This is a genomic window from Moritella sp. JT01 (assembly GCF_001574435.1).
GTDB lineage: Bacteria > Pseudomonadota > Gammaproteobacteria > Enterobacterales > Moritellaceae > Moritella.
This window is the reverse complement of the sequence record NZ_LOCN01000019.1, coordinates 357,500-415,170: the sequence shown is the minus strand read 5'-3', so window position 1 is coordinate 415,170 and position 57,671 is coordinate 357,500. Positions and strand designations below refer to the sequence as shown.

Sequence of the window (57,671 nt, the reverse complement as noted above, 5' to 3'; positions counted from 1 at the left end):
AACCGCCAGTACGACTGCGATGTGCGAACTCCCAACCAATCTCTTTGGTGGCTGCTATACCTGACACTACCTGCGACAAAGTGCCTGCAATATAGGCGTTTAATTCAACAAATTGATTTCCTGTATGCGAAGGAACACCTAAGAATCCATCTGCCCACACTTCAAATGCACTATCTGTTGTTTCCCATCCTGGCATTGCTGCAGGGGCTACCAGTTGCATCTGACCAGTAATGACAGGCTCCTCAAAGCTGCCATTAATTAGTCCCGCATTGACTGAAAAAGCAAATAAAAATGTAAATAATCCGATTAATTTTTTCATTTTATTTTCCTTCATATTCATTAAAGACAAATAGTCCAGTTATATCAAAGCAAGAACCTTACCTAAAATATTAATTCCCTTAGAAACATCGAGTTAATATGTTTTGTTATTACGTAAACAATACCTCCAATCACCGAGTGCAAAAAAAGTCGACATATCTAATCTAACCAAGGCTGAAGCACAATTTAACTCGCAATAGGGTTCGCGTGTGTTGCTGTGATATGACCAATCCCTCACATGAGAAAATGGGCTATTCTCCGCTTAGGTGAGCTTGATATTTGGATAAAAGGTTGAATGGGTATCAGGGACTGATGTTAAGCCCTAGAGCGTGTCCATCGTTGTGTCCAAAACGTGAATAAATTGCGAAAACGCGGTAGGCGAAGAGGAGTGAATTTATCGGTAGTTCAGCCGTCATATTTAAAATATCAGCCGTGCCAAAATCCAACTGCTCGTTGGGTGTTATTCTGCTTTCAAGGTATCGATATTTTAACAGTCTCAGAAGAGCAGCATTAATGAATTGTATTTGTTTCTGCATACAATTCATTGGTAACAAAATGAACATTCAACTCTAGGAGTTTTTTGTTCATAAAGTCTTTAATATTATTCTCTAAATAGCCAAGAATAAACACAATTTCATTAATGCCACATTTTACCCCAATTAGCTTTTAAAGTTATGAGAGCTCTCTGATATAACATTACTTTCTAAGCTACTATACTTGGCTGAATGATAACTAAAGGAGTGTTGGTTGCTTTTCACTTTTCCGACGAAAGTATAGTTCCACAAGTTTTTTGCATACGAAACAAGGGTTGCCTCGCTAGCCGTATTAACCAACAAAGGGAGCTTTTTCCTAAATACTTTAGTCGCAGGGGCTAATCGATAGTGAGGGATGCTAGGATAGAAGTGATGAACTTGATGTAAGTTGATGTGGTGGCAGAAGATGTTCCACCATGAGATGTTACGGTCAATAGTTGTTAAACTGCCTTTCAAAGGTGTCCACTCTTTATCAGAATGCCAAACCAATTTTTCATCATTATGCTGTAAGAAAGTGATAATTATAAAATAGTATGAATATACTTGCAGGGGAATGACATAATACAGAAGTACGTTCACTACGCCATATTGAAATGACAGCACAGCCAAAAATAGGAACATACACATAACTGCAAGGAGTGATATTTTCATTTTACTCTTTCGGCTTTTAAACAAAGGGTCAGTGTAAGAATAATGGTTGATTCCATGTCTTGAAATCCCAACCAAATAGCACCAATAGGCAAAACCACTTAGTGCCAAGAGAGCACTGGCTTTACGGCTTACTTTACTGCTTTCTCGAACCGGGCCATATCCTTCATCTTTATCAATATGTCCACAATACCTATGGTGGTTTCTATGAGTAAATTTCCATTGTTCATACGGTAGTAGCAAAAACGAGTGTACTAATAGACCAACACCATCGTTGATAAGTCTATTTTTAGAAAATGCTTTATGGCCACAATCGTGCCCCAATAAGAAAAGCCCCCAAAAACACTTACCTTGAAGAAAGAAATAACTTAACCAAGCTATTTCAAAAAATGGAGAAGAAAGGGATTCAAAATAATAAATTGCTACCAAGAGCAACACTAAAGATAATGCTAAATTAACTAAAAAATAACTAATAGAAGTTAGCGTATTACATTCAAAATACTTCTTTGGCATTGCGCGCCGAATATCTTGTAGAGTTACTTTTTCTTGTTTGCTATCCATAAAATTAAATCCCGATGTACTGTTAACTTAGTATCAAACAAGTTACTGATGCTGTAGCTAGTAACTTCCCTGAAGCGTCTAGCAAGCGTCCTTCACCCACTGCTGTTTTTCTACCAGTGTGAATTGCATTACCTTCACAAATGACTAAGCCTGTTTCGATCGTCATTGGTCGAATAAAGTTTACTTTTAGATCGATAGTGCTAAACCCTACTCCCTGCGGCAAAGTGGTGTGAATTGCGCAGCTTATACAGGAATCTAATAGTGTAGAAAATACACCGCCATGTACTCCACCAATAGTGTTGTAGTGATATTCTTCTGCGTTAAATTCAAAGCGCATATAACCCTTATCTACTTTGCAGTTATCGACCCCCATCAAGCTCATAATTGGTGGCATAGGAAGATCACCATCAGCTATACTTTTTAAATAATCGTAACCACTCATTTCCATTGCGCTTTTAGCGCCAATCATAGGATCTGCCCAATCAAATGTTCTTGTTCTGTTTTCAATGATGTTTTTCATATTCACATTCCTTTGTTGTTTAAATACTTAATCGCGGTTTCTTCAGACCAGTATCTTCCCTTGGATTTAGGAAGTACGAAGCCCACATGTCCGCCATGTCGAGGCATTAAAAGCGATAAGTTCGAATTATTGTTAACCTCATGGATTGGGTAACACTCCTTTCCTAAGAATGGGTCGTCTTGTGCCGTAACCAATAAAACTTTCTGTTGTATATTTTTTAAATACTTTTTACAGCTACAGCTTTCCCAATAATCATTTGCATCCTTAAAACCGTGTAGTGGAGCGGTATACATATCATCATACTGCTGGAAGTTTCCAACTTGCTTGAAGTTGTCTATATTTATTAGTTCTGGATACTGAGCATGTTTTCTACTTATAATCTTCTCAAAGCTCTTTAAAAAATGACGCATAAAAAATTTGTTCTTAAACCTTCCCAATTCCATTGCACTACTTTTTAAATCACATGGAGTAGAAAAACAAACGGCCTTTTTTATGCTTGAAGGAATTTCAGCATGCTTCTTTCCTAAGTAAAGTAAATTAATATTCCCGCCTAAACTGAAGCCTATAAGTGAAATTACCTTATATAGGCTCTTACCTTCGATATGTTGAATTACATCTTCAAGATCATCAATAGATCCCCCATGATATAAGACGGGCTTAATGTTACTTTGATCACCACTACCGCGGTAATTCCAAGCTATTACGTCCCAACCATCCTCATAAAGTGCTTGAACCATACCAAGAATATATGGTCTTTTATTGTGTCCACCTAAACCGTGGGAAATAAGTGCGACTTTGTCACTTCCTTGTTTATACCAATCGTATTCAAGTACGTCACCGTCTCTTGTATGGACAATATGACAAGTATTCTCAATGTTATGCTCTGATTTTCTAAATAGGCTTGGATAAATACTGCTTAGATATCCATTTCTAAATAAAAAAGGCGGAGTGTAAACATTATGCATCTGAGATTCCTCTTGATTTATCTAATTCGAATGCAGGAAAAACGCTTTCTTGAATTAAGTGTTTAGGAATCTTCTCTTTTATACTTTCATGATAGTTAGGTAGTAACGACCAGTGTAAGTTTGGCTTTATATGATGGGCTGTGTGATATCCAAGATTTGTAAACCAAAAGTTGTATATTGGGCTAATAATGCTTCTCGATGCTTTATAAGGGTCTGATGATCTCAAACCTGAATGATGTGGGTAAGTCAGCCAAAATATGTACAAGGACATCACTAGCGGAGGAATGATGAACACAAATAATAATGCCAAAGGACTGTACAAAAACAACACGAAATAAATCGCATAGTTTTGTAAACGGTAGGTCATATACTTCTTATAGACTTTCTCATGCTTTTGCCCATTTTCCTTTACTCGCTTTAATGTTGTTTTAGCAAGATGAATGGTGTACTCGAAACGGTTCATTTTACTACCGTCTGTTCTGGTCCAATTTGATTCATCAATAGAAACATCATCCTGTAATGGGTATTGATTCATATAATTCAGATGATGACCGTGATTATGGTGCAGTTTCCATGCGTAATGATTTATCCACACCTGTAAACTCAAGATTCTGTTAACGTAGCCATTGAGCCACTTTGAGTTTGACATAGATATATGGGCATGATGGTGACTGTATGCGACGGAAAAAGTCAGAAATGGCATCGACAATAAAGAAAATACCACCAACTCCCAGAACCCTGTCAGGTTTATGAATGCATAGAGTTGAATCGCGAACATTATACTGACTAAAACAAGGGGAAACACATCAGCTTTATACATATAAAATCTTTCTGCTTTCGAATTATTCATCAGTGTTATCCTTTAACTATTTAAACTGTTAGACAATCTGGAGGGTAGGCATGCTGAGTAAGACTTATATCTGTAGCCATTTCGTTGATTGATTACGCCCTCTGCGTGATTTAGCTCAGACTGGAATTCTTTAACGACTTCCCAAACCTTGGGGTTAGTAAAATCGTACTTTCTGTACTGTCCTAACTTATTGTGGTAAACCCTTGAAGTATAATAAATGAAGTTCATTTGTTTTAAGAGTTGTCTAAGTGGAGGTAGAGCCTCAAATAGATTAGGTTGGTCTGTCATTGGCATATCCACATCAAATATATCTGAATAGGCTGAAGTCGCCATATTTATTGGGCTTCCCATAAAGTCCCATTGGGTATAATTGACACTGGAATGAAATACGGCTGACAGATAAATAATGTGGGTCAAAACCCAATTCAACTCACTAATAGTATATACAGTCTCAGGAAAGCCCTTTACGTTCCCTTTATCCTTTGCATTAAGTTCTGCAACCCACGCTTGCAGCTCATAGTCGGCTTCAACTTCTTTGTCTGTAGTGTAATAAAGTGACAGGTAAGAACGGACATAGCGACTTAGGATGTCATTAATAAGTCTTGCATCATCCCTGAATGGATACTCTTCCAACTCCTCCATTCCTCGGTTTTTGATATCTTGGTTCAACGTGGATTTATCAAATGACCAATGCTGATAAGCTTTAAGAGATAAGGCTTTAAGGCCGTCTATAGAAAGTGCGAAAAGGTTTTCACCATAGCCTTTAGGTTTAAATAACTCTCTTCTACCAAACTCATTGATAGCTAATGAATATTGGAGGTGTGGTTTTAACAACTGATACACAGGGTGCTTTGCAGAAAGCTGTCTATTAGTTGCAATTGGAAATGGCTCAATCACTAGATGTGAGTTTACCAGGTGAGATACAAATTGATGATGTTGTGCATCAGCTACTTGACAGTACCATTTTGCGCACTGCCATTGCTCACCATCATTTTTAGTAACGATGTGGTTGGAGCCCGGTTCCTGCGTCAGTTGGATCAGTATAGGTGTAAGATGGGACTTGCCCGAGACTTTATTTTTCTCCAAATAAAATAAAATGATTGGTGCATGAACCACTTTTTTGCTATTTAAATAAGATCCTCGCTGTAAATTATGTAATATTGAATAATTTGAAATATATAGGAACCCTTTTTCAATTAGATTTTCTGTACTTAAAGACTCTCCGGTTAAGTTACTTAGCATCCCGTCCGGTAAAGATAGTACCTCGGGTAATTTTTCTTCTACTCTTGAGATAACAACAGGATTTACACCAGACAACCTTTGCCAAGCGAAATCTTTGTCACTAATTTGAGGCGCCAATCTAGTAGGCTCTGGTATAAATTTGAATACCTTTAAATAATCTTCTTGATTTAGCGCAGGTTTTATCCAATTGGCGAATTTGTTAGCATAGTCATTTAGCACCAGCGTTACGAGTGGCTTTGATCTTCTATATAAGTACAGTAGGTCAAATTTTTCAGAGGAAGGTAGCTTCGCTGACTCTACCATAGGTGGCAATGACTTATTTACTCTATATCCATACTTCCGCTGTTTCTTGGCCAATTCACCTTTTCTAATATTCGGTGAAACATCATATTGAGGTAATGAAGGAGGTAACAATTTAAACCTCACTCACTAAATGCTTAGAAATATCAATAGCCAAGCCATCGCTTGGAATAATGATGCCTGCGAAATATTCATTATCAATTTGGCTACTATTACTAGGCAAAATTGAGTGTAAATTGAGTTTTTGCAGAAGCTCGACGATAACCACTTTGGTTATCAGTTGCGTCAATCCCATACCTACACAAATCCTATCGCCAGAACCAAAGGGGAGATAAGAGTGCTCTGTAGGCTTGGTATTGAACCTTTCAGGCATGAAATCATTTGGATTTTCCCATAAATTTGCATCCCTGTGAGTTACCCAACTAGAAATAAAGATCTGAGTTTTTTCAGGTAATGAACCAAATGGGAGCTTTATGGTTCTTCCTGGGAGCACTTCCCTAAAGAATGCCGGGACTATCGGATAAAGCCTTAAAGTCTCTTTTATAACCATGTCAAGATACTCAAGCTTATCTAAGTCAGAATCGGAGTAACCTTGCGGGTGTTCAGTTACAAATTCATCAATGCTACGCTGTAGTTTTTGATAGACGTCTTTATGTGCAGACAATAGCTGGATTGCAAAGCTAATTGTAGCCGCGACATTACGCGTACCTGCATAAAACGAAGTACTAATCTCGTCTCGTAGAAGGGTAAAATTATCACGATTTGTGATCTTCAATTCACTCAACCATTGTGGCAAATTTGTTGGCTTGCTTGACTGTTCTTTATCGCTTCTTTCGTATTTGTTCAGTGCTTTTTCTACATATCGTTTCCACCCTTTTATTCGCTTTTTCAATAACAAACTTGGTAGAGACAAAGGAGTTGCTCCCCTTCTATGCATATCTTCCATTTGAGTTAGGTAACAATCAAATAAATCCTTGGTTCCCTCTTGGTCCAAGAGAAGATGAGAGAATATATTGAAGGAAAGCTGAGTCATTTCATCAAAAAGCAAAATTTCTCTTTTGCTCTCTGTAGGATTCAACAATATCGCATGACTAGATGTTAGTTGCTTTATCGTCACTACGGCATTACTGAACAAGGTGTTGATATCAGAATGTGAAAACGGGTGAGCCTTTCTTTTATCATGCCACTCAGAGCCATTTGCAAAAAATACGCTACTAAGAAAGTATTTTCCAGCAGCATGCTTAGGCGAGTTTTTATATATATCTAGAGAATTTTCAACGATTAATTTTATATCTTCAGGTTGTGTTACTAGAATAGCTGGTTTATTAAACAACCAGAAGCTCACGTTATCACCATATTGATGGTGGTAGTTTTGCAAAACTTTGTAAGGAGGCTTCATAATAAAGTCTTTCAAATTACCTATTGGCCAAACCGGGGTGGGCCCATGAACTTTTGGAAGAAGCCTTTCTATCCTTTTTGCTATCTCTTGTTTTTTAAAAATAGATGACATAAGAAAGGAAAGTTGGCTGTTTAACATCCTGTTTTGATCGCTTTGAATTCGACGCATACTACTAAGTCCGTCCTTGGCATATTGTTATTTACTTTAAGCAATTAGTATTCTTTCTTTGGTTACCAATTAAACTCTCATTTCACTTTGAGCTTTTTATGGTATTAGTTTATCCAACCATGTGAACGAACCACTCGCGGTGGCGCCATTGAGATATTTGAGTTTTTAAGCTTTTGAGATAATGCAGATTTTAATTTTTCGTTCATCATAACGTCCTTATAAATATTAAGTTTTAGCTTGATCGAGTCGTTATCAACTTCATTATCAAAAAGATAACAAAACACTTACAGCCGAGCTACATAATCCTGAGCAAGGAGGTGTAAACGTGATCCACATAACTATTTTTGGGTAGCCACTTAGAGGTGACTACGCAATTTATTGGGTTAACATACAGCCTTACAAAACCCGAGATGAACTTGCTTTAAATTCAACGTCAGTAAGGTAAATTGGGTTCATCAAACGCTTGGGTGCCAAAGGGGAAGCGATAGCCTTCGAACGTTACACAATGAACGAGCAAACAGACTTACTGTCAGGCGAGGACGCCGCAATGGCGTCAGAACTATCTATCTCATCACAAAACCATGTCCTGTTATGGATGAAAGTATTATTTAATCAACTTCGTCGGTTAAAGGAATTGAATCAGCCAAACCCGCTTGAAGACGTGAAAACGATAAAGACAGCAGAACGCGAGCTTAGCTACCTCTCGCATGACCAAATAGCAGAACTATTAACATTTGTTCAAAGCAGTCCCATTTCTGCACAAATGACACAAATTATTAAAATTTGCCTCGCAACTGGCGCGCGAATAATAGAAGCTATAGATATAAAGGTTTGCAAATAACAAAGGGTTAAAAAACCAATGAAAATAATCTCATTTAACATTAACGGCCTTCGCGCTAGACTGCATCAGCTACAAGCTATCATAGACAAGCATTCGCCTGACGTAATTGGCCTACAAGAAATCAAAGTTCACAACGAAATGTTCCCTGTAGCAGCGGTTGAAGAAATGGGTTATCACGTATTTTTCCACGGTCAAAAAGCACATTACGGTGTTGCTATGATGGTAAAGAAAAGCACAGTGGCAGACGTAGAAGCAATTAAAGTGCAATACGGCTTCTCTACCGATGACGAAGAAGCGCAAAAACGTATGATCATGGTGACGTTTGACCAAACATCTGGTAAACCAATCACAGTGTTAAACGGTTACTTCCCACAAGGCGAAAACATCAGCCATGAGACGAAATACCCGAACAAGCGTAAATTCTATCAAGACCTAAACGTATACCTTAACGACAACCACACCGCAGAAGACGATGTAATTGTGATGGGCGACATCAACATCTCTCCAGCAGATAAAGACATCGGTATCGGTGAACCAAATGCGAAACGTTGGTTAAAAACAGGCAAATGTAGCTTCCAACCAGAAGAACGTGAATGGCTAGCAAAACTACAAGGTTTTGGCTTACACGATACATTCCGCACCATTAAGCCGGAAGTAACAGATCGTTATAGCTGGTTTGATTACCGCTCAAAAGGTTTCCCAGACAACCGTGGATTACGTATTGACGTGATCTTAGCGACGGCAACATTGAACGCTAAAGTAGTTGAGAGTGATGTAGATTACGAACTACGTGGTATTGAAAAACCATCAGATCACGCACCAATCTGGACAACATTTAGCGAATAAAATTGTTAATCGATAACAATAGCTTAGGCTCATATCCCTACGCTATTTAAAATCTAAAAGCGCATTTTAGAAATATGTGTCTAACCTTAGTGTTACCTCGACATTCATATATCAAAAAGCGATGATGGCTATGCAGTGGACTAAGATATGCGTAACAGCAAAAAATAGCTTACTCCTCTGTATCGTTGTCAACATATCACCCAGCAATGCTCAATATTCCACTAATGCTGATTCTAATTTGGCAAGCTCAACATCTTCAAACTCTGTAGCGCAACAACAAATGAATATTCACAGCCAGCCCAGCTTTGAAGACCTCCCCCTGCTATTAAAAAAGCGTACTATCAAAGTCTTAGTCGTTAATCACCCCGCTTATTATTTCATTTACCAAAGTCGTCCGCGTGGTTTTGCTTATGACATGATGCGTGAATACGAAAAACACCTAAACCGTAAATACTTCAAAAACACCAAGTTGAAACTCAATATCTTGTTTATTCCGGTGCCTAGTAGCCAAATAATCGACTTACTCGCGCAAGGTTATGGTGATATTGCAATTGGCCCCTTAATGACGCCTTTACGCCAACAAAACCAAGTAACCCATACAGAGCCAATATACACCAACAATCAATTATTGCTCGTCAGCCATGACTCTACAGATGAATATAAGGATATAAATCAGTTATCAGGCAAGGAAATTTGGATACGTCGTAATAGTATTTATCACCAGCAATTAGACATCATCAACCAGCAATTATTCCGACTCAATAAACAACCTGTTTACGTCAATATCGTGGCTGATGAACTCGAAGATTACGAACTATTAGATATGGTCGACAACAAGCAAATTTTCATGACGATGATCTCTAACCATGGTTTACGATTATGGCAAAAATTATATAAAAACATAAAACTACACCCACGATTAGTCATCCGTAATAACATCCCAAGTACCTGGGCGGTACGTAATCACACACCACAATTAACTCGCAGTTTAAATCAGTTTATTCATAAGCATAAAAAAGGCACTAAAATAGGCAACATTCTGCACCGTCGCTATTTAGTTAGCCATCGTTGGCTGAATAAAGTCATCCACCAGCAGTTTGAAAAACGCTATTTAGAAACTGAAACGATCATTAAAAAATACGCAGGACAGTATGAATTCGATTGGCAACTTATTCTTGCGCAAGCCTATCAGGAGTCTCGGCTTAACCAAAAAGCCATTAGTCATCGAGGTGCGGTCGGCGTGATGCAAATATTACCATCAACGGCGAATGAACCTTACGTCAATATTAAAAACATCAACAACGTGGACAGTAATATCCATGCAGGTGTTAAGTACTTACACTTCATGAAACAGCGTTACTTTAGCCATAAAAACATTGCCAAGCTAGACTCACTATTATTGACTTTTGCCGCCTATAACGCTGGACCAGCGAAGTTAATACAATTAAGAAAACGGGCATTAAAGGAAGGATTAAACCCCAACATTTGGTTTAATCATGTCGAGAAAATAGCCGCTGAGACCATAGGTAAAGAAACGGTGAATTACGTGAACAACATTTATAAGTTTTACATCACTTATTTGCTGGCCTCACGTTATACAATCAACGATACGCAGATAGCGCAACAGCAAGTTGCAAACAAGACTCAGTAAGCAAAGAGGAGCAGTCATTAATCAAAGGCCGCCATGTTGCTACAAAACGGCCTCCTATTTAGTACTGACACTCTATAATAACGATGTAAATCGTTAAGCAAGATGCCTAAATGCACGTTTCTCTAATTTTTTGAATACGGCAAAAATAGCAAAACATAAACACAGATAGATAGCACCCGCAAAAATAAATGCTTCAAAGGGGGCATAAAAACGTGAATACACATTGTAGCCCGCCCCCGTGATATCAACCAAGGTCACGACACTGGCAATTGACGTTGCATGCAGCATAAAAATAACTTCATTACTGTAAGCAGGCAACGCACGACGGAACGCCGACGGTAAAATAATGCGACGCAGAACCTGCCAATCGCTCATGCCATATGCTTGTGCCGCTTCAATTTCACCTTTATCGGTTGTCACCAATGATCCTCGAATAATCTCGGTGCTGTATGCCGCGGTATTTAATACAAACGCTAACAAACAAGGATAAAACGCATCTTCGAGTAAAAACCATATTGCGCTGTCTTGAATACCATCAATCATGGTCACACCATAATAAATCAGATACAACTGGATCAATAACGGTGTACCACGAAACACATAAGTAAATAACCAAATACCACGTGATAACCACACATACTGACTGGTACGCATGATCGCTAACGGCACAGCCAAAAAGAAACCGATGACAATAGACAAGAACGTCAGTTGTACCGTCAATACCGTACCATCCCAATACTCATTTAAGGTACTCGGGGTAAACATTTCATTTTGCTCAAGCAAAGCAATCAGTTGATCTAACATATTAATGACCTTCTACACCTTTGCTGAAATGACGTTCTAAATATTTCAGTACAATTTCACTCACGGTTGTAATCGCTAAATACACAAACGCAACAGGAATGAAAAACAGAAACGGTTCATATGTTGTCATTGCCGCTTCTTTCGCTAATTTGACCATGTCTGATAAGCCGATAATCGATACGAGCGCGGTTGTTTTAACCAGCACTAACCAGTTGTTACCAATACCTGGTAGCGCAAAACGCATCATCTGTGGAAACATTACACGGCGGAACACTTGCCAATCTGACATGCCATAAGCGGTTGCAGCTTCCAATTGGCCTTTGTCCACAGACAATAACGCACCACGGAACGTTTCGCCCATATAAGCACCAAAAATGAAACCAATCGTCACCACACCGGCACTAAATTCATCGATATTGAAATACATACCATCTTCATAAAACGCAGATAATGTTAACCATCCTTGTTCGATATAAAATTCATTGATGGCATAGGTTTCGTGTAATTCGTACAACCATTCCGAAAAATTATTGAGTCCGACTTGTAAGCCAAAATAAATTAGCATCATTAAGACCAGATCCGGCACACCACGGACTAAGCTGGTATAAGATACCGCTAATACAGAAGCAACTTTACCACCGGAATAACGTGCAACAGCGGTAATCAGACCGAGTAGCACTGCGATGATTAATGAAAAAATGGCAAGTTTAACGGTCAATATAGCGCCATTAAATATACCTGGCCCATAACCTTGAAGATCTAACATAGTATTCCCAGAAAAGCAGTGGACGCTTGGTTTTCACTAATAGCCTTAACTAATAACCTTAACTAAACGCCCATTTTTATCATCGATAAAGAGACTACATTTTAATACTGTAGCTGAAGTATTTAGCTTGGATAATTTCGTAAGTACCATCCGTTTTAATTTCTGCTAATACTTTATTGAAGGTTGCTGCAAGTGATTTATCACGTTTACGCAGTGCAACACCCATGCCCTCACCCAGCTGGAATGTATCGCCAACGGCTGCATAAGCGCCTTTTTTCTCAGGGATAAGTAACGTGGTATCACCGACAGGGAAATCCAGTAATACCATGTCTAAACGACCTCCTTCAAGATCTAGCAATAAGTCACCACTGGTGTTATAACGCTTAATTGTATTCTTGCTAGCATAATTATCGGTGACGTGTGTATCTTGAACTGTACCGCGCTGTACACCGATACGTAATTTTTTGAATGCAGCTTTATCTGCTACATCAAGTTTAAAGTCTGCAGCGGCAAACCAAGCGCTTGGTGTATTGTAGTAAGGTTCAGAGAAAAGTACCTTCTTCTTACGTGCGTCAGTGATCGACATTGAAGAGAAAATAGCATCGTATTTACGTGATAATAAACCAGGAATAATACCGTCCCAAGATTGTACAACCCAAGTACAATTCCAATTAGCGCGTTTACAAACTTCGTTACCTAAGTCGATTTCAAAACCAGTTAGCTCGCCATCAGGGGTTTTATATTCAAATGGCTTGTAAGGTGAATCAACACCTAAACGAACATCAGTCCATTCTTTTGCTGCTACAGCTGAAGAAAGCAATAAGCTTGTTGCAATTACGCAGGCTAATTTTTTCATAAGTATTTCCCTATTATTATAATGAGATCAATCAATGATCTTGTGTTTGTAGTCGTTTTATTTTTATAGTTATATTTTTATCATTACGCTCAGTGAAACCACTAAACGTTAATATTTTGGAGCCAAGAACTGCTTAACGCGTTCTGATTTCGGGTTATCAAACAGTTCTTTCGGATCGCCCTGCTCTTCAATTAGACCTTGGTGTAAGAAGATAACTTTGGTCGATACATCGCGTGCAAAGGCCATCTCGTGAGTGACCACTAGCATGGTTCGACCTTCTTCAGCTAGACTTTGCATTACACGTAATACTTCACCCACCAATTCAGGATCAAGCGCAGAGGTTGGTTCATCAAATAGCAATACTTCCGGCTCTACAGCTAATGCACGGGCGATTGCCACACGTTGCTTTTGGCCACCAGACAACTGGCTTGGGTAATAGTCTTTTCTTTCCCATAAATCGACTTTCTTGAGATAATGCTCTGCACTGGCAATGGCATCGCTGCGAGAGAGTCCTAATACTTGAATGGGGGCTTCGATCACATTCTCAATGACCGTCATATGCGACCATAAATTAAAGCCTTGAAACACCATTGCTAACCGTGACCGAATACGCTGAACTTGTTTTTTATTCGCGATATGTCGATTACCGTCTCGACCATCAATCATTTCGATCAATTCGCCATTGACGGTGATGTCACCTGCCGTAGGCATTTCTAATAAATTAATACAACGTAAAAAGGTACTTTTACCAGAGCCTGATGAACCGATAATAGAGATTACATCACCTTTATTTGCAGTCAGATCGATACCTTTCAATACTTCATTGTCACCAAATGATTTATGCAAATTTTTGATGTCTAATGTGGGACTGCTACTCATTCTATTCATCCTAAATACGATTTATAACAATTAAGACATGTGCAATATTTAAATTCAAATCAACATTAAAGAGTGCAACATAAATACAACATTAAACATAACAAATTAGTCATTCAGATAACATGAAACCACTATAATTTAGATTTAAAGCCCACAAGGTAGCCATTAGATAGTTTTATAATCTTCAAAAACAAACAATACAGCGCGAATAAATACAAAAAGACAATGTAGGACACTACCGCCATATTGGTATTTATGATGGTTTAATTTACTTTAAACAGTTAATTAAACTTTTGTTTTACATTTAAAATAAAGTGCATGCAAATACGCGATTACTGTAATTTAGTTACACCAAGAGAGGGCTTTTTAAGTTTAAAAGCATCTAATTTCGTAATAAAAAAACATAAAACAGCATGAAATTGATCTGGATCACGTTATAAATACCACTAGTTGGGTAATAATAAGCATGAGTTATTTATTGAGACTAAGTAATGAAAACAACAAACCCATTTGATGCAATCCTACCACCAGAACTGCTAATAAAAGCAGAATCTATCGGTGTAGCAAAAGCAACGAAAGCCCCTAAACAAGCGTTCATGCTTGCGATTACTGCAGGTGTATTCATCTCTATTGCATTTGCCTTCTATACCACGGTAACAACAGGAACGACGGATGTTGCTTACGGTTTAAAAAAATTCATGGGTGGTTTTGCGTTTAGTCTTGGCCTACTACTTGTTGTTGTTTGTGGCGGCGAGCTATTTACTAGCTCAATCTTAACCATTATTGCCCGTGCTAATAACAAGATAACAACCGTACAACTTGCTAAAAACTGGGCAGTGGTCTACGTCGGTAACTTTATCGGCTGCCTCTTCTTTGTGGCGTTAATGATATTAGCGAAACAGCACCTCGTCGCCGATGGCGCTTGGGGTCTAAATGCCATGAAGATTGCCCAGCACAAATTGCATCATACTTTTATTCAAGCTGTCACGCTTGGCATCCTGGCCAACCTACTTGTTTGTCTTGGTGTCTGGATGAGTTTTGCCGCGCGCTCTATTACCGATAAATTTGTTGCGGTGGCATTACCTGTGAGTATGTTTGTCGCATCAGGGTACGAGCACAGTATCGCTAACATGTTTATGATCCCACTCGGGTATGTTATTGCGCACTTTTCAGGCCCTGAGTTTTGGCTAGCGACTGGTGCGAACCCTGCTGACTTTACCGATTTAACGTTAACTAATTTTGTATTTAACAATCTTATCCCTGTCACCATCGGCAATATAATTGGTGGCGGATTACTGGTTGGTATGACGTACTGGATTATTTACTGCAAAAAAGAATCTTAATATCTGTTGTAAACACAGCAGATAACAAACTTTGAAATTACATTTTTAATAGATTAGGTGTACTTATGACTGAACAAACAATCTTTGATCAAGCGTGGCAAGGTTTCACTACTGGCGAATGGACTAACGACGTTAACTTACGTGACTTCATCCAGAAAAACTACACTGAATTTACCGGTGATGAGTCTTTCCTAGCCGATGCAACCCAAGCAACAGATACGCTTTGGAACAACGTTATGGAAGGCATCAAAATTGAAAACAGCACGCACGCGCCGCTTGATTTTGATACCTCAGTACCATCAACAATTACATCACATGCTGCAGGTTATATTGACCAAAACCTAGAAACAATTGTTGGCCTACAAACTGAAAAACCATTAAAACGCGCCATTATCGCTAATGGCGGTATCCGCATGGTTGAAGGTTCTTGTAAAGCATATGGTAAAGAACTGGATCCAGTAACCAAGAAAATCTTCTCTGAATACCGTAAAACACACAACCAAGGTGTATTCGACGTTTACACAAGCGACATCATGAAATGTCGTAAGTCAGGTATCCTAACTGGTTTACCAGATGCATATGGCCGTGGTCGTATCATTGGTGATTACCGTCGTGTTGCTGTATATGGCATCGACTTCCTAATGAAAGATAAATTCGCACAACAACAATCATTAGAAGCTAAGTTCTATTCAGGTGAAGACCTTGAAGCAACAATGCGTTTACGTGAAGAGATCTCTGAGCAGTACCGTGCCCTAGCACAAATCAAAGAAATGGCGGCAACATACGGTTTCGATATTTCAGGCCCAGCGACAAACGCAAAAGAAGCGATTCAGTGGACTTACTTCGGCTACCTAGCTGCAGTTAAATCACAAAATGGCGCAGCAATGAGCTTTGGTCGTGTAACAACCTTCTTAGATGTCTACATCGAACGTGATTTACAAGCGGGTATCATTACCGAATCAGACGCACAGGAAATGATTGACCACCTGGTAATGAAACTACGTATGGTGCGTTTCCTACGTACACCTGAATACGATGAGTTATTCTCTGGTGACCCAATCTGGGCAACAGAAACTATCGCCGGTATGGGTACTGATGGTCGTTCACTCGTCACTAAATCATCATTCCGTGTACTGCACACACAATACACGATGGGCCCTTCACCAGAGCCAAATATCACGGTATTGTGGGCTGAACATTTACCACTAGCCTTCAAACGTTACTGTGCGAAAGTATCGATTGATACATCATCAATCCAGTACGAAAATGATGATCTAATGCGTACCGACTTCGACAATGATGACTATGCTATTGCATGTTGCGTATCACCAATGATCGTGGGTAAACAAATGCAGTTCTTCGGCGCGCGTAGTAACCTTGCTAAAGCATTGTTATATACAATCAATGGCGGCGTAGATGAAAAACTAAAAATCCAAATTGGTCCTAAAGCAGACAAGATCACCGATGATGTACTTGATTACGCAGATATTAGAGCGCGTTATGACAAAGTGATGGATTGGTTAGCAACAACGTATGTGACTGCGCTAAACTCAATCCACTATTCACACGACAAATACTCGTATGAAGCATCATTAATGGCATTACATGACCGTGACGTAGAACGTACAATGGCATGTGGTATCGCTGGTCTATCAGTTACTGCAGATTCACTTTCTGCAATTAAATACGCAAAAGTTAAACCAATTCGTGATGAAAATGGTATTGCAGTCGACTTTGAAATCGAAGGTGATTATCCTAAATTTGGTAACAACGATTCACGTGTTGATGATATCGCTTGTGAACTAGTTGAAACGTTCATGAAGAAAGTGTCTAGCCACAAAATGTACCGTGATGCAAAACCAACACAGTCAGTACTAACAATTACATCAAACGTGGTATACGGTAAGAAAACGGGTACAACTCCCGATGGCCGTCGTGCAGGCGCACCATTCGCACCGGGTGCAAACCCTATGCATGGTCGTGATGAAAAAGGCGCAATTGCAGCCCTCACATCCGTAGCAAAACTACCGTTTGAATACGCAAAAGATGGTATCTCTTATACTTTCTCTATCGTACCAAACGCACTGGGTAAAACAGACGATATACGTCGTACTAACCTTGCCGGTTTAATGGATGGTTACTTCAAGCACAGCAGTGCGATTGAAGGTGGTCAGCACTTAAACGTTAACGTGATGGATCGTGCAATGTTGTTAGACGCTGTTAAGCACCCTGAAAAATACCCACAACTGACCATTCGAGTGTCGGGTTACGCGGTACGTTTCAACTCGCTAACAACTGAGCAGCAACAAGACGTGATCACTCGTACATTCCAACAGTCATTCTAAAACTGAAGAGAGTTACACTATAAAATATAACCATCGTTTGTTTTTATAGTAGCAAGACACAAAAGCCTTACACATGTAAGGTTTTTGTATTTATAATGATCGTATGCCCTATCCTTTGGAGATATTATGCCGCTTATTAAATCGATTGATTCTAGCGAGTTGTGTAGCACAGTAGGACGCATTCATTCTACCGAGTCGTGTGGCACTGTTGATGGCCCAGGCATCCGCTTCATCGTCTTCATGCAAGGCTGTTTAATGCGTTGCCAATATTGCCATAACCGTGATTCATGGGACCTACATGCGGGTACAGAAACCACCGTTGATGAATTAATTCGTGAGCTGGTTTCATACAAGGCCTTTATGCAAGCAACGGGGGGTGGTGTCACTGCATCCGGTGGCGAAGCGATGCTACAACCTGAATTTGTGCGTGATTTTTTCACTGCGGCTCAAGCCCAAGACGTTAACACCTGCTTAGATACCAACGGCTATATTCGTAAATACACCGATGTGATTAATGAAGTACTCGATGTCACTGATTTAGTGATGTTGGATTTAAAGCAAATGAACGACAAGATCCATCAGGAATTAGCCGGTGTCAGTAATAAACGCACGCTCGAATTTGCAGAGTATTTAGCAAAACGCAATCAAAAAACATGGATACGTTATGTCGTGGTTCCCGGCTATACCGATGATGATGCATCAGCGCATCAACTTGGTCAGTTTATTCAACATATGGATAATATTGAAAAAGTAGAATTGCTGGCTTATCACGAATTGGGCTTGCATAAATGGAAAGCAATGGGCTTTGATTACCCCCTTGATGGTGTTGCGCCACCCAGTAAAGACACCATGGACCGCATTAAAAATGTCTTATTAGAATACAAAGATAATGTGATGTATTAATCGCCCAAACAGCATTCTATTACAAACCGATCCTAGCTCTATGCTATGATCGGTTTTTTGTTTTAGCCTTTTGCTAACCTTATATCAGAATAACGAGATCACATGAATTACCTTTGCCCTATCTGCGCTCGCCCTTTATCCGCACAAGACAAAAGCCTCACTTGCGAGCAACGCCATCAATTTGATCTAGCAAAAGAGGGTTACGTCAACTTACTCCCAGTGCAAAACAAAAAATCAAAAAACCCCGGTGACAACAAAGAAATGATGCAAGCCCGTCGAGAATTTCTTGACCAAGGCTTCTATCAATCACTATCTGACACGGTGAATAGCATTGCTCAGCAAGCGCTAACGGCTGTCAACGCACCAAACATCCTCGACTTAGGCTGTGGCGAAGGCTATTACACCCACCGCTTAGCGCAAGCTATGGCGACTCTTAATGATGCTAATACAACGCCACAAATCGCAGGACTAGATATATCTAAATCAGCGATCCGTTATGCAGCAAAACGTTATAAGACGATCAGTTTTTGTGTAGCAAGTGCCTACAACACCCCATTCGCAGATGCCAGCCAAGATTTAGTGACGCGTATTTATGCACCATCACAAGATGCTGAGCTAGCCCGTATAATCAAAACAGAGGGTTACTTACTCACAGTGACTCCCGCTGCCGAGCATTTATTTGAGCTAAAGCAGAAAATTTACCAAACCCCTGAAAAACACGACATGAAGATTGAAGATATTGCCGGGTTTGAACTGATTGAACAGCAACGTTTAACCGACCAAATCACACTGACGCAAGCGAAAGACAGCAAGAACTTATTAGAAATGACACCATTAGCGTGGAAGATGAGTGACGAACAAAAAGCAGAGATATATGCGGTTGATTTAACTCTAACGCTCGACTTTAATATCACGCTTTATAAACGCACGGCGTAGTTTTTATCACAAACTCTAACGCCCTCGCCGTTTAAAAGACAAAAAAATACCGATATTAGCTTTAATATCGGTATTAATAATTATCGGAATGAAACGTTATCGTGTATTACTTAACCATAAATGCTTTATCCATTCGCTTAAATGCATTTTCTAAAATATCAGCCAATTCACTGTAGTGTGGCTTTTTCACTGCTGGCTCAAGCTCACAACCTTGCGTTACTAGCCCTTGATAAAGTTCATGATACCAATTTGCTAGTGACACGGGTAATAACTCGCTCGAACGTTTACCTAACCAGAACAAACCTTGCATCGGTAGTGTAATAAATAATAATGCAATCGCAATACTGGCTGGTAACTGCAGTATATCACCATAGAGATACTGCATCATCACAGTTAGAATCGCTAATGGCGGCATAGTCTTAAAGCCAAGTTTCGTGGCGGCAATAATTCTATTCTCAGGAAAAAGTGCGGCCAGTTCTTTTTTCATCGGCCAGCGCTGCATATAATGTTGACCTTTATAAAGCGTATCTGTAAACACACTCATCAGCATCCTCCTGTAAAAACATAAATTATCTCTAATCCAAACCATACACTATGTCATAGTGGAGGTAAAATAGTATATGAATGTTACGTTAATGGTTTAGATCAACTTTTATTATAAATATACTTTGAGAAATCGTCTCATTGCAAGTAAACTATGAGGCAGTTAACACTTTAAGGGAAAATGTGAGTGACATGACTCACAGTTTTAGAAAGTCGTCATTTATTTAAGATGGATACTTAGTAACGAACATTAGTCGTACCCAATACGATTTCGTACGTAAAAATGACAGTGTCAGCCAATTTAGTAAGCACAGATATATTTCTCTGCTTTAATAAAGATACGATACCTAAGCCAATATCGCTAGGATTGTTATCAGTTATTTTATTGATTATTTCATAATAGGTTTTTACGCATGAATAAACTCGTTCTAGTTCTCAACTGTGGTAGCTCTTCTCTTAAATTTGCAGTTCTTGATTCAGTATCAGGTGATGAAAAATTATCAGGTCTTGCTGAATGCTTTAATTTAGAAAACGCACGCATCAAGTGGAAACTTGACGGCAATAAAGGCACAGCCGATCTAGGCGCAGGCGCTTCACATAAAGAAGCTGTAGCATACATCGTAAATAACATTCTTAAAGACCAAAAAGAAATGAGCGACGCAATCGTTGCGATCGGTCATCGTGTTGTACACGGCGGCGAAAAATTCACTTCATCAGTAATCATTGATGATGCTGTAATGCAAGGTATCGAAGACTGTGCAACATTAGCACCGCTTCATAACCCAGCTCACCTTATCGGTATCCGTGCTGCACAAGTTGCATTCCCAGCACTTCCACAAATAGCTGTATTCGATACTGCGTTCCACCAAACTATGCCTGAAAAAGCATACTTATATGCGCTACCGTACAAACTATACCGTGAAAATGGCATCCGTCGTTACGGTATGCACGGTACTAGTCACCTATTCATCGGTCGTGAAGCTGCTGCTCTTCTAGGTCAAAAAGTTGAAGAAACTAACATCATCAACTGTCACCTAGGTAACGGTGCATCAATCTGTGCAATTAAAGATGGTAAATCAGTAGACACAAGCATGGGCATGACTCCGCTTGAAGGACTAGTGATGGGTACGCGTAGTGGTGATCTTGACCCAAGCATCATCAACCACCTAGTTACACAGTGTAACTACACGCTTGCAGAAGTTAACAGCATGCTTAACAACGAAAGTGGTTTATTAGGTATTTCTGAAATTTCTAGCGATTGCCGTGCTATCGAAGATGGTTATGCAGAAGGTCAAGTTGGCGCAGTTCGCGCAATGGAACTTTCTTGCTACCGTCTAGCTAAATACATCGCTTCATACGCAGCTGCTTTAGGCCGTATCGATGCAATCGTATTCACTGGTGGTATCGGTGAAAACTCTGATGTAATCCGTTCAATCGTATTAAAACAACTTTCTATCTTCGGTATCGAAGTTGACGAAGCTGCGAATACGGCAGCACGTTTTGGTTCTGAAGGTACAATTACTACAGCAAATAGTAAAATTAAAGCTATGGTTATTTCTACTAATGAAGAGCTTGTTATTGCACAAGATGCAGTAAGCTTAATCAGCTAAGATTGTTCGCTAAATAAGTTTAATTTTTAAATAAGAAAGGTGTAAGCGCACCTTTCTTTCTTCTCAATCCCAATATAAGGGGACGCTAGTGGCTCGCACTATAATGCTTATCCCAGTTGGCGTAGGCGTAGGCGTAACTTCTGTTAGTCTAGGTATGGTTCGTGCGTTTGAACGCAACGGCCTAAACGTTAACTTTTTCAAACCTGTTGCTCAACCTCGCCAAGGCGAAAAAGGTCCAGAGCTATCAACTGAAATTATCCGTCAAGGAACGAATGTATCACCTGCAACGCCGTTCACTTTATCACACGCTGAAAAATTAATCGGTGCTGGTAAAACTGACGTGCTTCTTGAAGATATCGTTGAACGTTTCGAATCACACATGGTTGATGCTGAAATCGTTGTTGTTGAAGGTCTCGTACCAACATCAAAACAACCATTTGCTAACAGCGTGAACTACAATATCGCGAAAGCACTTGATGCTGAAATGGTATTTGTGGCTAACCCAGGCACAGATTCTTCAGAACAGCTTAAAGATCGTTTAGAAATCGCTTGCTCAAACTTCGGTGGCAGCAAAAACAAACGCATCATTGGTTGTGTGATCAACAAAGTTGGCGCACCACTTGATGAAGCTGGTCGTAATCGTCCAGATCTTGCAGAAATGTTTGAAGCAAACTCAGGTAATGCTAGCCATAACCTAGAAGTGCTACAAGTATTTGGCAAAAGCCCAATGCCAATCCTTGGTTGTATTCCTTGGAGCGCAGAGCTAATTGCACCACGTGCAAAAGATCTTGCTAACCACTTAAAAGCTGAAATATTAAACGAAGGCGAACTAGAAGAACGCCGTCTATTAGGTATCACTTTCTGTGCGCGTTCTATTCCAAACATGCTTGAGCACTTCCGTCCAGGTGGCTTATTAGTTACTTCTGGTGATCGTGCTGACGTGATCGTTGCTGCATGTCTTGCTGCAATGAACGGCGTTAAAATTGGCGCATTACTATTAACTGGTGATGCTCGGCCAGACGCAAGCGTATTAAAACTTTGTAGTCAAGCGATGGCAACAGGTCTACCGATCATGTTGACTACAACGAATACTTGGCAGACTGCATTAACGCTTCAAAACTTCAATCTTGATATCCCTGCAGATGATAAACAACGCATCGAAGCAGTTCAAGAATACATCGCAAGTCATATCGACAAGCAATGGATTGAATCGTTAACAGTTGGTACTAAACGTACTCGTCGTCTATCGCCACCTGCATTCCGTTACCAGTTAACTGAATTAGCGCGTCAAGCGAAGAAACGTGTTGTACTACCTGAAGGTGAAGAGCCACGTACAATTGAAGCAGCTAACATCTGTGCTGAACGCGGTATCGCGACACCTGTACTTGTTGGTAACCCAGCTGAGATTAAACGTGTTGCAGAAAGCCAAGGTATCATCTTGTCTGACGGCGTTGAAATCGTAGATCCAGTAACATGTCGTGAAAAATATGTTGCACCTATGGTTGAACTGCGTAAAGCGAAAGGCCTTACTGAAGTAGTAGCACGTGAGCAACTAGAAGATAACGTTGTGCTTGCGACTATGATGTTAGAGCAGTCTGAAGTTGATGGTCTTGTATCTGGTGCCGTTCACACGACAGCAAACACAATCCGTCCAGCACTACAGTTGATCAAAACAGCACCGGGTTCAAACCTAGTGTCTTCAATCTTCTTCATGTTGTTACCTGATCAAGTGTTAGTGTACGGTGATTGTGCAATTAACCCAGATCCAAATGCTTCTCAACTGGCTGACATCGCGATTCAATCTGCTGATTCTGCTAAAGCATTCGGTATTGAACCTCGCGTTGCTATGATCTCTTACTCAACTGGTTCATCTGGCCAAGGTAGTGATGTAGAGAAAGTACGTGAAGCAACTAAAATCGCACAAGAACGTCGCCCTGATCTAATCATCGACGGTCCATTACAGTACGATGCTGCTATCATGGAAAATGTTGCGAAAAGCAAAGCGCCAAACAGCCCTGTTGCTGGTAAAGCGACTGTATTTGTATTCCCAGATCTTAATACTGGTAACACAACTTACAAAGCGGTACAGCGTTCTGCAAACCTAATCTCTATTGGTCCAATGCTGCAAGGCATGCGTAAACCAGTAAATGATTTATCACGTGGCGCATTAGTAGACGACATCGTTTACACTATCGCACTGACAGCGATTCAAGCTAAGCAATTAACGTCTTAGTCTGAAAACCTGATAAACGTGTATTAAGGCTCCCTCGGGAGCCTTTTTTAGTTATTTAAATAACTGAAATTTAACAACTTAAATTTAATAACGTCCATATACTGACCACACATTCACCCATTATTAATAGAAACCTCATAACTAAAAGCCATCGCTATACATAGAAATTCCCACTTAGCTGAATGACCATCAGGTATTTTTAAATTTGCTTACAGTGTCTTACAACATCACGCTTGATAATGATTATTACTTCCACTAATGTTAACGCTAACATAATCTTTGATCTATTTAGATATATTCGACAGGAAAGTAATTATGAAGTGCTGTAAAGACTCAATAATGATAAAAGTGAATCGAAGATGGTTTGAAAAATTACTTTATGGCAGTATTTATAAATGTAATAACTGCCATAAAGTAATTAAACTTAAAGCATGCTAGTTAGCTTTTCATTGTAATAACAAAAAATCGTAGGCTAAAGGCGTTAATGTGTCCAATAGACTTTTATGCCATGATTTACGAACCATTATCTGGTGACAGCTAGAGCACCAGAACGTCAATAGGATTAAATGCCACCCTGTTCCGCAGTCTGTTTATCAATAACCGCAGTGGTAAGGCTGATGCCGAAAAGGCGATTAAAATTATTCCGGTGGGAGATATATCAACCAAGGATGAATTTGAACGCATCAAGAAGATGACGTTAAACGATATGTTGAGTATGCACCGCGGCCAGGAAGCGTTAAGCGGGCAAACATCGGGTGATAGTCCGGGCTTTGGTGACCTGGATAAAATCACCCGGGATTATTACAACAATGAAATGGTTCCGATGCAGCAGGACATGCTGGAAATTAACGAGTATTTACCTGCTGCACTGCATATTAAATTTGCAGAGCCAGCGTATTCCGACTTAAACCCGAGGAATGAAGACTGATGGAAGAACTGATTGTTTTTATAAGGCAATAGGGGCAGCTGTGTTTGTTGTCCGCCACAACACAAATGTATATGTCTGGTACACGGATTACTTTTTTTCATTATTTTATGTCGGTGCTGATGGCAATTTTGTCCGCTTACATTGCGGAAAGCTTTTGTATTTGGCTGGGCCTGAATGATGGATTGAAAACGGGGATTATTGGGATTTCGCGGCGTATGTGAAATAGGACCCTGTAAATAATTTAAAGGAAAGCCGACACCAATACAGTTCGTGTTCAGCTTTCTATCTTATAACCAGAAACTATCTTTATTACCGTTTTATTTACAGTACATCTCTGTCATATCTACGCCTGATAAATCCCATGAATCCACATTGCTTTTCTCGAATGCTTTAGCCCGACAAAACATGTAACGCATATCTATTACATTAGATATATCCCAGCGGTTAATATCTTGGTTAAATACTTCAGCACCATTGAACATATATCCCATATCAGTCACGCTAGATGTGTCCCAATGACTAATATCTCGATCAAATACCTTAGCATACGAGAACATAACACTCATATTCGTCACGCTAGATGTATTCCAATCGCTAATATCTTGGTTAAATGAATAAGCACCATTGAACATAGACTGCATATTCGTCACGCTAGATGTATCCCAATAAGTAATATTTTTATTAAATACCTCATTATGCGAGAACATAGATTGCATACTCAACACATTAGATGTTTCCCAACCACCAATATCTTGGTTAAATGCCTTAGCCATGAGAAACATCCTGTCCATATAAATCACATTAAATGTATCCCAATCACTAATATCTTCGTTAAATGCATCAGTCATACCGAACATACCTCTCATATCCGTTACGCTAGATGTATCCCAATCATTAATATCTTGGTTAAATGCCTTAGCCTTGAGGAACATATCTCTCATATTCGTTACGCTAGATGTATCCCAATTACTAATATCTTGGTCAAATGCATTAGTCTTACTGAACATCTCTGACATATTAATCACATTAGATGTATCCCAGTCGCCAATATCTTGGTTAAATGAATAAGCATTCTGGAACATACGGGACATAGAAGTCACTTTAGATGTTTCCCAGCCACCAATATCTTGCTTAAATTCCGCAGCATATCGAAACATACTGTCTATATCAGTTACGTTAGATGTATCCCAGTCGCCAATATCTTGGTTAAATGAATAAGCACCTTGAAACATTCTATGCATATTAGTCACTTTAGATGTATTCCAGCGTCCAATAAATTGGTTAAATGCCCCGGCATCCATAAACATGGCATCCATACTAATCACATTAGATGTATTCCAGCGTCCAATAAATTGATTAAATGCCTCAGCACCACTGAACATACTTCTCATATCAGTCACTTTAGATGTATCCCAATAGCTAATATCTTGGTTAAATGTTTTGTTATCCTTAAACAATTCACTCATATTTGTTATATTTGTTGTTATAACACGAGTCACATCACCACCATTGGCAATCATCTTGCGCAACATAGTTTCATCTACAACTGTATACATTTTCCCATTAACAATGCCTGTATCGTTAACTTTCGCTGATAATGGCGCTACGATGGCTCCACTCATTCTGGATTTGTAAAACGCACCTACATTTTCGCTCGCGTGTGCATTAAGTGACATTGCAGCTAAAAGAGTAATAGTCAGTATCTTAAATTTCATAATAAAAATTCCATGTATACACCCTGATTATTGAGGTGATGAAAATTGTGAAAAAGCAAAACCCGAATAACCATAAAGAGGTATTGCGGTAATTTATTATTGTATAATATTTTTGTTTTTTATACTGACTGAACTGATAGGTGATTTAACTGAATTAGCAGGTGCTTTAACTGAATTAACAGGTGTTTTAACTAGCTGTCAGTTAGTCTGTCTTTTAAGTTAAATGGTTCTTCTCCCGTTAGTGTGGTTAGTTAAAATCCATACTTATGATACCCATTTAGATCCAACCACAGTCGCTGAAAATAAGATTTAACAGAGCTTACGCCATAACATCTACGTTTTATCACTTTTATTTTATTATTCAACCCTTCGACAAAACCAGAGTTTTTTCTACCTTTAAAATAATTGGCAATTTTCCCCTTATACTTTACCAGTGTTGATATGAACGTTTTAAAAATTGTAACATCGGATTTTTCAACCGCAGCAATCCAGCGCTCTATTTTGCCCATTGCTGATTTACGTTTCATATGGGTGTTGAATATATTAGTCAATTTTAATGCATAGCTATGGGCGATTTTCAGCTCTGGTGAATGTTGATACAAAAACTCAAGCGAGACTTTATCTACTTCCGATAGACACTCATGCTTTTTACGTAATATCCACATCATATTTTTAAGACGCGCGTATTCTTCAGATGATAATTCAGTCTTTAATCTTTTCATTTCTTTAATTCTTAGTGTATCTAATGGCGCGCGATATTGTTTTGCTATATGAAATCGATCAATGACAACTACCTGTTTACCAAAGACTTCCATAGCCGCATAAACATAACCATCCCACATGTCTGTACATACTGACCTGACCGTTTGCTTTAGCGCTTTAGGAATAGAATCTAGGAATTGTTTAACACTCACTTTTGTCCTATCTTCGAGTACTGCTATGACAGATAGCACCCCTGATTTTGACTTGGTACTGACAATAGCAAGATAATCATGATGACCTTTCTTATTACTGATTTCATCAATACCAATAGTGTTAAGATCAGTGTACTGACTCCAATCTACAGTGCTATTCACTTGACGACTAACAGCACGCACGATGGTTTTATAACTCACACTCTCCTTACGAGATACATCCTCGACAGTGCTATTGATTAAATATCGCATCAAATATTCTTCAAACGCTGTCGTTATTTTAGCGTTTTTACTGCACCTATTATACTTTTCAGTGGTCGTAGGATGGTCGCCACATGCCTTGCATTCATATCTCACAGGTTTGATCCTGAGATAGACTTTACGCTCTAGTATTTTTGTGTGTTGAACCATGATTTCAGTACTGTATCCGTTACGTTTTGTCACGGGTTTACCGCACTTACGGCATGTAGAATGAGTAGGATGATTCTACCCCTTATCCTGCCTGCATTCCACTACAACACTAACGGGCGGAGAGCCAACTTTTCTTATAACTGACCTAAATAAACACTGTGTAAAAGAACAGAGTTGAAAACACTTTATATAGTGTTGTCTATTTAATTAACGCACCCATCCCACTTAACAACCTGATAACATAGATCACAATTATGCGACATCTTAAGTGTGCACGTACCACTATAGTGTTACATTCGCTGTCTAGTTTTTCGATTTAACGAGATAGCGAGTAAAGTGTTTATGAAAAAAAGTATATTATTATTGAGTGTGTGTAGCCCTCTCTTATTTCACTCCGCGCATGTGTTATCACAAGATAACTCTTATGTTGACGTCAGTAGTGAGATTTCAGGTGAAGGAAACACAAATGACAACACCTACATGTATGCGGCGGGTAAAAATAATGGCTTTATGTATAGCTATTATTTCAAAGTGCAAGGGAAAAATAGTGATAATTATTATAGAGGTTCGGTTCCTTTACTAGAAGATGATACCTTCAATGTAAATGAAACATATATCACAGAAGTCAGTATAGGGAGAACTTATGCTGAAGCAAGGGGCGATAAAAGTAGAGATGGCCATGTTTGCTTTAGAGAGCCGTGCGATATAGATGCATACAAAATTGGGGAAGAGAATGAAAGTTCTATTCAGTATGAAACTAAATATTTAGGAGAGTGTGTGCTTGGTGGTGAACACGGAGCTGCAACTAAGTTGTTTTATTATGAAAAAACCGAGAACAAAACTTTCCGAAGTGAATACCAGGATTCAAAAGCAATTCATTTAGATCCATGGAACCACCCTGGAAAAAACTCTTGCGATACGGATAAGAGTGGATATCCTGTAAATAGCAATGGTGAAGCAATAAAACTTTGTGGAAAGCTAGACGGCAACAATGAGTTTCCAAATTGTTATACTCACATACAAATTGATCAAGACTATAACGTAGGTACAACCTCACCTAGCAACTCGTTTGTAAATGCGACTTCTGATACCGACGTTACAATTGAGGGGGACTTTTTTTGCTTATATGAAAGTGGAGAGCGTAAAAAGGTTAATGTTTTTGATACGGACGGGAATATAACTATCCGACCTAATACGATAGCATCATTTTCTTTGGCTCAAGAAAACATCAAAGCTTGTGTTTTTACTGGCTACATTGGTGATTCAGGTATGTTTTATGGGCTCATTGCTTCAGAGGGAACGATGGAAAAGCCTATTGTATTTACTCAAGTGCATAACAATCTGCCGCTAGAGTACCTGGGGTATAAAGTAGATGTACACGGCACTGAGCTTATAATTAGATCTGAATCTAAAAATGATAATATTGCTAAGGCTAAATTAACTAATGTAGGTGATAAAAACCTCCTGAATCTTGGTTTAACAGAGACCGACTCTTGTAAAGATCCCGATGGCTGGCAGCCGAATATAGCTAAGAATCAGTCGATTTATCAGTTTATTGAGGTGGTAGGTGAAACCACGACTTGCAGTATGATTTTAGACGAGGTAAACGGCGATATGGGTACTATTTCATTTAGTAAGGAAGCACCAGAAGATAAAAAGAACTATTCTATTTTATTCAAGGGTTTCTACTATTCATCTGACAAATTCGAACTTACTGAAGAGGATGATGGAATTAATATAAAAATGCAATAGTCCAATTAAGATCGACTTTTCAGGACAATATTATCCATCCGAAATATTCACTTTGACCACTCAACGTTAAACCGTTGGCTGGTCAAATGTACACCACAACTTGAAGCCAGATTAAGAAAGAAAAAACGTAAAGTATCCACTGTAGTGGTTCATTGAGAATACTAGTTAACCACATGATAAAATTATGGCATTATATCTACAACACAATTTATTGGTTCTAGGCGCCCTTACGTGGGAAGCTATAACGAAATCAGAGATTCGCAGATGACTAGTACAGTATCAATATATGAAACGGGAAAAATGCGGGTCGAAATTGGTGACGAGTTACATATTGCTAAACTATGTTTATCAACCGGTGCGCGTTGGACCTAAGAGGCAGTGATATCGTGCATGGTCGAGTAACGTTTAGTGATACCAAAAATGGTAAGAACAGGACGGTACCCATTATGACCCAATTAGTATGTTCTGCTGCTATTTACTGCTCGACACAGCAAAGCTAAAGCCCTGTAATAGCGGGGAAAGCCTATTACAGCAGGCGTTAGCTTATTGGCATAAGAAGTCTAATTGATGCCATCACTCCAACTAATCATAAAATGCATTATACGCATTTCAAACAAATAAGAATTGTTTGAAATTAGCTAGATTATTTCTCGATTTCAGGTTTACCTTCTTCGTTGATATAAAGTTTTGCTTTAGATTCATTTATTAACCGTGCAGCATAAGACGGTGATAGCGCGCGAACACTCCCTTTCTCTCCATGGAATGAAGATTCCCATACTCTATCTTTATATTGACCTGTTACTATAAACTCTACTATTACTTTCATAAGGATTCCTTAAGTGGTAGTTTTGTGTTGTACAGTTACATTCTTTATTTTTAACGTGTAAGCAGTTAACAATACACCGATTTAAAGTTTTTAAAAACATTTGATAAGTTGTTCGGCGTCCATCGGTTGATAATTTTTTTAGTAATAACTTTTTCTCTATCTACTAAATCGTCCATATACGACCGATTGAACATAAAGATGATAATGTACAACACCACTCAGGCCAAAATGCCCCCTAAGCCTCGTTTTAGCCTTTTATACCGATTTTACTCAGTAATTATAGATGGATAATCTTGCACTGTCTTAGTAATCCCTCTTTCGCGCGATTCTAATTGAAATACTTATTTCTAATACTTTTTAGATATGGGATGCAAGTCACTATAGGAGGAAAAGCCTATTGTGATGATCGCTAGCGTTACGAGCCCCTGTTTATTAGCTTAAGCTTTCTGCTTTTTGATGTACCAAATTAAAATAGGTATTTCGATTAAGCCATAAGTTATGAGCGTAAACCAAACCCAATTAACATTCATAATGAACAAATTGAATTCATGCCCACTACCCCAATAATGTAGGCCAACGACTAGCAAAGAAAAACCTGAAACAAAAAGATCATAAACTGAAATTTTGTTCAAGCTGTCACCAGCTAACTTCGGATAGATAGAAAGGTACGCCACTAAAATAATAATGAGGTTTAATAATAAAATAGATAATTCTGGTGAATCCATTTAAAGCAATACTCCTTATAACGGTGTATTTACGGAATTCCGTAAACTAAATTTAAATGACTGAATGCAATTAAAAATAGCAATATATACCAATATTTAAGTAGATTATACGTTTAAAACTATTAATTAAGTAATGACACTGAATTTCATACACAAAGAAATGCCAGCATGATAATCTAACTTTTGCTATATATATTAATAACATTAAGATATGAGGTAAACATGAAGAAGCTGATAAGAAAAATAAACGTCGCTATCGTTATCAAATAATAGCGACGAATGATATATACATCACGCCTCAATATCCATAACAACAAGCTAGCTCACAATTTCCAGCCCCTCCCTCTAAGAAAAATGCTTAAATCTACTTTATTGCTATTTTTAATACGTATTTATCAGCAGAAACGCCTATGTCATCAGTGAGCATTGTTACCCATTTAATCTTATTATTAGTCACCTATATCGGTATATTCTATCGTGTGCATCAACAATACCCTATCAAAATAGGAAAACCGTTCACCCTCGAGCAAATCCTTGCAATTAAAAATCGATTCATAATTTATACTTTACTGGTGTTTGGTATATCAACGCTGGTCAATTTCCCGAATCTCTACTGGCAGGGTTAAGATTGAGAATAGTATCTATAGGTTACCCTTGCAGCTAGACCTGCTGGATCTAACTACTTAGTTAATGCAGTCTCAATAAGTTGATTAGTGCCTTCATCAAGTAACAGGTCGGTATCACACCTCTATTGTAAATAATAGTTAAATAAAGTGAGGTTTCAGCTCACCAAAATCCTCTTTTAAGCTTATGTATCAACATTTCTACACAGTCGCGCTTACAGCGATTAAAATTGAGTAATTAACGTCTTAGTCTCAGATAAAAAATAACGTGTTCAGAGCTTCTGAGGACGTTATTTTATATAACAAAAACAACTAAAAAAGTCAGTCTTTAGTTGTATTTAATTTCTAATTTTTACTTGATTTTTGAATACACATTAAAAATGTGATATAAAATCATTTAAATACATACACTTAAAATGTAAACCCCAGTTAACACACATGGTTATCCACAGAAATTGTGGATAACCTGATTAAAATGCCTATTATTGGTAAGATAATCCAATTATAAGACTAATTTAGTCCACAACCGCGTTTTTATACTTAAAGTTATACACAACTGGAGTAATGCTAAGGGGATATACACACAATACGGACATATTTGTGTATAACGTGATGAATCGAAAAATAAGTTAATCGTCGTGTCATGCAGGCAATATAAATAGATAAAAATTTATATTGTAAAAATACGGCATGATGTATTAAACAGGCATAAAAAAAGCCTCAAACGAGGCTTCTTTATCATCAGTATATACCGTTAACTATTCAGTCTTAGCTGATTAGTTAACGCCTGACTCATCTTCAAGTTGTTTGCGTAATTCCGCTTCTAATTCTTGTTGTAATTCGTCTTGAAGTTGATAATACGATAAATCGTTTTCATTATAGTCCATCATAACCACCTTAATAGTACTTAACAGTACATCGTTAAAATATGTCGATAATCGATAACCTGCTTATCACACTTCTCCGAACAACTCTTTGCTCAGCTCATGTATTAATCCTAACACAGCATTTTCAGTCTGCAATATTTGTTGAGCTGAGTGAAAAGTTTGATCACGGTCAATAAATCCATTTTGTAATTATTTATCAACATTTTGTTGATCAGCTCTTCATATGAAAGCAAACTAACGAAATAACAAAGGGACGACGACCTCAACATACAACAAGGTAACTAAAACTGAACAATAATAAACAAAATAGAACAACTTAATATAAGGTATACCAAAAAGTAATATACCTCTATTTTGACGTTGAAATCAGCATAAAATCGAATACAGGTATTAATCCGCTTTAGGTAAGTAAGTAAAGATTAATACTTTAAGACCCTTACCCGCTTCTGCTTCTTTAAATACGGCTGGCGGCGCAAGCTGTTCTTGGAACACACAATCAGGACAATGCTCTGCCACATTATCAAATAAGAACTGCTCACCAAGCTCAGGGGCATTTAAACATAACATCACTTTACCACCCGGTTTCATTAACTCTGGGATACGCTTAATGATTTTGCTGTAGTCACGTTTAATATCAACACTGCCCTTTTGGAATGACGGTGGATCCGAGATCAACAGGTCATAAGGGCCATGTTTACGTAAACGGCCATACGATTTAAAGATATCAACCCCTTCAAATTTAACACGCTTAAGATCATGACCATTACTGCGGTGATTATCACGACCCATGGTTAATGAGGTACGGCTAAGATCAACGTTCATCACCTTGTCTGCACCACCCGCTAAAGCGGCAACAGAGAAGGCACAAGTATAGGAGAACAAGTTTAATACATTGGCATTTTCTGCGTGTTCTTTCACCCATTGACGGCCATTCGCCATATCAAGAAATATACCCGTGTTTTGCGCACGACCAAATTCGAGATTGAAAGTCATACCATTTTCAGTGATCTCGGTACGGTGGCATTCTTCGCCAAGGAACAATGCTGTGGGGGCTCGTTCACGACAACGGAATTGCACGAGTACGGTTTTACATTGCTCACCAAGTTGTGTTTGAAGCGATTCTGCTAACAATAATAAGTAATCGTTCTCTTCTTCTTTGTATAGCGTAATAAGTGCAACTGGTGGTAACCAATCGATGTTCATGTGCTCAAAACCAGCATACGTATGGCCACGACCATGGAACAAGCGACAAGCATCTTCTGCAACAGCAGAAAAATCAATAAATTCAAGCGGAAATTTCACATCAACCTCGGACATAGCGGCAGTCACAATCTTATTCACCTTAATTAATCTTACAAAACAAAAAGGGATGCACACTGTACATCCCTTTATTCAATTCACCGCATTATACTTGATTAGCACTAAAATGCGATCAAGCCTCTTGGTTATTTTTCACGTCAACATCACTACTCTTCTTCACGTCAACATCACTACTGATCAGTATCGACATCCAGTTCTCATCATTAATGGTTTCTAAGCCAATTTTAACAATCATGGTTAGCGGTACAGCGAGTAACATACCAACGAGACCAAGTAACCAGCCCCAGAAGATTAATGATAAGAATACAATCAAAGTTGATAAACCTAGCCCTTTGCCCATGAAACGCGGCTCTACAACATTACCCATAACCAAGTTAATAGTCACATAACCCGCCGCTACCGTGCCAGCTTCTGGTAAACCTAGCTGTAACGTCGTTAAGATCACCGCAGGTACCGCGGCAATTAAAGAACCGATATTAGGTACGTAGTTGAGTAGGAATGCGATTAAGCCCCACAACAGATAGAAATCCACATCCATTAGAAACAGCATTAAGCCAACCGAGATACCCGTCGCGATACTGACTAACGTTTTGATCGCCACGTATTTGTTCACCGAATCTAAGAACTTGTCTAACTGTGCTAATTTGAAGTCAGGGTCTTTAAACATTAAATGCAGTTTCTTCGGTAAAGCATCACCTTCGAACAGCATAAAGACCACCGTTAATAAGATCAGGAAAATATTGGCCATCACCCCAGACAAACTACTAACCATGCTAGAGACCATAGTAACAGCAGTACCTGGGTTGAAGTATTCCAGCAAGGTGTCTGATGATATTTTGATGTTATATTTATTTAAGAACATCACTAACTCACCGTAATGTCCTCGAATTTGGCTTTGATAATCACCAATATTACTGGTGAGCTGCTGCACACTCGAACCAATCACACTGGTGATCGACAAGCCAATAGTGATAGCGATAATCAGCACAACAAAAATCGCGATCCCGCGTGGGATACGGCAACGCGTGATCACATTGACCAACGGGTTGCAAATAATCGCAATAAACAGAGCAAGTAAAAATGGAATGATAATCGGTGTGGCTATTTTGATACCACCGAGAATAATGATCACGGCGGCTATCATCACCAAATTACGCATCTGGCTATTTTCATTTAAAATTAGTTTCATAGTTACTCATTAAGGAGGCTGAAATTCGTCAATATTCTATAGCGTGATTGATAAATATAACCTTAACAAGGTAAAAACACTAATAATATTAGATTTTGAATATTTGCAATAGCATGCTAAACAAGGAATTAAATGCAGTGAATATAACTATGATTTGAAATAAGGTATTTTGAAGACGGTATTTTTAAGATAATGTTTGAAGCAGAAATGGTGGAGCCAAACGGGATCGAACCGATGACCTCGACACTGCCAGTGTCGCGCTCTCCCAACTGAGCTATGGCCCCATTTCTACAGCAGCGTTCGCTACTGCAGAAGATAATATGCATCTGTCGTTTAACTGTCAATATCTATACTCTAAAAATTAACATCAAACGACAGAAAGTATATTATTTGCACACCCTTAGGCGTTTTCACGTGCAGTAATGAATGCTAACGCTTTGTCGATACCAGCAAGGCTACGTTCTTTACCAATAAGCTTTAACGTTACATCTAATGACGGCGATTGACCAGCACCAGTGATAGCAACACGTAATGGCATACCTACTTTACCCATGCCAACTTCAAGCTCAGCCGCAGTCTCGTTGATTGCAGCGTGTAATACTTCAGCATCGCTCCAATCTGCAATCGCAGCCAGTTTTTCTTGCACTTTAACTAATGCTTCTTTTGCTACTGGACGTAAGTGTTTCTTCGCCGCTGTTGCATCAAATTCAGCATAGTCTTCAAAGAAGTAGCGGCTAGCAGCAGCAAGTTCTTTTAGTGTCTTAGCACGTTCAGCAAGTACTTTAACAATTTCAGCTAGCGCTGGACCATTGGTTGTATCAATACCTTGATCCTTCATATGCCACTCAAGGTGAGTTGCAACATATTCAGGTGCTAACGTTTTAATGTAATGCTGGTTTACCCATTGTAGCTTTTCAGTATTAAACGCAGACGCCGCTTTGTTTACATCATCTAAGCTAAATAGTTTGATCATCTCTTCTACACTGAAGATCTCTTGATCGCCATGTGACCAACCTAGACGTACTAAGTAGTTTAGCAGTGCTTCTGGCAGGTAACCGTCATCACGGTATTGCATAACGCCAACAGCGCCATGACGCTTAGACAGTTTAGCGCCGTCATCACCTAAAATCATTGCAACGTGTGCGTATTCAGGGATTGGTGCGCCAAGTGCTTTTAAGATGTTAATTTGACGTGGCGTATTGTTGAGGTGATCTTCACCACGAACAACATTAGTAATGCCCATATCCCAGTCATCAACAACAACACAGAAGTTGTATGTTGGTGAGCCGTCAGTACGACGGATGATCAAGTCATCAAGTTCTTTGTTAGCAAATACAACTTTGCCACGGATCTTGTCATCAACGATAACAGAACCTTCTTTCGGATTACGGAAACGTACAACGTAATCAGCGCCAGTGTCTTCGATGTCACCATGGCTACATTTGCCATCGTAACGCGGGTTTTCTTTGGCAGCCATTTGCTTTTCACGTAATTCGTCAAGACGCGCACGTGAACAGTAACATTTGTATGCTTTGTCTTCAGAAAGGAGTTGATCAACTAACTCGTTGTAACGATCGAAACGTTGCGTTTGGAAATAAGGACCTTCATCCCAATCCAGACCAGCCCATTTCATGCCTTCTAAGATCGCGTCAACCGCTTCTTGAGTAGAACGCTCGACATCAGTATCTTCGATACGTAATACAAATTCACCACCTTGGCTTTTTGCATGTAACCAAGAATAAAGCGCTGTACGTGCGCCGCCTACGTGCAAGTAGCCAGTTGGGCTAGGTGCAAAACGAGTCTTAACAGTCATAAGTCTCACAATACCTTTTACATTTTATTTGATTCGCTTAACCTACCAACAGGTTAAGCACATGATGCTGCGCATTTTACCACTAAAGATAAAACTAACAATACGCGAACTAAAATTAACTAACTATGTGTCGCTAAGAGTGCCAGTAAATCATCTTCAGTCAGAATATCTATGTCTAATTCTTGCGCTTTAGTGAGTTTAGAACCCGCTGCAGGACCCGCCACTAACGCAGTGGTTTTCTTTGACACACTGCCTGCCACTTTTGCGCCTAAATCTTGTAAACGTGTTTTAGCATCGGCACGAGAGATATTCACTAACGTTCCGGTGATCACATAAATAGTGCCTAGCAATGGCTGTTGGCTTTCTTCTTTAACCGCAACATCATCCCAGCTCATGCCCGCTTCAATTAACTGGTCAATCACTTCAAGGTTATGCGCTTCACGGAAGAAGTAGTAAATATGCTTAGCAACAATATCACCGACATCCGAAATCAGAATTAAACGCTCTACAGAGGCTTTTTTGATTGCGTCTAAAGTGAACAAATCATTGGCTAAGTTAGCCGCAGTCGCTTCCCCTACTTCACGGATACCCAGTGAATATAAGAACTTGGCTAACGTGGTGTGTTTTGCTACTTTTAATGCTTCTAGTAAGTTAGTCGCTTTCTTTGGCCCCATGCGATCAAGCAGGGTTAACTTACCAAAAGTCACGGTAAATAGGTCGGCTGGGGTTTTAATTAAATCAGCATCAACCAATTGCTCTACAAGCTTGTCACCCAAACCGTCAACGTTTAGCGCTTTACGTGATGCAAAATGTTTAATCGCTTCTTTACGTTGTGCACCACAATACAGACCAGCGGTACAACGCACTGTTGCTTCACCTTCGATACGCTCTACTTCTGAATCACACACCGGGCACGTTACCGGGAACACGATATCTTGGGCATCATCAGGGCGGCGCTCTAGCATCACTCGCGCAACCTGCGGAATAACATCACCCGCACGGCGAATGATCACCTGATCTTTAATTTTAATGCCTAAACGGGTAATTTCATCAGAGTTATGTAGTGTTGCATTACTTACTGTCACACCACCAACAAACACTGGTTCTAGACGTGCTACCGGTGTGATCGCGCCAGTACGGCCAACTTGGAATTCAACATCCAATAATGTCGTGATCTCTTCTTGTGCAGGAAACTTATGTGACGTAGCCCAACGAGGTGCACGAGCAACAAAACCCAATGTTTGTTGTAGGGCTAAATCATCGACTTTATAGACCACACCATCAATGTCATACGACAGTGAATCACGACGCTCACCAATCTGCTCGTAGAAGTCTAAGCAACCTTGATAACCCATAGCAACCGTTACATCCGCACAAACAGGTAAGCCCCATTGCTTCAACTTCTGTAAGTTTTCTGCATGCGAATTTGATAGCGAACCACCTTCGACGATACCTAACGAATAGGCGTTGAAGGCTAACGGACGACTTGCGGCAATTTTAGGATCAAGCTGACGTAAGCTACCAGCGGCGGCATTGCGTGGATTAACAAAGGTCTTTTCACCTTTCCTTTTGGCATTGATATTTAATTGCTCAAAGCCTGCTTTTGGCATAAATACTTCGCCACGTACTTCTAAACGTTCAGGGAAGTCATCACCACGTAAACGTAATGGGATTGATTTGATGGTTTTTACATTTTCAGAAATGTCTTCACCGATTTGACCATCACCACGGGTGGCAGCACGAACAAAGTCACCATTCTCATACAGGATACTCACCGCAAGACCATCGAGTTTTGGTTCACAGCTAAACTTGATCTCTGCTTTCGTTAATAAACGATCTTGTAAACGCTTTTCAAACGCTAACAGCTCTTCTTCAGAAAACACATTATCCAATGACAACATTGGCATTTCATGCTGAATCTGGCTAAATCCAGTTAAAGCTTCACCACCCACTTTTTGGGTTGGTGATGTGGCTAAAGCAAGTTCAGGAAATTCGATTTCGAGCTGTTTTAGCTCACGTAATAAACGGTCATATTCCGCATCCGGTACGGTGGGATTGTCTAATACGTAATATTGGTGATTATATTCTTCAAGTTGCAGTGTTAAAGTTTGAATTTGTTTTACTTGTTCTGTCATCTTTACTTCCAAAGATAAAAAATTCCGAAGATAAAAAAAAGCCCCACCGAAGTGAGGCATTTATCTGGATAACATTATTTATTTCGCTAATGCTTTATGTTCTAACTTGCGAATGAACGCTTGTTCTTGCTCAATGGCTTCTTCTGTAAATGGGTTACGTGACCCATCCATTAATAAACCATCAACACCTTCAGCAATGCGCTCTGCAGCATTTAGCATTAGGTTGTAATTGTGAGATGCTTGACCTGCACACGGGAACATCATGAATAATGATACACCTGGTGATTCAAATTGCTCCATCACATCAATATCAAAAACACCCGGTTTAACCATGTTAGCTAAACTAAAGATAACGGGTCCTTTACCTGCGGCATCAACATGACGGTGAAAAATATTCATCGCGCCAAATTTAAAGCCAAGCGCTGATAATTCTTGTAGCAATTCAGCTCCGGCAATATTCGTGCCTTCACGTGCCATAATATTAATCACAAATACCGCTTCATCCGCACTGTCATCAACCGGTTTTTCTTGTGCCATTGCTGCGCTAGCATTTGTATTATCGGCGCTATCGTCACCGCTATTATCAAGATTGCTCTGCTCGTTTTGCGTCTGGCTTTCAACAACCACTTGCTCTTGTAGCACAGGTTCTGATTTAACTTCAGCCGCTGACGTTTCTAGCGTATCAACAACATCATAGCTAACATCATTCATCGCAGTATCAACCTTTGATGAAGGTGTTTCTACATCCGTGGCAGTAAACGATCCGGTTAGCACTGTCGTGTCTTGCGTTGCTTTCGATGCACCAAACTGAGGCTCAATTTTATCAACGGTTATCGGCGTTGGTTCAATTGGCGCTTTAGGCACACTGATGTCCTGACCTACAGGCTGACTAACAACACGTTTTTCGCCGATACCATCAAGGTCAAACCCTTGCTTATCTTTAACGTTAGCGCCAACTTTGCTTAATGGTTTGTCTTTTAATGGTTTTACTTGATTCTTTTTATTTGACCAAAGGCCATGGGTAACTAAAGCAACAATTGCAATAAACCCTAGAATGATGAGAACAAGTCGCAAATCTTGCATAACAGCCTATCTCTTAATGTTAATTGTCTGTAAGTTCAACCGCTGCCGAAATATCGACGGCGACTATTCGAGAGACCCCTGGTTCATGCATGGTCACTCCTATTAATTGCTGAGCCATTTCCATGGCTAACTTATTATGACTAATATAAATAAATTGTACTGTTTCTGACATCTCCTGAACCAGTTTACAAAAACGCCCGACATTTAATTCATCGAGTGGTGCATCAACTTCATCTAACATACAAAATGGTGCAGGGTTTAATCTAAATATCGCAAAGACTAACGACAGTGCCGTTAATGCTTTTTCACCACCGGAAAGTAAAGAAATTCGTGCATTCTTTTTCCCTGGCGGTCGCGCCATAATGGTTACTCCCGTGTCTAATAAATTGCTCGATGTTAGCTCTAACCAAGCTGCACCGCCGCCAAACACTTTAGGGAATAAAATTTTAAAATCATCATTAATTTTTTCAAACGTTGTCGCAAAACGCGCCCGAGTTTGCTTATCTATTTTAACAATCGCGGCTTCTAACGTAGCGATGGCTTTTTCTAAGTCATCGGTTTGCTCGTCTAAATACTGCTTACGCTGCGATTGTTGTTCATATTCTTCGACAGCAGCAAGGTTGACAGCACCAATTTTCTGTAGCTGTTCTTCAAACTGTTTTAGCTGCTGCTGGTATTCTTTCAGTGTTAATATGTTAACACACTCACGTTTCAATGTGTCTATATCCACATTATCATCCGCAATTTGTTGATATAATAGTTGTTCTTTTGCTTTGTTGTTCGCTTGTTTTAAATCAAGCTGTTGCACTTTATCTTTAACTTTTAAGCCACTTGCCATTATCCTAGCACGTTTTTCTTCAACATCACGCTTGTCATTAAGTAGTTTAGCGCGTGTTGTTTTCTTTTGCCTATTATCATTTTCAATCGCAATTTGTTTTTCTGCAGCAATCGCACGCGCAGTTTCTAACTGTTGCAAGTTTTCAGCATATAATGAGTTGTCACCTAATGCAGCAATATCTTGTAAAATAGTTTGGTATTGAGAATCTGTTTTAGCAATTAATTGCTGCTGCTTCTCAATTTCGACCGTAAACTTGGTTTTAACTAAAAGCAATTGCTGTACTTGTTTCTCAAGTACCTTCTGTTCTTGTAAAAATCGCGCTTTATCTGCTTTTGCCGCTTCTGATTTTTGAATCAAACCATCATCATTAGCAAGCTGTTCAATCGTCACCTGAGTCGAGATTATCTGTTCATTAAAACGCTGTACTTCTTCTGCTTCAATCGCCAATAAATTATCAAGTGTGGATAAACGTGTATTTAACTGATCGTGATGAAGCTGCCATTGTGCTTGCTGTTGCTGTAATAAGCCCAATTCAATCGTTAATTGTGATACTTCACTTTGTTTTAAAATCAGGTTAGCTTGAGCCTTATCAATTTGATCTTGGTAATCACCCTGTGTCACCGACAACGCCGTTAATTGATTATGCTGCGTAGCAATCATTGTTTCAATCACAAGTAAACGCGCCTGTTGCTGCGATGCTTGCAATTGCATTTCAATGCGGCCTTGCGCAGAAGACACATTGGCTTTCGCATGTTGTGATAACCACACACCTTCATCGGTAAACCAATCACCATGGGCCGTGATATAACTGTACTCTCCATGGCTATCAGCACCCGCTTGCGCATCATTAATCGTTGCAGCACAAGTCACTTGATTCAGCTGACGATTAAATAGGTTATTTTTAACCTTACTTGCTAACGAATCAGCGCGTGCAACACAATGGCTCGGTTTGAACCATTGCAAAGCAGGTAACTCAGCCAGATCAAATTGTGCAAGTTGCTCGTCACTAATGCAGTAAGCATCTAGCCAATTTGCGAGTACTTTCTCAACTGCAGCTTCCCAGCCGGGTTCTACATCTAACTGTTGTAATAATTTTAACGGTATTGACTCGAAATTACATTCTAACCAAGTATGCGCGTAATCAGCATGTTCCGCTTTACGCAATAACTCCGTGATAACACTCAATGATGCTTTAATTTCAGTTTGTTCTGTCACGTTCTGCTGAATATAAGCCTCGAGTTCTGAAACTTGTTTATTAATCCCTTGAAAGCCGTTATTCAAGCCTGCGAGTTCATGGCCTAAGCGCGTTTCTTGAGACTGTAGTTGTTGCTGTTCTGTGGTTTTATCCGTAATAAGTACTTGTTTGCTGCTTAGCACTAGCTGCTGCTGTTGTTCTTTTAAATCGCTGCGTTGTAATTTACTTTTATTGAGTACTGATTCTGCACTTTGTAAAGCATTAGTCAGTACATCAAGTTTACTACTAAAGCGTTGTACCTTATCAAGGTATACCGCATGCTGTGCGATAGCTTGGTCACTACTGATGGTGGCAGATGCTAATGATTGTTCAATCACTAATAATTCGGCCGACATACGATTATAGTCAGTCTCAGTCAATGACGCCTGCTGCTGATGCACTTGTAATTGGGTTTGCTCTTCTTTCAGTAAGATTTGTAACTTTTCACTTTGCTGTTGGTATTCTTTTTGCTTACCCGCGGACTCTTGCTTACGCGCTTTGTGATGCAGTATTTTCTGTTCTATCTTGGTCAGCTCTGTACCTTGTAAATAAAACGCTTGTTGCTGGTTTTCAATAAGTATCGTTAATTCATTTAACTGCACGTCAGCATCAGTCATTTTAGTCTGAAGTTTAGTAGCGGTTGCTGTGAATTTTTCCTGCTCACTCATTAACACTAATTTTTGCTGAGTCAGTTGGTTAATCGAACGCTCTACATCATATATCTGCACTAAACCAAGACGGCTTTTCGCTTCTCGCTGTTGTTGCTTGAGCGATCTAAATTGTTGCGCGACAACTGACTGCACTTTCAACTTATCGATTTGCACACCCAATTCAATACGAATGTCAGCAAGTCGATTTAGGTTATCTTTAGTTTGATTAATACGTAATTCAGTTTCGCGACGTTTTTCTTTATATTTAGAAATGCCCGCGGCTTCTTCAATAAAGTGGCGCAGTTCATGGGGTTTGGACTCGATTAAACGCGAGATCATGCCTTGTTCGATAATCGCATAACTACGTGGACCTAAGCCTGTGCCTAAGAACAGTTCAGTCACATCTTTACGGCGGCATTTTTTACCGTTAAGGTAATATTGATTGGTACCATCGCGATATAATTCACGACGAATAGACACTTCATTATATTGTAATAAAGCATGATCAATACGTTGCTGAGCATTATCAAATAGCAGTTCAACACTGGCTCTTGAGACAGGAGAACGCGCCACTGAACCGTTAAAAATAACGTCAGACATTGCATCACCACGCAAGTGCTTGGCCGAGCTTTCACCCAACACCCAGCGTACGGCATCAATAATATTTGATTTACCACAGCCATTAGGACCAACAACAGCGGTCATATCGTGCGGGAAAAGCAATTCTGTAGTATCAACAAATGACTTAAAGCCAGATATTTTGATCTTTTTAAGGTACATATCAAACAACGCATATAGAATAACCAGAAAACTTTAGCAGATGTACCTGCAATATTAAAGATTCGTCTGAACAGAATGGAAAAGCTGCTGCTTTTTACTGCACTTTTTACCTCAATCGGGGTCTCTTTTAGTGCAATGATAGATGCACCACAGTAACCACATGATAAGCTGTGCTACATAAACCACCCATAAGGCGCCATAGAATATGCTTTCAGTAAAACCATCGTTATCGGGATTTCAATATTTCTTGCAAGGTTTTGACTTAATTCGTCAACCTAAGTTAAGACCTTTTGTATTGATCCCACTATTAGTTAACCTCATACTGTTTTCGGTTAGCTTCTATTTCTTATTTCAACAAATCGATGTGTGGCTACTGCAACTCGAAGCAAGCCTAGACTGGTTAAGCTGGTTAGTTTATATCATCAAACCCCTCGCTTTCATTCTCATCTTACTGGTATTCGGGTTCTTTTTTGGTGCTATTGCCAATATTATTGCAGCGCCATTTAATGGCCTGTTGGCAGAACAAACCGAACTGCTATTAAGTAATAAGCCGATGCCAGAAAGTAGCATTAAAGATATTATATTAGATATCCCCCGAGTACTGACGCGCGAGCTTAAAAAGATAAAATACTACATCCCCCGTGCTATTGGTTTACTGCTGTTATTTTTCATTCCAGTGGTCGGTCAGACTGTCGCCCCAGTATTGTGGTTTATCTTTACGGCGTGGATGCTGGCTATTCAATATGCCGACTATACCTTTGATAATAACAAAGTCGGCTTTGACGAGATGCGTAGTGAACTGTCATCAAACCGTATGCAGTCGTTAAGTTTTGGCTCTATGGTGGCACTGTGTCAGTCTATTCCCGTGGTTAATTTCATGATTATGCCTGTTGCCGTGTGTGGCGCAACAGCGATGTGGGTTGATAATAGCCAGAAACAGTAACGATAAACGGTTGCTATAAATAAAAAAATCCCCAGTTAATTATTACTCTTTCTAGCAATAAATATATTAACTGGGGATTTTTACATAACGAAATCTAAATTGTTTACTACAGCATTAACAAGGTTAACTGCTAGCAGCGTTTAAGTACTAATGAACCGACAGAGTAACCCGCACCAAACGAACAGATTAATGCGAGATCACCACTTTCCACACCGTCTTGGTGTAAATGAAAAGCAATAATCGACCCTGCTGACGCCGTATTGGCGTATTCATCAAGAATAATAGGCGCTTCAGTCGTTGATGGATCACGACCCAATAACTTCTTCGCTAAATAATTATTCATGTTGATATTCGCTTGATGTAACCACAAACGTTTAAAGTCACCTGCTTGCAATTCTAAGCCGTTTAACTGCTCTGTGATCAAGTTATAAACCGTAGGTAATACTTCTTTAAATACCTTGCGGCCATTTTGCATAAAGAAACTTGAGTCAGCATTGATATCAACGCCTTCACTGCGGCTTAAATACCCAAGGTTATTACGAATATTATTTGAATACTGGGTAAACAACTTACTATCAATGATCTCGTAGCAGTCTTCACTCGTTGCTGTGGCTTTATCTTCAATCACGACGGCTGTACACACATCACCAAAAATGAAGTGGCTGTCACGATCTTTAAAGTTTAAATGCGCAGAACAAATTTCAGGGTTAACCACTAACGCTGCTTTACTACGTCCTGACTTGACCGCATCCATGGCACTAGCAATAGCAAATGTAGCCGATGAACACGCCACACTCATATCATAAGCAAAACCGTTAGCACCAAGGAAGTGTTGCAGCTCAACAGCCATTGCCGGATACGCGCGTTGGAAACCAGACGCGGCAAAAATAATTAAATCGATATCTTGTGCTTCTTTATTGGCTGCTGCTAATGCTTGTTTGGCGGCAACTAACGCCATTTGAACCGTAATACTGGGTTCATCATCGCTAATCGGTTGAAATACCGGACGCATGATCGCAGGATCTAAAATGCCCGCTTTGCTCATCACAAAACGACTTTTAATGCCTGATGCTTTCTCAATAAACTCACTGCTTGAATGCGCTTTCGCAGTTATTTCGCCAGCGTCAATCGCAGCTGCATTGTCAGTATTAAAATTATCCACGTAACAATTAAAGCTCGTTACTAATTCATCATTACTAATTGCATCAGGAGGGGTGAATAAACCGCTACCACTAATTACTACATTACTCATTACATTGTCCTTCAGCGACTAATTAGCTTTAGCCACTATCAACTAAGTTGGGATACAGTGACCACTAAAATAAAGCAAACAGTTGGCTAGATCTAGTTACCCATCCGACAAAATGAAAAAATAACACTCTGTTATCAAATAACATGGGTTAAAATTGCGAAGTAAACACTAAATTACATAAGTAACAAGGAACTAACCTATCGTATTTGGTCTATATATAGAGTGGACTCAACGCAATACATTAATAAATAATTAAATTAAATTAATAAATAATTAAATTTAATTAATTTGTTGATTAAACCAAATTTAGACACTATGTTGTTAAGCAGAACGCATAACCAATAGTTATAAGTGCTTATCATTTTAGAACCTAACGATATAACAAAACAGCATTTTCAATTTTCAAACTAATCAGTATGCTTAAGCTATAAGTTAGTAAATTATAAGTTACGAGTATTCATTTATATAGGGAAATCCCATGAGCCAAATTTTACAAGACAATTCACTGTCTATCGGTGACACACCTTTAGTTCGTTTAAACCGTGTAACAACAGGTAACGTCTTTGCAAAAATAGAAAGCCGCAACCCAAGTGCAAGTGTTAAGTGCCGTATCGGTGCTAACATGATCTGGCAAGCAGAAAAAGACGGTCTCTTAAAAGAAGGTATTGATATCGTAGAGCCAACAAGTGGTAATACCGGTATTGCATTAGCATTTGTAGCGGCGGCTCGTGGTTATAAGCTCACATTAACAATGCCAAATACAATGAGCCTTGAACGTCGTAAATTGCTTAAAGCATTAGGCGCAAACCTCGTTCTAACGGATGGCGCTAAGGGTATGAAAGGCGCGATTGATAAAGCGACTGAAATCCGTGACGCAAATCCTGAAACAACGATTTTATTACAACAATTTGAAAATCCAGCTAACCCAGCAATCCACGAACAAACAACGGGCCCAGAAATCTGGGAAGCAACCGACGGTAAAATCGATATTTTAGTATCCGGTGTGGGTACGGGCGGTACGATTACAGGTACAAGCCGCTATATTAAATTAAATAAAGGTAAAGAACTTTTATCTGTTGCTGTTGAACCAACTAATTCACCTGTTATCACTCAAGCGAAAGCCGGTGAAGCATTAACACCAGGTCCACATAAAATCCAAGGTATTGGTGCAGGCTTCATCCCTGGTAACCTTGATCTAGAAATGGTAGACCGTGTAGAACTCGTGTCAAATGAAGACTCTATCGAAATGGCACAACGCCTAATGAAAGAAGAAGGTATCTTAGCCGGTATTTCTTCAGGTGCTGCTGTTGTTGCTGCAGCCCGTTTAGCTGCGCTACCTGAATTTGCAGATAAGAACATTGTCGTCATCCTGCCTTCATCGGGTGAACGTTACTTAAGTACTGCATTATTTGATGGTGTATTTACTGAGCAAGAGCTCCAACAATAGTCACAACCGTATTGTTATAGTTACAACCGCAATCTTATAGTTACATTCAATTAACAAGATTAACAAAAGCCGCACTAGCGGCTTTTTTTTGTACAAGCCACTTTTTTTATTCCTATTGATAGCGGTCACACTTTGCCTCTTTTGTTGTAATTAAACTACAACATCGGTGTAAATTAGGGGTAATATACTTACATCGCATTGTTTTGTCGTGAAACTTACGAAAACATGATCTATACCCATTTTTTTTATGAAAAAAAGTTATTTTACTCTGTGAAATTAGATTACAATTACACTTATGGTTATAGTAAGACACTCTTTTTAGAATCGTTATTTTAAGGAAAAGTTATGTATCAAAAATCAGTTGAAATTATCGCACCAAACGGTCTTCACACTCGTCCTGCAGCTCTTTTCGTAAAAAAAGCAAAAGAATTCGAATCAAAAATTTCTGTTGAAGCTAGCGGTAAATCTGCAAGTGCTACAAGCTTATTTAAACTACAAACGTTAGGCCTTTCTAAAGGTATAACGATGACTATTTCTGCTGAAGGTACTGACGAACAAGCGGCTGTTGAAGCGCTAGTAGCGCTTATGGATATTTTAGAATAAATCCCATCCGTTATTAATGTATTTTTTGTATTGAAGTAAGGAAAGGTTATGATATCAGGCATTCTCGCCTCACCAGGTATTGCTTTTGGTAAAGCACAATTATTCATAAATGAAGAAATTGTACTTAATAAACAAACTATTGAAACTGCACAGATCGATGAACAAATAGCTATCTTTTTAGCTGCTAGGGATAAGTCTGCTATACAGCTTGAAGCTATCACGGAAATGGCACGCCAAACATTTGGCGACGAGAAAGCTGAAATCTTCGAAGGACACATGATGTTACTTGAAGACGAAGAGCTTGAAGAAGATATCGTAACCTTTATTAAAAAAAATAAAGCATCTGCAGATTTTGCAATTCACAGCATCATTGAAGAAAATGCTGAAATGATGGCTGCATTAGACGACCCGTATTTAAGAGAACGCGCTGCGGATTTCCGTGATATCGGTAATCGTATCGTAAAAAATGCCCTCGGCATGGAAATTGTTTCACTAAGCGCAATCAAAGAACAAGTGATTCTAATCGCCAGCGATTTAACACCGTCAGAAACAGCACAGATTAACCTAGATAAAATCTTAGGTTTTGTGACTGACTTAGGTGGCCGTACTGCACATACATCAATCATGGCGCGTTCATTAGAACTTCCTGCGATTGTTGGTACAGGCAACGTAACTGAAATCGTCAAATCAGGTGACTTCGTTATTCTTGATGCCATTAACAATAACCTTATTGTTAATCCATCAGAAGACGTCATCAAAGAATACAAAGCAACTCAAGCACAGTACCTTGCTGACAAAGCTGAGCTGCTTAAAATGAAAGACTTACCTGCAATTACGCTAGATGGTCACCACGTCGAAGTGTGTGGCAATGTTGGTACAGTAAAAGACTGTGCTGGTGTAATTCGTAACGGCGGTGAGGGCGTTGGTCTTTACCGTACCGAATTCCTATTTATGGATCGCGATAGCTTACCAACTGAAGATGAACAGTTCGAAGCATACAAAGCGGTTGCAGAAAGCATGAATGGCCAAGGCGTTATCATTCGTACGATGGATATTGGTGGCGATAAAGACCTACCATACCTAAACTTACCAAAAGAAATGAACCCATTCTTGGGTTGGCGCGCGATCCGAATCTGTTTCGACCGCCCAGAAATTATGAACGCACAGTTACGCGCTATCTTACGTGCTTCTGCATTTGGTAAAGTCCGCATTATGTTCCCGATGATTATTTCTGTAGAAGAAGTACGTCAACTTAAGGACATTATGACGACACTGAAAGCTGAACTAACAGCTGAAGGTCTCGCTTTTGATGAAGCAATCGAAACAGGTGTCATGGTTGAAACACCAGCAGCGGCTGCAATTGCACATCACCTTATTAAAGAAGTAGACTTCTTTAGTATTGGTACTAACGATTTAACGCAGTACACACTTGCGGTAGACCGTGGTAACGAGATGATCTCAGATCTGTATAACCCAATGACTCCAGCGGTACTAACGCTGATTAAGCAGGTTATCGATGCTTCACATGCTGCAGGCAAGTGGACAGGTATGTGTGGTGAACTTGCAGGTGACGAAACTGCAACACTGCTACTACTCGGCATGGGTTTAGATGAGTTCTCTATGAGCGGTATCTCAATTCCTAAAGTGAAGAAAACGATTCGTAATGCTAATTTCGCTGACGTTAAACTGTTAGCAGACCAAGCATTAAGCTGTGCAACAGCAGGCGAAATAGCAGAGTTAGTGGCTCAGTTCACTAAACAGCGCGCAGCTTGCTAATTAATTCAGTTGTCATAGCATCAAATTTCGAAAGATAATGTTATGATAACAACGTAAAGTCATTGGTTATGCACTTGTTCATGACCAATGACTATGTCTACCAAATTCTAGGAGTTAAAAATGGGATTATTCGATAAATTAAAAAAACTGGTTTCAGACGACAGTAAAGACAGCAATATGTTACACATTGTTTCTCCACTTGCCGGTGAAATCGTTGCTATCGAAGATGTGCCAGATGTTATCTTTGCTGAAAAAATTGTTGGTGATGGTATCGCTATCAACCCAACAGGTAACAAACTAGTTGCTCCAGTAACAGGTGAGATCGTAAAAATTTACGAAACTAACCATGCATTCGCAATTCGTTCAGACGAAGGCCTAGAAGTACTAGTGCATTTCGGTCTAGACACAGTTGAATTACGCGGTGAAGGCTTCACACGTATCGCTGAAGAAGGTCAACATATCAAGGCCGGTGAAACTATCATTGAATTCGATCTTGAATTATTGAAGGCAAAAGCTAAATCAGTAATCACGCCTTGCATCATCTCAAATATGGATGAAATTAAGAGCATGGAGAAATTCTCTGGTTCAGTTAAACTAGGTGAAACTATTGTTCTTAAAGTTATTAAGGGCTAGTACTTAAAGTAGTTAGAGACTCGTTTTTAACTACGCATTAAGTATTCAAAAAAGAGCTATTGATAGCTCTTTTTTTCGCCTGTATTTTCTTACGACTAACGCTCATTCACAAATAACACTGATACCCACTCTGTAGACTGTCTACTTTAGGCAACAAACAATTGCATCACAGTGCAATTTCGACCCTCTCTTTTTGCTTGATAAAGCGCTTTATCAGCCTCTTCTTCCAACGCAAATATATTAACGCTTTTACCAATACTGATGCCAATGCTGGCCGTCACATTAATGGATAAATTTTGTTTTTTAACAGCATGCTTCATGATTGTAAGACGGACGGTTTCAGCTGTAGTTTCAGCTGCTTTGGCTGAAGTGAATGGAGAATAGATACTAAACTCTTCGCCACCTGTACGCGCATATATACAGGTACTATCACACTCTTTAGCAATAATCATCGCAATATCTTTAATGACTAAGTCGCCTGTCGCATGACCATACTCATCATTCACTCGTTTAAAGTGGTCGATATCAAGGATCATAACCGCAGCTTCTTTATGCGGTGCTAAGGCTGCGATCGCATGCTGGTAGCCACGACGATTATAAATATTGGCTAACGGATCAATAAAAGACATATGTTGTAATGAAAATGCATTACGCTGAGTACAGAACATTAAATAACAAAATGTAAGAAAACACTGACTCATTAATAGATTAATACAGGCTAGCGCAGTAGAGAGTTCAATAGTGCTCATTAAACCAGGCTCACGATATAACAGCAGTATACGTGTCACGTTTAGAGACATTGCCAATACGCACGCCAGAATACAAATATACCGTGTGCGACCATACTGCTTACCTTGATCGCTAAATAAATAATAACAGTTAAAACACAGGCTTATTGTTACTGATAACGTGAGTACTATAATGCTGAATAAAATCGGTGTTTCGACTGATAATCCATACGCATACAAGGGACCAACAATCAGGAGCTGGCAAGCATAGAGCCAAAATAAAGATTGTTTTATCTGAAGAAAGCGATGGAAACCATGCGTAATTTGACATACACCAAAACACAATAGAATATTGGGGAACATGATATTTAACCATGCATTATTACTATAACCATCCAGTTTCAAGTACCAAAGTTCTTCAGCGATAATAAACGCAAAAGTTAATATAATTAAGCTCGCGAAGAGCCAATTACTTACCCCCTCATAACGTCGATTACCAATCCAAATACACACCATAATAATCGCCAGAAATAATAATCCAAAAGCGGTGAATATTGCGATGGAAAATAGGTCTAGTATGGATAAGGGCATGGGATTCATTAAACTCTAAAAAAGTGATATTTCATTACTGATTCAATTCTAGGAATCTACCGTACAACCACATGTTAAGCAAGTTGATTAGCTGAATAACGACTACCCGAAGTATTATCTTTACTACAGCTCAATCGCCTACGCAAATCAAATACGTCAAAGCAAAAAAATCTTAATCAACCAAGATCTAAACTACGAAGAAGTCGTATTAGGTAAAGATGCAACAACAGTCAGCCTACGTGCAGTAACAGGTCGCAGTACAGTGCCTAAAATCTATATTGGTGGTAGGTGGAAGTGAAGCGTTAGAAGCACACTTCGCTTAATATCAGCTACAATTATATTATCGGGTAGCGTGTCTCACATGCCGTTATTCGTGGGCAATACAAAAGGAAGCAGCGATGCTTCCTTTCTCACTTTAAACTCAATTTAACGCGCTATTCATCAACTAATCTACGATTTTTGATACTTTACCTTGCTCAAATTTATAAACAATCGTACCGAATCGGTTTTGCCAGAATCTCCAGCTATCCAATTTTAGACTTGCGGTTTTATGTGCTGGCGGGAAACCACGACTCGTGATAACTGCATCTTTACTCATACCAAGAACAACATCACCTTTCTTAATCGCCGCTTTTTCTAATGCACTAAATTTCGTTAAATTAACAGGTTCAGCACTAAATGTACGAGTCATCAATGTAACCACATCGACCTTAGTAAACTTCTCAATATTTTTTAGTGTAATCGAGCTACCCACATAGCTGAACGTAATTGTCGATGCGTTAACATCCGTGATAACAACTCGTGAGTTAACCGGAATATGCTCGCCTCTTTTATAGTTTGTCGAGATCACATTGCCTTTTTCAGTCCACATACCCACTTGCGTATAAAGTGTTGTACTGTCATCAATAAGCGCTTGCTGTTGAGAGTTCAATTGTACAGATGCACAGCCACTCATAACCAGAGCCATTAATGCTAATCCAATTACTTTTACTTTGTTTATGACTTTCATATTTTTTCCTTTTAGATTTTAAATACTTTAGCAATATCTTGTAATGACGTAGCCAATTGTGCCTGTTCTTTCGCTGTTATCGCGATTTGAGTTGCCCCCGTTGCTGACTCTAACGATTTTTGTTTTATCGTTACGACATTCTGAGCAACATCTTGGGTAACCACAGATTGCTCTTCAATCGCGGTAGCCACTTGCTCAGTCATTGAGAAAATCTTATTAATGGAAACGGTTATATCCTGCAAGGTTTTTGCTACAGCTTGCGAATGACTAACCGCTTCAGACGCTTTAGTCTGGCTAACTTCAATCACATTAAACGCAGCATCCGCATCGGCTTGTAACGCACTTATAAAACTCTCGATTTCTGCGGTTGACTCTTGAGTACGCTTCGCTAATGTTCGGACTTCATCAGCTACGACAGCAAAACCACGTCCTTGTTCCCCTGCTCTCGCCGCTTCAATCGCCGCATTTAGCGCTAATAAGTTAGTTTGGTCTGCGACCGATTTGATCACATCGACCATATTAGTAATGTTGTTACTACTCGTATGCAGGTTAGTAATACGCTGCGCTAAACTATCAATCTCACAGGCTAAACCTTCAATAGACAATGATGATTGTTGTACGATCTCAAAACCACTTACGGCTTGCGCATCCACTTCTTTCGCAGAGTCCGCTGTCAGCTGCGTATTTTGCGCCACTTCTTTTACCGTTGCAGACAACTCTTCAATCGCGGTGGCTATCAAGCTAATCCCATCTTGCTGTTCAGCCAACGATTTTGAGCTGTAATCACAAGTTTGCGCGGTTTCCTCTGCAGCTGAAGCAAGGGTGATACTTGATGTTGAGATGTTATCCATCGCACCCGCAAATTGCGATAATGTGAGGTTCAGTGCCATTGCTATTTGGCCGAGTTCACTTTCACCTGCAAGTTTCGTTTGTACCGTTAAGTCATTGTTATCACGAACCTCAGTCATCACATCCATTAACTCATTTACTCTCGACATTAAATCTCGAATAGTAATAAAGCTAATCACAGCAACAATAACAATAATCAGGACACTAAACATGATGTTCATCATCAATATTGTAACAGCACTATTACGATGACTATCAGCGAGTGTTAATAACGAGCGTTCAAGTTCGTCTTGAATAATTTTAAGTTGGCCAATACGCGCACTGGATTGGCTAAACCAATATTCGGCATCTACATTAAACGCCGTCGATTTAGTCTCGGCGATATGTCTTATCTTCATGACTTCTTTCACTGCCGGTGTATTTAACTGCTGAGCAAAAAAATTGTTATTACTGCTTGTTGCAAATGTTTTAAAGTTTGAAAAATAGGTCTCTTGCTCAACCATTAATGAAATAAATTTAACAAAATTATCCGCCGCAAAATGATCTTTAGAAAACACATTACTTAACACAGCACGTTCTATTCCAGCACGCTCTTTACCTTGTAAAAAGTTATAATAAGAAATTGTTTCTGCGGTGATACTGGCATCGCTACTGATATCGACGATTAAACCAGAGACACTTAACAACTTGGCATTCAATTGTGTGTAATAACGCAACGCCGATGCTAACTCAATATTTTGTGCATCTACTTTGTTACGAATACCAGTAAGCATAGACAAATCTTGTTTAATTCTTACGTAGAGTTGCTGTATATGATTGTCTGAAAATTCATTTTGTTGCCAAAAACGCATCATTTTAGCTTGCTTCGCGTCCGTATCTGCACGTTGTTTACGTAATTTAGCGCTAAACTTGCTGCCGTTAGAACCAATAAACCCTGCAGTCATACCTCGTTCTTTTTGTAATTCATGCACTAATTCGCTGTACTGCACAGATAGGTGCGTTAATTCTGTTAACGTAGACATCTCTTTACGAGTTTCAATACTTTGGGAGATAGAAGAAAAACTCAACCATAAAAAACCCAACATAGGCAAAGCCAACAACATAAGTATTTTATGCTTAAACGATACATCTGAAAATTTCATAATAATCCCTGAACACGTAAATAAAGTACCAAAATATATAGTAATAGAGTAAATACTATAACTATACCTATAAATAATACCCACATATATAATGTATTGTATTAATGTTTACGTAACATAGTGATTAATATCAAATTTACTTGTTCTAACGCAATAAAATTCGGGCGAGCGATTGAATAATACGCAATTTATATACTACTTTTACATATGGATGAGCAAGGCTGCAGTCAATAACCATTAAGATTAAAATAACTGATTGTTTTATCAATAAAAAACACCATTAAAACACCCTATCATAGATGCGTTATTTCATGCCTTAGGTATAGCCAAAACGACGCTAGTATTTTGTATACTAAAATTCCAATTTTTTATTTTGGCTATGCTCAACATAACACCGCAGGAAACAACGCCCGCTACGGTTTTTTCAATCATTACTGTGCTAACGCTTAATATTGATAGCTATTAACTATCAAACAAAAACAATCAATCGATTATAACTATTTATTATATTTTTGCATAATAGCTACATCAAGACGAGGCAGTCACTTCGTCCCCCAAGTTTGAATATAAAATAAGTGCGACAAACAAATTTCGTTTTCGCCATAACATTTTTTAAGGCTGAATTATGAATATGATAAATGTAGATGTAGCAGTAATTGGCGGTGGTACAGCAGGACTAGGCGCATACCGTGCAGCAAAGGCACATTCAGATAGTGTCGTGATTATCGAAGGTGGCCCTTATGGAACAACTTGTGCGCGTGTTGGTTGTATGCCATCGAAGCTACTGATTGCCGCAGCTGAAAGTGTGCATCACATTAAAAAGGCACCAGGCTTTGGTATTCACCCACAAGGCGAAACAGTCATTAACGGTGTAGAAGTGATGGCGCGAGTTAAAAGTGAGCGAGACCGTTTTGTTGGTTTTGTCGTCGAAGGTGTTGATGAAATCCCAGCTCAAGATAAAATATCTGGTTATGCAAAGTTCTTAAACAATACTACATTACTTGTTGGTGACCATACACAAATAAACGCTAAACGTATTGTGATTGCAACGGGTTCACGTCCTGCTTATCCGGCCATATGGAACGAATTAGGCGACCGCCTTGTTATCAACGATGATGTATTTGAATGGGATGATTTACCAAAATCAATCGCGGTATTTGGCCCAGGAGTGATAGGTCTGGAACTAGGTCAGTCGTTAAAGCGCCTTGGTGTTGAAGTGATCATGTTTGGTCTTGGTGGCCAAGTAGGTCCATTAACAGACCCAGCAGTAATGGCGTATGCAAATAAATCATTTAATGAAGAATTTTATCTTAATGCCGATGTAAAAGTTGAAAGCATGAAACGTCAAGGCGACCATGTTGAAATTAAGTATTTAGATGATCAGCAAGCACTACAAACGGTCAATGTTGAATACGTTCTAGCAGCAACTGGACGTCGTCCAAATGTAGATAAAATTGGCCTTCAAAATACCACACTTGAACTGGATGAACGCGGTGTACCAACGGCAGATTATTACACTATGCAAACATCCGTAGAAAGTATCTTTATTTCGGGTGATGCCAGTAACCAAATACCACTATTACACGAAGCAGCCGACCAGGCACGTATTGCCGGTGATAACGCGGGACGTTTCCCACAAATCAGAGCGGGCTTACGTCGATCCGTTATATCCGCTGTATTTACAGACCCGCAGATTGCCATGGTAGGTGAAACATATAAACAGATTACTGAACGACTAAATAACTGTGGTTGTTTTGAAACGGGGACAGTATCGTTCGAAAACCAAGGCCGATCACGTGTAATGCTACGTAATAAAGGTTTGTTACATGTATATGCAGAACACGGCACTGGTCTTTTCTTAGGGGCTGAAATGATTGGTCCCGACGCCGAACATTTAGCGCATTTATTAGCGTGGGCACATCAACAAAAGATGACCGTATCAGAAATGTTAGACATGCCATTCTATCACCCGGTTATTGAAGAGGGTGTAAGAACAGCACTACGTGACCTCAATGCGAAACTACATTTAGGCCCTGATATGATCAAACATTGTATGGATTGTGGCCCTGGCTGTTAGTCATAGACGGCAACAGTATTTGATTGGTTATGTTGTTCAACATAGCCAATCAACAGGACATTTCACGCTTTCCTGCGATCATGATCTGTTCTGATACTTGCTTATACAAACCTTTTAACAATATCCAACGATGCCAATACAAAGGAATGGTGAGTTGTATATCGGTCAACTTAACTAATTGACCCGATGCGAGTTCATCTTTGATTTGTAACTCTGGGATCAAACAATACGCCACACCTGCATTAGCCATTGCGACAAAAGCTTCTGACGAGCGTACAATATGACAAGGGTAACTGCCACCAGCCAAACTAAAATGCTGTTGAATAAACTTAATGTGCATGTCGTCTTTATGATCAAATGACACCGCTGGTGCTTTACGCAAGGCTTGCTGAGTTATACCTTCTGGTAAATACTGTTGCACAAACGCTGGCGTTGCCACTAAGGCATAGTTCAGCTCACCCAATAACGTTGACTCACAACCTGGTAACGGCTTCTTTTGTAAACTCAGCGCACCAAACGCCTCTCCCGCTTTCACTTTTTCGAGGGTTCTCATCTCATCCATGATGTGTAAATTCAGTTCAATCGGATATTGCTTTAGCAACGGTGCCAATGCAGGAATAAACCAGGTAGCTAAACTGTCAGCATTCACTGCAATGGCCATCACCACAGCCGTATCAGTCGATGCAACACTGATACTTGGTAATAATTCAGCTTCGAGGTGCTGCACTTGTTTGTAAT

The 57,671-nt window shown here is 39.3% G+C and carries 43 protein-coding genes, 1 tRNA gene and 3 pseudogenes (2 of these 47 running past the window's edge); 19 read left to right on the top strand and 28 right to left on the bottom strand.

Annotated features, from left to right (window positions below):
- The 7 genes from AKG98_RS16235 to AKG98_RS16200 form a co-directional block, all read right to left on the bottom strand.
- On the bottom strand, window positions 1-319 hold the 5' portion of the coding sequence (locus AKG98_RS16235; protein ID WP_067048204.1) for a PEP-CTERM sorting domain-containing protein. Its footprint begins 329 nt before the window's first position; only the first 319 of its 648 coding nucleotides appear in the window; it begins with the start codon at window positions 317-319; its stop codon lies beyond the left edge, outside the window.
- A 658-nt stretch (window positions 320-977) separates the two neighbouring features.
- The gene (locus tag AKG98_RS16225; protein ID WP_067048199.1) at window positions 978-2,060 is read right to left on the bottom strand and encodes a fatty acid desaturase; all 1,083 of its coding nucleotides are present in this window, start codon (window positions 2,058-2,060) and stop codon (window positions 978-980) included.
- A 22-nt stretch (window positions 2,061-2,082) separates the two neighbouring features.
- Window positions 2,083-2,580, bottom strand: a complete 498-nt coding sequence (locus tag AKG98_RS16220; RefSeq protein ID WP_067048197.1) for a PaaI family thioesterase — start codon at window positions 2,578-2,580, stop codon at window positions 2,083-2,085.
- 2 nt (window positions 2,581-2,582) lie between these two features.
- On the bottom strand, window positions 2,583-3,545 hold the full coding sequence (locus tag AKG98_RS16215; RefSeq protein ID WP_067048195.1) for a YheT family hydrolase: 963 nt from the start codon (window positions 3,543-3,545) through the stop codon (window positions 2,583-2,585).
- Window positions 3,538-4,395 (bottom strand): fatty acid desaturase, encoded by an 858-nt coding sequence (locus tag AKG98_RS16210; RefSeq protein WP_067048193.1) that lies wholly within the window; start codon window positions 4,393-4,395, stop codon window positions 3,538-3,540. Before AKG98_RS16210 ends, AKG98_RS16215 begins: the two co-directional genes overlap by 8 nt.
- A gap of 12 nt (window positions 4,396-4,407) precedes the next feature.
- Window positions 4,408-6,051 carry a lipoxygenase family protein gene (locus tag AKG98_RS16205; RefSeq protein ID WP_067048191.1) on the bottom strand — a complete coding sequence of 548 codons (1,644 nt, stop codon included), beginning with the start codon at window positions 6,049-6,051 and terminating at the stop codon, window positions 4,408-4,410.
- 1 nt (window position 6,052) lies between these two features.
- Entirely contained in the window at window positions 6,053-7,504 is a 1,452-nt protein-coding gene (locus AKG98_RS16200) for a cytochrome P450 (RefSeq protein ID WP_067048188.1), read from the bottom strand.
- A gap of 505 nt (window positions 7,505-8,009) precedes the next feature.
- Here AKG98_RS16200 and AKG98_RS16195 point away from each other — a divergent pair.
- The 3 genes from AKG98_RS16195 to AKG98_RS16185 all read left to right on the top strand — a co-directional run bounded on the left by AKG98_RS16195 (window position 8,010) and on the right by AKG98_RS16185 (window position 10,842).
- Window positions 8,010-8,345 (top strand): hypothetical protein, encoded by a 336-nt coding sequence (locus AKG98_RS16195; protein WP_157534150.1) that lies wholly within the window; start codon window positions 8,010-8,012, stop codon window positions 8,343-8,345.
- Between the two features lie 18 nt (window positions 8,346-8,363).
- Window positions 8,364-9,191, top strand: coding sequence for an exodeoxyribonuclease III (gene xthA, locus AKG98_RS16190; protein WP_067048185.1), 828 nt, complete (start codon window positions 8,364-8,366; stop codon window positions 9,189-9,191).
- 76 nt (window positions 9,192-9,267) lie between these two features.
- Window positions 9,268-10,842, top strand: a complete 1,575-nt coding sequence (locus tag AKG98_RS16185; protein WP_228140328.1) for a lytic transglycosylase F — start codon at window positions 9,268-9,270, stop codon at window positions 10,840-10,842.
- Between the two features lie 93 nt (window positions 10,843-10,935).
- Here AKG98_RS16185 and AKG98_RS16180 read toward each other — a convergent pair whose 3' ends face one another.
- From AKG98_RS16180 to AKG98_RS16165, 4 genes are all read right to left on the bottom strand, one after another.
- Window positions 10,936-11,646 (bottom strand): ABC transporter permease, encoded by a 711-nt coding sequence (locus AKG98_RS16180; RefSeq protein ID WP_067048180.1) that lies wholly within the window; start codon window positions 11,644-11,646, stop codon window positions 10,936-10,938.
- Window position 11,647: 1 nt separating this feature from the next.
- Window positions 11,648-12,412 carry an ABC transporter permease gene (locus AKG98_RS16175; protein WP_067048177.1) on the bottom strand — a complete coding sequence of 255 codons (765 nt, stop codon included), beginning with the start codon at window positions 12,410-12,412 and terminating at the stop codon, window positions 11,648-11,650.
- Window positions 12,413-12,506: 94 nt separating this feature from the next.
- Window positions 12,507-13,268 (bottom strand): transporter substrate-binding domain-containing protein, encoded by a 762-nt coding sequence (locus AKG98_RS16170; RefSeq protein WP_067048175.1) that lies wholly within the window; start codon window positions 13,266-13,268, stop codon window positions 12,507-12,509.
- 108 nt (window positions 13,269-13,376) lie between these two features.
- Entirely contained in the window at window positions 13,377-14,147 is a 771-nt protein-coding gene (locus tag AKG98_RS16165) for an ABC transporter ATP-binding protein (RefSeq protein ID WP_067048170.1), read from the bottom strand.
- 491 nt (window positions 14,148-14,638) lie between these two features.
- Between AKG98_RS16165 and focA the strand changes: the two genes are divergently transcribed.
- From focA to rlmA, 4 genes are all read left to right on the top strand, one after another.
- Window positions 14,639-15,490, top strand: a complete 852-nt coding sequence (gene focA / locus AKG98_RS16160) for a formate transporter FocA (RefSeq protein ID WP_067048167.1) — start codon at window positions 14,639-14,641, stop codon at window positions 15,488-15,490.
- Between the two features lie 65 nt (window positions 15,491-15,555).
- Window positions 15,556-17,835 (top strand): formate C-acetyltransferase, encoded by a 2,280-nt coding sequence (pflB, locus tag AKG98_RS16155; protein ID WP_067048164.1) that lies wholly within the window; start codon window positions 15,556-15,558, stop codon window positions 17,833-17,835.
- Between the two features lie 126 nt (window positions 17,836-17,961).
- The gene (gene pflA / locus AKG98_RS16150) at window positions 17,962-18,738 is read left to right on the top strand and encodes a pyruvate formate lyase 1-activating protein (RefSeq protein ID WP_067048162.1); all 777 of its coding nucleotides are present in this window, start codon (window positions 17,962-17,964) and stop codon (window positions 18,736-18,738) included.
- A 102-nt stretch (window positions 18,739-18,840) separates the two neighbouring features.
- A complete protein-coding gene (gene rlmA, locus AKG98_RS16145) occupies window positions 18,841-19,674 on the top strand; it encodes a 23S rRNA (guanine(745)-N(1))-methyltransferase (protein ID WP_067048160.1) in 834 nt (277 codons plus the stop codon).
- A 106-nt stretch (window positions 19,675-19,780) separates the two neighbouring features.
- Here the strand turns inward: rlmA and yfbV are convergent, their stop codons facing one another.
- Window positions 19,781-20,218 carry a terminus macrodomain insulation protein YfbV gene (yfbV, locus tag AKG98_RS16140; RefSeq protein WP_067048159.1) on the bottom strand — a complete coding sequence of 146 codons (438 nt, stop codon included), beginning with the start codon at window positions 20,216-20,218 and terminating at the stop codon, window positions 19,781-19,783.
- Window positions 20,219-20,630: 412 nt separating this feature from the next.
- Between yfbV and AKG98_RS16135 the strand changes: the two genes are divergently transcribed.
- The 3 genes and pseudogenes from AKG98_RS16135 to AKG98_RS16125 form a co-directional block, all read left to right on the top strand.
- The gene (locus AKG98_RS16135) at window positions 20,631-21,827 is read left to right on the top strand and encodes an acetate kinase (protein ID WP_067048156.1); all 1,197 of its coding nucleotides are present in this window, start codon (window positions 20,631-20,633) and stop codon (window positions 21,825-21,827) included.
- A gap of 103 nt (window positions 21,828-21,930) precedes the next feature.
- On the top strand, window positions 21,931-24,060 hold the full coding sequence (gene pta, locus AKG98_RS16130; protein WP_067048153.1) for a phosphate acetyltransferase: 2,130 nt from the start codon (window positions 21,931-21,933) through the stop codon (window positions 24,058-24,060).
- Between the two features lie 577 nt (window positions 24,061-24,637).
- A pseudogene (locus AKG98_RS16125) lies at window positions 24,638-24,988 on the top strand (phage portal protein); the annotation flags it as partial.
- A gap of 317 nt (window positions 24,989-25,305) precedes the next feature.
- On the opposite strand, the gene AKG98_RS16120 reads toward AKG98_RS16125, so the two are convergent.
- The gene (locus AKG98_RS16120) at window positions 25,306-26,703 is read right to left on the bottom strand and encodes a BspA family leucine-rich repeat surface protein (protein ID WP_067048145.1); all 1,398 of its coding nucleotides are present in this window, start codon (window positions 26,701-26,703) and stop codon (window positions 25,306-25,308) included.
- Between the two features lie 251 nt (window positions 26,704-26,954).
- A pseudogene (locus AKG98_RS16115) lies at window positions 26,955-28,082 on the bottom strand (ISL3 family transposase); the annotation flags it as partial.
- A gap of 288 nt (window positions 28,083-28,370) precedes the next feature.
- Here AKG98_RS16115 and AKG98_RS16110 point away from each other — a divergent pair.
- Window positions 28,371-29,780, top strand: coding sequence for a hypothetical protein (locus AKG98_RS16110; RefSeq protein WP_157534149.1), 1,410 nt, complete (start codon window positions 28,371-28,373; stop codon window positions 29,778-29,780).
- A gap of 39 nt (window positions 29,781-29,819) precedes the next feature.
- Window positions 29,820-29,918: pseudogene (locus AKG98_RS23035) on the top strand (IS6 family transposase); the annotation flags it as partial.
- A 505-nt stretch (window positions 29,919-30,423) separates the two neighbouring features.
- Here AKG98_RS23035 and AKG98_RS16105 read toward each other — a convergent pair.
- From AKG98_RS16105 to smc, 9 genes are all read right to left on the bottom strand, one after another.
- Window positions 30,424-30,606: a hypothetical protein gene (locus AKG98_RS16105; RefSeq protein WP_067048139.1), complete on the bottom strand. Its 183-nt coding sequence runs from the start codon at window positions 30,604-30,606 to the stop codon at window positions 30,424-30,426.
- Between the two features lie 437 nt (window positions 30,607-31,043).
- The gene (locus tag AKG98_RS16100; RefSeq protein ID WP_067048136.1) at window positions 31,044-31,331 is read right to left on the bottom strand and encodes a hypothetical protein; all 288 of its coding nucleotides are present in this window, start codon (window positions 31,329-31,331) and stop codon (window positions 31,044-31,046) included.
- Window positions 31,332-33,231: 1,900 nt separating this feature from the next.
- Window positions 33,232-34,170 (bottom strand): class I SAM-dependent methyltransferase, encoded by a 939-nt coding sequence (locus AKG98_RS16095; protein WP_067048135.1) that lies wholly within the window; start codon window positions 34,168-34,170, stop codon window positions 33,232-33,234.
- A gap of 103 nt (window positions 34,171-34,273) precedes the next feature.
- Window positions 34,274-35,350, bottom strand: a complete 1,077-nt coding sequence (locus tag AKG98_RS16090; protein ID WP_067048133.1) for an AI-2E family transporter — start codon at window positions 35,348-35,350, stop codon at window positions 34,274-34,276.
- Window positions 35,351-35,558: 208 nt separating this feature from the next.
- Window positions 35,559-35,634: transfer RNA gene (locus tag AKG98_RS16085), tRNA-Ala, on the bottom strand.
- Window positions 35,635-35,750: 116 nt separating this feature from the next.
- A complete protein-coding gene (gene gltX / locus AKG98_RS16080) occupies window positions 35,751-37,163 on the bottom strand; it encodes a glutamate--tRNA ligase (RefSeq protein ID WP_067048129.1) in 1,413 nt (470 codons plus the stop codon).
- 119 nt (window positions 37,164-37,282) lie between these two features.
- The gene (gene ligA, locus AKG98_RS16075; protein WP_067048124.1) at window positions 37,283-39,298 is read right to left on the bottom strand and encodes an NAD-dependent DNA ligase LigA; all 2,016 of its coding nucleotides are present in this window, start codon (window positions 39,296-39,298) and stop codon (window positions 37,283-37,285) included.
- A gap of 78 nt (window positions 39,299-39,376) precedes the next feature.
- Window positions 39,377-40,381, bottom strand: coding sequence for a cell division protein ZipA (gene zipA, locus AKG98_RS16070; RefSeq protein ID WP_067048117.1), 1,005 nt, complete (start codon window positions 40,379-40,381; stop codon window positions 39,377-39,379).
- 19 nt (window positions 40,382-40,400) lie between these two features.
- Entirely contained in the window at window positions 40,401-43,883 is a 3,483-nt protein-coding gene (smc, locus tag AKG98_RS16065) for a chromosome segregation protein SMC (protein ID WP_067048112.1), read from the bottom strand.
- Between the two features lie 205 nt (window positions 43,884-44,088).
- On the opposite strand from smc, the gene cysZ reads away from it, so the two are divergent.
- Entirely contained in the window at window positions 44,089-44,826 is a 738-nt protein-coding gene (cysZ, locus tag AKG98_RS16060; RefSeq protein WP_067048110.1) for a sulfate transporter CysZ, read from the top strand.
- 130 nt (window positions 44,827-44,956) lie between these two features.
- Here cysZ and AKG98_RS16055 read toward each other — a convergent pair whose 3' ends face one another.
- A complete protein-coding gene (locus AKG98_RS16055) occupies window positions 44,957-46,078 on the bottom strand; it encodes a beta-ketoacyl-ACP synthase III (RefSeq protein ID WP_067048107.1) in 1,122 nt (373 codons plus the stop codon).
- A 478-nt stretch (window positions 46,079-46,556) separates the two neighbouring features.
- Between AKG98_RS16055 and cysK the strand changes: the two genes are divergently transcribed.
- The 4 genes from cysK to crr all read left to right on the top strand — a co-directional run bounded on the left by cysK (window position 46,557) and on the right by crr (window position 50,537).
- The gene (gene cysK / locus AKG98_RS16050; RefSeq protein WP_067048104.1) at window positions 46,557-47,525 is read left to right on the top strand and encodes a cysteine synthase A; all 969 of its coding nucleotides are present in this window, start codon (window positions 46,557-46,559) and stop codon (window positions 47,523-47,525) included.
- Between the two features lie 345 nt (window positions 47,526-47,870).
- Window positions 47,871-48,128 (top strand): HPr family phosphocarrier protein, encoded by a 258-nt coding sequence (locus tag AKG98_RS16045; RefSeq protein ID WP_067048101.1) that lies wholly within the window; start codon window positions 47,871-47,873, stop codon window positions 48,126-48,128.
- Window positions 48,129-48,176: 48 nt separating this feature from the next.
- Window positions 48,177-49,904, top strand: a complete 1,728-nt coding sequence (gene ptsI, locus AKG98_RS16040; RefSeq protein WP_067048098.1) for a phosphoenolpyruvate-protein phosphotransferase PtsI — start codon at window positions 48,177-48,179, stop codon at window positions 49,902-49,904.
- Window positions 49,905-50,024: 120 nt separating this feature from the next.
- Window positions 50,025-50,537, top strand: coding sequence for a PTS glucose transporter subunit IIA (gene crr, locus AKG98_RS16035; protein ID WP_067048096.1), 513 nt, complete (start codon window positions 50,025-50,027; stop codon window positions 50,535-50,537).
- A gap of 146 nt (window positions 50,538-50,683) precedes the next feature.
- Here the strand turns inward: crr and AKG98_RS16030 are convergent, their stop codons facing one another.
- Window positions 50,684-51,856, bottom strand: a complete 1,173-nt coding sequence (locus AKG98_RS16030; RefSeq protein ID WP_067048094.1) for a GGDEF domain-containing protein — start codon at window positions 51,854-51,856, stop codon at window positions 50,684-50,686.
- Window positions 51,857-51,947: 91 nt separating this feature from the next.
- Between AKG98_RS16030 and AKG98_RS23030 the strand changes: the two genes are divergently transcribed.
- Window positions 51,948-52,154 (top strand): glutaredoxin domain-containing protein, encoded by a 207-nt coding sequence (locus AKG98_RS23030; RefSeq protein ID WP_198155555.1) that lies wholly within the window; start codon window positions 51,948-51,950, stop codon window positions 52,152-52,154.
- Between the two features lie 147 nt (window positions 52,155-52,301).
- On the opposite strand, the gene AKG98_RS16025 is transcribed toward AKG98_RS23030, so the two are convergent.
- Entirely contained in the window at window positions 52,302-52,865 is a 564-nt protein-coding gene (locus AKG98_RS16025) for a hypothetical protein (protein WP_067048091.1), read from the bottom strand.
- Between the two features lie 11 nt (window positions 52,866-52,876).
- The gene (locus AKG98_RS16020; protein ID WP_067048089.1) at window positions 52,877-54,856 is read right to left on the bottom strand and encodes a methyl-accepting chemotaxis protein; all 1,980 of its coding nucleotides are present in this window, start codon (window positions 54,854-54,856) and stop codon (window positions 52,877-52,879) included.
- A 625-nt stretch (window positions 54,857-55,481) separates the two neighbouring features.
- On the opposite strand from AKG98_RS16020, the gene AKG98_RS16015 reads away from it, so the two are divergent.
- Entirely contained in the window at window positions 55,482-56,933 is a 1,452-nt protein-coding gene (locus AKG98_RS16015) for a dihydrolipoyl dehydrogenase (RefSeq protein ID WP_067048086.1), read from the top strand.
- A 49-nt stretch (window positions 56,934-56,982) separates the two neighbouring features.
- Here the strand turns inward: AKG98_RS16015 and AKG98_RS16010 are convergent, their stop codons facing one another.
- On the bottom strand, window positions 56,983-57,671 hold the 3' portion of the coding sequence (locus tag AKG98_RS16010) for a LysR family transcriptional regulator ArgP (protein WP_067048084.1). It continues 196 nt past the right edge of the window; the window shows 689 of its 885 coding nt (coding positions 197-885); its start codon lies off the right edge, out of view; its stop codon occupies window positions 56,983-56,985.

What these genes read in the sequence shown, in the direction of transcription:
- AKG98_RS16045 (WP_067048101.1), top strand. Translation starts at nt 47,871, where the DNA reads ATGTATCAAAAATCAGTTGAAATTATCGCACCAAACGGTCTTCACACT.
- AKG98_RS16200 (WP_067048188.1), bottom strand. Translation starts at nt 7,504, where the DNA reads ATGCGTCGAATTCAAAGCGATCAAAACAGGATGTTAAACAGCCAACTT.
- AKG98_RS16175 (WP_067048177.1), bottom strand. Translation starts at nt 12,412, where the DNA reads ATGTTAGATCTTCAAGGTTATGGGCCAGGTATATTTAATGGCGCTATA.
- cysK (WP_067048104.1), top strand. Translation starts at nt 46,557, where the DNA reads ATGAGCCAAATTTTACAAGACAATTCACTGTCTATCGGTGACACACCT.
- pflB (WP_067048164.1), top strand. Translation starts at nt 15,556, where the DNA reads ATGACTGAACAAACAATCTTTGATCAAGCGTGGCAAGGTTTCACTACT.
- AKG98_RS16135 (WP_067048156.1), top strand. Translation starts at nt 20,631, where the DNA reads ATGAATAAACTCGTTCTAGTTCTCAACTGTGGTAGCTCTTCTCTTAAA.
- rlmA (WP_067048160.1), top strand. Translation starts at nt 18,841, where the DNA reads ATGAATTACCTTTGCCCTATCTGCGCTCGCCCTTTATCCGCACAAGAC.
- AKG98_RS16055 (WP_067048107.1), bottom strand. Translation starts at nt 46,078, where the DNA reads ATGAGTAATGTAGTAATTAGTGGTAGCGGTTTATTCACCCCTCCTGAT.
- AKG98_RS16170 (WP_067048175.1), bottom strand. Translation starts at nt 13,268, where the DNA reads ATGAAAAAATTAGCCTGCGTAATTGCAACAAGCTTATTGCTTTCTTCA.
- AKG98_RS16165 (WP_067048170.1), bottom strand. Translation starts at nt 14,147, where the DNA reads ATGAGTAGCAGTCCCACATTAGACATCAAAAATTTGCATAAATCATTT.
- AKG98_RS16105 (WP_067048139.1), bottom strand. Translation starts at nt 30,606, where the DNA reads ATGAAAGTAATAGTAGAGTTTATAGTAACAGGTCAATATAAAGATAGA.
- AKG98_RS16020 (WP_067048089.1), bottom strand. Translation starts at nt 54,856, where the DNA reads ATGAAATTTTCAGATGTATCGTTTAAGCATAAAATACTTATGTTGTTG.
- ptsI (WP_067048098.1), top strand. Translation starts at nt 48,177, where the DNA reads ATGATATCAGGCATTCTCGCCTCACCAGGTATTGCTTTTGGTAAAGCA.
- AKG98_RS16025 (WP_067048091.1), bottom strand. Translation starts at nt 52,865, where the DNA reads ATGAAAGTCATAAACAAAGTAAAAGTAATTGGATTAGCATTAATGGCT.
- AKG98_RS16225 (WP_067048199.1), bottom strand. Translation starts at nt 2,060, where the DNA reads ATGGATAGCAAACAAGAAAAAGTAACTCTACAAGATATTCGGCGCGCA.
- cysZ (WP_067048110.1), top strand. Translation starts at nt 44,089, where the DNA reads ATGCTTTCAGTAAAACCATCGTTATCGGGATTTCAATATTTCTTGCAA.
- AKG98_RS16120 (WP_067048145.1), bottom strand. Translation starts at nt 26,703, where the DNA reads ATGAAATTTAAGATACTGACTATTACTCTTTTAGCTGCAATGTCACTT.
- AKG98_RS16195 (WP_157534150.1), top strand. Translation starts at nt 8,010, where the DNA reads ATGAACGAGCAAACAGACTTACTGTCAGGCGAGGACGCCGCAATGGCG.
- AKG98_RS16180 (WP_067048180.1), bottom strand. Translation starts at nt 11,646, where the DNA reads ATGTTAGATCAACTGATTGCTTTGCTTGAGCAAAATGAAATGTTTACC.
- AKG98_RS16100 (WP_067048136.1), bottom strand. Translation starts at nt 31,331, where the DNA reads ATGGATTCACCAGAATTATCTATTTTATTATTAAACCTCATTATTATT.
- crr (WP_067048096.1), top strand. Translation starts at nt 50,025, where the DNA reads ATGGGATTATTCGATAAATTAAAAAAACTGGTTTCAGACGACAGTAAA.
- AKG98_RS16215 (WP_067048195.1), bottom strand. Translation starts at nt 3,545, where the DNA reads ATGCATAATGTTTACACTCCGCCTTTTTTATTTAGAAATGGATATCTA.
- smc (WP_067048112.1), bottom strand. Translation starts at nt 43,883, where the DNA reads ATGTACCTTAAAAAGATCAAAATATCTGGCTTTAAGTCATTTGTTGAT.
- ligA (WP_067048124.1), bottom strand. Translation starts at nt 39,298, where the DNA reads ATGACAGAACAAGTAAAACAAATTCAAACTTTAACACTGCAACTTGAA.
- yfbV (WP_067048159.1), bottom strand. Translation starts at nt 20,218, where the DNA reads ATGAGTGTGTTTACAGATACGCTTTATAAAGGTCAACATTATATGCAG.
- zipA (WP_067048117.1), bottom strand. Translation starts at nt 40,381, where the DNA reads ATGCAAGATTTGCGACTTGTTCTCATCATTCTAGGGTTTATTGCAATT.
- AKG98_RS16015 (WP_067048086.1), top strand. Translation starts at nt 55,482, where the DNA reads ATGAATATGATAAATGTAGATGTAGCAGTAATTGGCGGTGGTACAGCA.
- pflA (WP_067048162.1), top strand. Translation starts at nt 17,962, where the DNA reads ATGCCGCTTATTAAATCGATTGATTCTAGCGAGTTGTGTAGCACAGTA.
- AKG98_RS16110 (WP_157534149.1), top strand. Translation starts at nt 28,371, where the DNA reads ATGAAAAAAAGTATATTATTATTGAGTGTGTGTAGCCCTCTCTTATTT.
- AKG98_RS16090 (WP_067048133.1), bottom strand. Translation starts at nt 35,350, where the DNA reads ATGAAACTAATTTTAAATGAAAATAGCCAGATGCGTAATTTGGTGATG.
- gltX (WP_067048129.1), bottom strand. Translation starts at nt 37,163, where the DNA reads ATGACTGTTAAGACTCGTTTTGCACCTAGCCCAACTGGCTACTTGCAC.
- AKG98_RS16030 (WP_067048094.1), bottom strand. Translation starts at nt 51,856, where the DNA reads ATGCCCTTATCCATACTAGACCTATTTTCCATCGCAATATTCACCGCT.
- xthA (WP_067048185.1), top strand. Translation starts at nt 8,364, where the DNA reads ATGAAAATAATCTCATTTAACATTAACGGCCTTCGCGCTAGACTGCAT.
- AKG98_RS16220 (WP_067048197.1), bottom strand. Translation starts at nt 2,580, where the DNA reads ATGAAAAACATCATTGAAAACAGAACAAGAACATTTGATTGGGCAGAT.
- pta (WP_067048153.1), top strand. Translation starts at nt 21,931, where the DNA reads ATGCTTATCCCAGTTGGCGTAGGCGTAGGCGTAACTTCTGTTAGTCTA.
- AKG98_RS16210 (WP_067048193.1), bottom strand. Translation starts at nt 4,395, where the DNA reads ATGAATAATTCGAAAGCAGAAAGATTTTATATGTATAAAGCTGATGTG.
- focA (WP_067048167.1), top strand. Translation starts at nt 14,639, where the DNA reads ATGAAAACAACAAACCCATTTGATGCAATCCTACCACCAGAACTGCTA.